The sequence below is a fragment of the Paenibacillus pasadenensis DSM 19293 genome (assembly GCF_000422485.1).
GTDB lineage: Bacteria > Bacillota > Bacilli > Paenibacillales > Paenibacillaceae > Paenibacillus_O > Paenibacillus_O pasadenensis.
The window spans coordinates 1-57,671 of sequence record NZ_KE383855.1; the positions used below are offsets into that span (position 1 = coordinate 1).

51 protein-coding genes and 1 pseudogene (1 of these 52 running past the window's edge) are annotated in these 57,671 nt (G+C 51.3%); 34 read left to right on the forward strand and 18 right to left on the reverse strand.

What is annotated here, in order from left to right; genetic code table 11:
* Positions 1-219 precede the first annotated feature (219 nt).
* The 5 genes from H582_RS0121080 to H582_RS0121105 form a co-directional block, all read right to left on the reverse strand.
* Positions 220-3,126, reverse strand: a complete 2,907-nt coding sequence (locus tag H582_RS0121080) for a bifunctional DNA primase/polymerase (RefSeq protein ID WP_084137502.1) — start codon at positions 3,124-3,126, stop codon at positions 220-222.
* Entirely contained in the window at positions 3,123-3,521 is a 399-nt protein-coding gene (locus tag H582_RS0121085) for a hypothetical protein (protein WP_028600121.1), read from the reverse strand. The genes H582_RS0121080 and H582_RS0121085 overlap by 4 nt, the downstream gene beginning before the upstream one ends.
* Positions 3,522-3,644: 123 nt before the next feature.
* On the reverse strand, positions 3,645-4,397 hold the full coding sequence (locus H582_RS30440; RefSeq protein ID WP_052333509.1) for a hypothetical protein: 753 nt from the start codon (positions 4,395-4,397) through the stop codon (positions 3,645-3,647).
* A 663-nt stretch (positions 4,398-5,060) separates the two neighbouring features.
* Positions 5,061-6,401 carry a hypothetical protein gene (locus H582_RS0121095; RefSeq protein WP_028600122.1) on the reverse strand — a complete coding sequence of 447 codons (1,341 nt, stop codon included), beginning with the start codon at positions 6,399-6,401 and terminating at the stop codon, positions 5,061-5,063.
* A gap of 463 nt (positions 6,402-6,864) precedes the next feature.
* Positions 6,865-7,374: a hypothetical protein gene (locus H582_RS0121105; protein WP_028600124.1), complete on the reverse strand. Its 510-nt coding sequence runs from the start codon at positions 7,372-7,374 to the stop codon at positions 6,865-6,867.
* Between the two features lie 182 nt (positions 7,375-7,556).
* On the opposite strand from H582_RS0121105, the gene H582_RS0121110 reads away from it, so the two are divergent.
* Entirely contained in the window at positions 7,557-7,931 is a 375-nt protein-coding gene (locus H582_RS0121110) for a helix-turn-helix domain-containing protein (RefSeq protein ID WP_043111718.1), read from the forward strand.
* Between the two features lie 54 nt (positions 7,932-7,985).
* On the opposite strand, the gene H582_RS32185 is transcribed toward H582_RS0121110, so the two are convergent.
* The 3 genes from H582_RS32185 to H582_RS30445 all read right to left on the reverse strand — a co-directional run bounded on the left by H582_RS32185 (position 7,986) and on the right by H582_RS30445 (position 9,952).
* Positions 7,986-8,225, reverse strand: coding sequence for a hypothetical protein (locus H582_RS32185; RefSeq protein ID WP_127464394.1), 240 nt, complete (start codon positions 8,223-8,225; stop codon positions 7,986-7,988).
* 110 nt (positions 8,226-8,335) lie between these two features.
* Positions 8,336-9,373: a hypothetical protein gene (locus tag H582_RS0121120; RefSeq protein ID WP_028600126.1), complete on the reverse strand. Its 1,038-nt coding sequence runs from the start codon at positions 9,371-9,373 to the stop codon at positions 8,336-8,338.
* Between the two features lie 75 nt (positions 9,374-9,448).
* Positions 9,449-9,952: a hypothetical protein gene (locus tag H582_RS30445; RefSeq protein WP_052333510.1), complete on the reverse strand. Its 504-nt coding sequence runs from the start codon at positions 9,950-9,952 to the stop codon at positions 9,449-9,451.
* A gap of 150 nt (positions 9,953-10,102) precedes the next feature.
* Here H582_RS30445 and dcm point away from each other — a divergent pair, with 150 nt between their 5' ends.
* From dcm to H582_RS0121155, 3 genes are read left to right on the forward strand one after another with little or no spacing between them, the layout of a single operon-like run.
* The gene (gene dcm, locus H582_RS31345; RefSeq protein WP_043111719.1) at positions 10,103-11,380 is read left to right on the forward strand and encodes a DNA (cytosine-5-)-methyltransferase; all 1,278 of its coding nucleotides are present in this window, start codon (positions 10,103-10,105) and stop codon (positions 11,378-11,380) included.
* On the forward strand, positions 11,373-11,831 hold the full coding sequence (locus tag H582_RS0121150) for a very short patch repair endonuclease (RefSeq protein ID WP_028600128.1): 459 nt from the start codon (positions 11,373-11,375) through the stop codon (positions 11,829-11,831). The genes dcm and H582_RS0121150 overlap by 8 nt, the downstream gene beginning before the upstream one ends.
* Positions 11,832-11,860: 29 nt before the next feature.
* The gene (locus H582_RS0121155; protein ID WP_028600129.1) at positions 11,861-13,075 is read left to right on the forward strand and encodes a type II restriction endonuclease; all 1,215 of its coding nucleotides are present in this window, start codon (positions 11,861-11,863) and stop codon (positions 13,073-13,075) included.
* Positions 13,076-13,131: 56 nt separating this feature from the next.
* On the opposite strand, the gene H582_RS0121160 is transcribed toward H582_RS0121155, so the two are convergent.
* The 3 genes from H582_RS0121160 to H582_RS31355 are packed head-to-tail and all read right to left on the reverse strand — an operon-like array spanning position 13,132 to position 15,690.
* A complete protein-coding gene (locus H582_RS0121160; protein WP_028600130.1) occupies positions 13,132-13,311 on the reverse strand; it encodes a hypothetical protein in 180 nt (59 codons plus the stop codon).
* Between the two features lie 44 nt (positions 13,312-13,355).
* Positions 13,356-15,101 carry a recombinase family protein gene (locus tag H582_RS31350; protein WP_084137503.1) on the reverse strand — a complete coding sequence of 582 codons (1,746 nt, stop codon included), beginning with the start codon at positions 15,099-15,101 and terminating at the stop codon, positions 13,356-13,358.
* Entirely contained in the window at positions 15,094-15,690 is a 597-nt protein-coding gene (locus H582_RS31355) for a helix-turn-helix domain-containing protein (protein ID WP_205621432.1), read from the reverse strand. The genes H582_RS31350 and H582_RS31355 overlap by 8 nt, the downstream gene beginning before the upstream one ends.
* Positions 15,691-16,072: 382 nt before the next feature.
* Between H582_RS31355 and H582_RS32190 the strand changes: the two genes are divergently transcribed.
* Complete coding sequence (locus tag H582_RS32190) at positions 16,073-17,188, forward strand: hypothetical protein (RefSeq protein ID WP_127464395.1); 1,116 nt, start codon at positions 16,073-16,075, stop codon at positions 17,186-17,188.
* A gap of 223 nt (positions 17,189-17,411) precedes the next feature.
* Here the strand turns inward: H582_RS32190 and H582_RS0121175 are convergent, their stop codons facing one another.
* The 4 genes from H582_RS0121175 to H582_RS31365 all read right to left on the reverse strand — a co-directional run bounded on the left by H582_RS0121175 (position 17,412) and on the right by H582_RS31365 (position 19,745).
* Positions 17,412-18,146 (reverse strand): hypothetical protein, encoded by a 735-nt coding sequence (locus H582_RS0121175; RefSeq protein ID WP_028600133.1) that lies wholly within the window; start codon positions 18,144-18,146, stop codon positions 17,412-17,414.
* Positions 18,147-18,299: 153 nt separating this feature from the next.
* Positions 18,300-18,914 (reverse strand): RadC family protein, encoded by a 615-nt coding sequence (radC, locus tag H582_RS0121180; RefSeq protein ID WP_028600134.1) that lies wholly within the window; start codon positions 18,912-18,914, stop codon positions 18,300-18,302.
* 111 nt (positions 18,915-19,025) lie between these two features.
* Positions 19,026-19,205 carry a hypothetical protein gene (locus H582_RS0121185; RefSeq protein WP_028600135.1) on the reverse strand — a complete coding sequence of 60 codons (180 nt, stop codon included), beginning with the start codon at positions 19,203-19,205 and terminating at the stop codon, positions 19,026-19,028.
* Positions 19,206-19,520: 315 nt separating this feature from the next.
* The gene (locus tag H582_RS31365) at positions 19,521-19,745 is read right to left on the reverse strand and encodes a hypothetical protein (protein WP_084137505.1); all 225 of its coding nucleotides are present in this window, start codon (positions 19,743-19,745) and stop codon (positions 19,521-19,523) included.
* Positions 19,746-20,469: 724 nt separating this feature from the next.
* Between H582_RS31365 and H582_RS0121190 the strand changes: the two genes are divergently transcribed.
* The 9 genes and pseudogenes from H582_RS0121190 to H582_RS28865 all read left to right on the forward strand — a co-directional run bounded on the left by H582_RS0121190 (position 20,470) and on the right by H582_RS28865 (position 34,866).
* A complete protein-coding gene (locus H582_RS0121190) occupies positions 20,470-23,730 on the forward strand; it encodes a helicase-related protein (RefSeq protein ID WP_028600136.1) in 3,261 nt (1,086 codons plus the stop codon).
* A complete protein-coding gene (locus H582_RS28855; RefSeq protein ID WP_052333511.1) occupies positions 23,723-24,406 on the forward strand; it encodes a DUF4391 domain-containing protein in 684 nt (227 codons plus the stop codon). Before H582_RS0121190 ends, H582_RS28855 begins: the two co-directional genes overlap by 8 nt.
* Complete coding sequence (locus H582_RS28860; protein WP_043111720.1) at positions 24,399-26,249, forward strand: site-specific DNA-methyltransferase; 1,851 nt, start codon at positions 24,399-24,401, stop codon at positions 26,247-26,249. The genes H582_RS28855 and H582_RS28860 overlap by 8 nt, the downstream gene beginning before the upstream one ends.
* A gap of 15 nt (positions 26,250-26,264) precedes the next feature.
* Positions 26,265-29,318 carry a type III restriction-modification system endonuclease gene (locus tag H582_RS0121210; RefSeq protein WP_028600139.1) on the forward strand — a complete coding sequence of 1,018 codons (3,054 nt, stop codon included), beginning with the start codon at positions 26,265-26,267 and terminating at the stop codon, positions 29,316-29,318.
* Between the two features lie 69 nt (positions 29,319-29,387).
* On the forward strand, positions 29,388-29,873 hold the full coding sequence (locus H582_RS31370) for a type II toxin-antitoxin system PemK/MazF family toxin (protein ID WP_164820122.1): 486 nt from the start codon (positions 29,388-29,390) through the stop codon (positions 29,871-29,873).
* A 318-nt stretch (positions 29,874-30,191) separates the two neighbouring features.
* Positions 30,192-31,766, forward strand: a complete 1,575-nt coding sequence (locus H582_RS0121215) for an ABC-F family ATP-binding cassette domain-containing protein (RefSeq protein ID WP_028600140.1) — start codon at positions 30,192-30,194, stop codon at positions 31,764-31,766.
* 624 nt (positions 31,767-32,390) lie between these two features.
* Positions 32,391-32,936: an RNA polymerase sigma factor gene (locus H582_RS0121220; RefSeq protein ID WP_228551771.1), complete on the forward strand. Its 546-nt coding sequence runs from the start codon at positions 32,391-32,393 to the stop codon at positions 32,934-32,936.
* Positions 32,933-33,955, forward strand: coding sequence for a hypothetical protein (locus H582_RS0121225; protein ID WP_028600142.1), 1,023 nt, complete (start codon positions 32,933-32,935; stop codon positions 33,953-33,955). Before H582_RS0121220 ends, H582_RS0121225 begins: the two co-directional genes overlap by 4 nt.
* A 143-nt stretch (positions 33,956-34,098) precedes the next feature.
* Positions 34,099-34,866, forward strand: a pseudogene (locus H582_RS28865) (YheC/YheD family protein).
* A gap of 44 nt (positions 34,867-34,910) precedes the next feature.
* Here the strand turns inward: H582_RS28865 and H582_RS0121235 are convergent.
* Together H582_RS0121235 and H582_RS0121240 are read right to left on the reverse strand one after the other, a co-directional pair.
* On the reverse strand, positions 34,911-35,258 hold the full coding sequence (locus H582_RS0121235; RefSeq protein WP_028600143.1) for a cupin domain-containing protein: 348 nt from the start codon (positions 35,256-35,258) through the stop codon (positions 34,911-34,913).
* Between the two features lie 24 nt (positions 35,259-35,282).
* Positions 35,283-36,662 (reverse strand): aminotransferase-like domain-containing protein, encoded by a 1,380-nt coding sequence (locus H582_RS0121240; protein ID WP_043111721.1) that lies wholly within the window; start codon positions 36,660-36,662, stop codon positions 35,283-35,285.
* 111 nt (positions 36,663-36,773) lie between these two features.
* Between H582_RS0121240 and H582_RS0121245 the strand changes: the two genes are divergently transcribed.
* The 4 genes from H582_RS0121245 to H582_RS0121260 all read left to right on the forward strand — a co-directional run bounded on the left by H582_RS0121245 (position 36,774) and on the right by H582_RS0121260 (position 39,423).
* Positions 36,774-37,190, forward strand: coding sequence for a GNAT family N-acetyltransferase (locus H582_RS0121245; RefSeq protein WP_028600145.1), 417 nt, complete (start codon positions 36,774-36,776; stop codon positions 37,188-37,190).
* A gap of 143 nt (positions 37,191-37,333) precedes the next feature.
* Positions 37,334-38,245 (forward strand): copper amine oxidase N-terminal domain-containing protein, encoded by a 912-nt coding sequence (locus H582_RS0121250; protein ID WP_028600146.1) that lies wholly within the window; start codon positions 37,334-37,336, stop codon positions 38,243-38,245.
* A 141-nt stretch (positions 38,246-38,386) separates the two neighbouring features.
* On the forward strand, positions 38,387-38,815 hold the full coding sequence (locus tag H582_RS0121255) for a VOC family protein (RefSeq protein ID WP_028600147.1): 429 nt from the start codon (positions 38,387-38,389) through the stop codon (positions 38,813-38,815).
* Between the two features lie 17 nt (positions 38,816-38,832).
* Positions 38,833-39,423, forward strand: a complete 591-nt coding sequence (locus tag H582_RS0121260) for a TetR/AcrR family transcriptional regulator (RefSeq protein WP_028600148.1) — start codon at positions 38,833-38,835, stop codon at positions 39,421-39,423.
* An 11-nt stretch (positions 39,424-39,434) separates the two neighbouring features.
* On the opposite strand, the gene H582_RS0121265 is transcribed toward H582_RS0121260, so the two are convergent.
* Positions 39,435-40,793, reverse strand: a complete 1,359-nt coding sequence (locus H582_RS0121265; protein ID WP_028600149.1) for an MATE family efflux transporter — start codon at positions 40,791-40,793, stop codon at positions 39,435-39,437.
* Positions 40,794-40,933: 140 nt separating this feature from the next.
* On the opposite strand from H582_RS0121265, the gene H582_RS0121270 reads away from it, so the two are divergent.
* From H582_RS0121270 to H582_RS0121345, 16 genes are all read left to right on the forward strand, one after another.
* The gene (locus H582_RS0121270) at positions 40,934-41,617 is read left to right on the forward strand and encodes a TetR/AcrR family transcriptional regulator (RefSeq protein ID WP_028600150.1); all 684 of its coding nucleotides are present in this window, start codon (positions 40,934-40,936) and stop codon (positions 41,615-41,617) included.
* On the forward strand, positions 41,614-41,766 hold the full coding sequence (locus H582_RS32195) for a hypothetical protein (protein WP_153784580.1): 153 nt from the start codon (positions 41,614-41,616) through the stop codon (positions 41,764-41,766). The genes H582_RS0121270 and H582_RS32195 overlap by 4 nt, the downstream gene beginning before the upstream one ends.
* 47 nt (positions 41,767-41,813) lie before the next feature.
* Entirely contained in the window at positions 41,814-42,170 is a 357-nt protein-coding gene (locus H582_RS0121280) for a nucleotide excision repair endonuclease (RefSeq protein ID WP_028600151.1), read from the forward strand.
* A 216-nt stretch (positions 42,171-42,386) separates the two neighbouring features.
* Positions 42,387-42,719: an ArsR/SmtB family transcription factor gene (locus H582_RS0121285; RefSeq protein WP_028600152.1), complete on the forward strand. Its 333-nt coding sequence runs from the start codon at positions 42,387-42,389 to the stop codon at positions 42,717-42,719.
* A gap of 65 nt (positions 42,720-42,784) precedes the next feature.
* Positions 42,785-44,377 (forward strand): MFS transporter, encoded by a 1,593-nt coding sequence (locus H582_RS28870; protein WP_052333512.1) that lies wholly within the window; start codon positions 42,785-42,787, stop codon positions 44,375-44,377.
* Between the two features lie 33 nt (positions 44,378-44,410).
* Positions 44,411-45,013, forward strand: coding sequence for a sugar O-acetyltransferase (locus H582_RS0121295; RefSeq protein WP_028600153.1), 603 nt, complete (start codon positions 44,411-44,413; stop codon positions 45,011-45,013).
* Between the two features lie 44 nt (positions 45,014-45,057).
* On the forward strand, positions 45,058-45,837 hold the full coding sequence (locus tag H582_RS0121300; protein ID WP_028600154.1) for a nitroreductase family protein: 780 nt from the start codon (positions 45,058-45,060) through the stop codon (positions 45,835-45,837).
* Positions 45,838-46,008: 171 nt separating this feature from the next.
* Positions 46,009-47,175 (forward strand): ROK family transcriptional regulator, encoded by a 1,167-nt coding sequence (locus tag H582_RS0121305; RefSeq protein WP_028600155.1) that lies wholly within the window; start codon positions 46,009-46,011, stop codon positions 47,173-47,175.
* 25 nt (positions 47,176-47,200) lie between these two features.
* The gene (locus H582_RS0121310) at positions 47,201-48,220 is read left to right on the forward strand and encodes an ROK family protein (RefSeq protein ID WP_043111722.1); all 1,020 of its coding nucleotides are present in this window, start codon (positions 47,201-47,203) and stop codon (positions 48,218-48,220) included.
* 58 nt (positions 48,221-48,278) lie between these two features.
* Positions 48,279-49,490 carry an MFS transporter gene (locus H582_RS0121315; RefSeq protein ID WP_084137507.1) on the forward strand — a complete coding sequence of 404 codons (1,212 nt, stop codon included), beginning with the start codon at positions 48,279-48,281 and terminating at the stop codon, positions 49,488-49,490.
* A 33-nt stretch (positions 49,491-49,523) separates the two neighbouring features.
* Positions 49,524-51,743 (forward strand): helix-turn-helix domain-containing protein, encoded by a 2,220-nt coding sequence (locus H582_RS0121320; protein ID WP_028600158.1) that lies wholly within the window; start codon positions 49,524-49,526, stop codon positions 51,741-51,743.
* Positions 51,744-52,065: 322 nt separating this feature from the next.
* Positions 52,066-53,679 carry an extracellular solute-binding protein gene (locus H582_RS0121325; RefSeq protein ID WP_052333514.1) on the forward strand — a complete coding sequence of 538 codons (1,614 nt, stop codon included), beginning with the start codon at positions 52,066-52,068 and terminating at the stop codon, positions 53,677-53,679.
* A 142-nt stretch (positions 53,680-53,821) separates the two neighbouring features.
* Positions 53,822-54,664: an ABC transporter permease gene (locus tag H582_RS0121330; RefSeq protein WP_052333529.1), complete on the forward strand. Its 843-nt coding sequence runs from the start codon at positions 53,822-53,824 to the stop codon at positions 54,662-54,664.
* 33 nt (positions 54,665-54,697) lie between these two features.
* Positions 54,698-55,570 (forward strand): carbohydrate ABC transporter permease, encoded by an 873-nt coding sequence (locus tag H582_RS0121335; protein WP_028600161.1) that lies wholly within the window; start codon positions 54,698-54,700, stop codon positions 55,568-55,570.
* Between the two features lie 48 nt (positions 55,571-55,618).
* A complete protein-coding gene (locus H582_RS0121340) occupies positions 55,619-57,256 on the forward strand; it encodes a hypothetical protein (protein ID WP_043111734.1) in 1,638 nt (545 codons plus the stop codon).
* 43 nt (positions 57,257-57,299) lie between these two features.
* Positions 57,300-57,671 carry the beginning of a sugar phosphate isomerase/epimerase family protein gene (locus H582_RS0121345; RefSeq protein WP_174817678.1) on the forward strand. 600 nt of this gene lie beyond the right edge of the window, so 372 of the gene's 972 nt are visible here — the first part of the coding sequence; it begins with the start codon at positions 57,300-57,302; its stop codon lies off the right edge, out of view.

Here is a 57,671-nt window from a genome sequence, read left to right on the forward strand (position 1 = left end):
TGTTGTTTGGGTAATGTCACTACATTCATTCGGAGTCTTGACAAGAGTTAATCTCTTGTCATCTCAATCAGCAACAATTCTTACGAAAAGAGCCTTTCTTTTTATTTTTACGGGGGCAATGGGGGCGTTAGCCCCGCAGGCCTTGTCCCTCATGGTTTCGTCGCGCCCCCGTGCCATTGTTTTTCGGGGGTGAAGCCCCGGAATTTCGGGGCGGGAAATTCAGAGCTCTCCCAACAGTTCAAGTTCATCTGGTTCGGCGTTCCCCGCTCGAAGCTCTGCGCGAGTGTTATTTCCAGTCTTGTCCGTGGCCTTCTCGTGCAGTGCATCCACCCTCACCCAGAGCAATCTTTGCCGCTGGCCTTTGATGACCTTTTTCGCAAGGGAGTGTCGCCGCTCTTTGCCGTTCTCCTTCCCGTTTTCGGTCTTCGTTATGCCTGCGTTGGCCAGTTCCTTCCAAAGCGTAGCGGCTGAAACGGGGAATTGCTCCCCACGTTTGGACAGGAATTGGCTGATCTCGTTGTAGATCGGGTCTGGCAGAAAGTAATAGTATTTGTCATCCTGCCAGCCCACCAAAGTACTGCTCTTCGGTACACTCTCGGGAACCGGTTTCCGGAGGACGTGGTCGCAGTGAATGCTTCGGTTAGCCAGCAACTGAGAGACAATGGTTGTGAAGCGTGTCGATGGCTTAACCTCGGCAACCTTCTCTCCCTGCTCGCTGGCCGCATTGAGAAACACATTCCAGGCCGTTTCGAGCAGTTGACTTTTCCGATCTACTGTTATCGCTCCTACGCTTTCGGCGTACCCGAGCCCGGAGCGTAGACCGATGTACAGCAAGGCCGACGCGTCTACCAGTCTTCCGTGAACGCCGAGCCTGCCAGCCTCGTTCCTTTTTTCAAGGAAAAGCTCCTTAAGACTGCTGTCCAGAGGTGCGTTCATGGCTTTACCGAGCCATTGCAAGTAACCCGACATCGCTTCGCTCAGCCGAGGAGCTTCCCGCTGCGCTTCCGTTAGTTTGTCGAGGTCGACGTCCGCCTTTTGAAGTTCGGCAGGAAACAACCGGGCAGTACTGGATCCACCGCTTACCATATCTTCGGCAGTCGCTAAGGCTACTCCGCGTGGAATATAGTCCTTTCTGAGCGTCGTGTCCTGTTTCATCCGCCCTCGTGCAACTCGATCTCCATAACCTCTCAGAATTTTCTGTGCGACATTTTCCATGTCCTTCTTATCCTTCGGTGAGGCTGTCGGGTGGAAGTCGTCAATCAGAAGGAGTGAATCTTTCGTATCGTACGTCCGCTTCTCCACTGCGTTGGCCGTGTCCTTGAAGCTCGCGGGTGGAGATCCGAGCAGATCCCCAAAATGGCTGAGAAATAGCAGCGCTAGAGATGTCTTGCGTGTGCCGGTATGGCCGCTGAGCCAAACCAAAAATTTCGGCTCAAGGTGCATCTGTCTGAGGAGCTCGCACATTGGTGCAAGGTAGACCAGGCTCCACAGTACCAACGTCACCCGGTGCGGAGCTAGTTCCAGCAATTTGAGGCTGGCTTGCATCGCTCCCTTGGAATCGATGCAAGATGCGGGCAGCACGTAATTTTGCAGACGGTCATCCAGTTCTACCTTTATGTTCGAGAGGCCCAGCGCGCCTCCTGAGTGAAGGTACCTCCATACCCCGTCGATTTTTACCCAGCCAAGATGCGCAAAGACTCGCTCATTCTTTGCTTCGCTCGCAGTCGACTGAATGGCATGCCGAACAGTATCTTTAATCTGAGAGCCCGGTAGTATGTTCGGCTCCGGTCCCCACATGGAAGTCCATTTCATGTTATCGAATTCGTTCGCGAGAATGCGGATGACGGGTAGTTTCTTCTCAGATGTTATGATTGCGCCGTCGATTTCATACAGAGTGGTTTGTTCGGCTCCATCATCTTTGGTTATGGTTTTGGCGATTCGGGCCACGAAGTTGGCGAGCGGAATGTGGTCCAACCCACCATCTTTTTTGGCCCTTACTTGACAGAGATTTCCGTCGTTTATGCTGTACCTACCCTCCAGAAGTTTCGAGTAGGCATCCAGCCCCGTTTGTTTTGCGGAAACATTCCCCTTACCCCCGCTCAGAAGAAACGCGGCGGGGGAATTGGAGAGTTCCCCTGTTCGCCTATTTTTTCGGACAGAACCTTGGCAAGATGCAATTTGATCGGCGTCGCAGCCGAAGGTCGAACATCTGGTGGGGCCGTAGGCGGCGCTGTTACCCTCACTCTCCATTTGCCGAATTCGTCGCTCGCTGTGGCCGTCATGCTTTTTGCTCATCTTGGAAAAGGCGAGGGCGGTGTTCGGGAACCCGGCCCGGACGAGCATGGACGTTATCGCGTGCCAGCGATCCTCAGCGCAACCGCTGGCGGCTTGTTCGGCTACAGCTTCCCGAAGCACGCGGCATCTGTTCGTGAGCTTCCGCAGGTCAGAGTCGGGCATTCCTTTGGAGCCTTCCGAGGAAGCACCGGCTTTTCTTTCTAACTGCAATTTATCCAAAATCCCAGCTGAAAGCTCCGCCAAGGAAATGTCTCCGGGTCCCCTGCCAGAAACCCAAAGGTATTGGCCGCCATTTTGATGGCGCGAGGGAGGAATAACCGTCATTTGATTATCAGAGAGAAATGCCAATTCTTCATGAACGGCACCCTGTTTGGCATCCGTGTACTTTCGAAGGGGTCGCCCTTTCGGCACCCTGAAAAAGAACCGTTCTCCGCCTCCCGGCGTGGAGAACTGCCAAGTATCTGGAATAACGCCGTTGAAAAGCTCTTTCATTTTCTTACGCCCATACTCGCCGTCAACGTCGAATGCGACCACCCCAAACTCACCACCGAGTGTCATTCCCAAGTTTCGGTTAGAGTGGAGTCTGAACCATTTATTGATGACTGCAGGGTCGTCTGATGCTTTCATACGCCAATCGGCAATGGTTGGCCCTTTTCCTGGCCTTGCGCAGCTAGATTGGTGTTGCTCGGACACACCGTGGTGGTCTGGAGGGCAGACGGGAAGATATCTGAGACCTAGTTTGGCTCTGGCCATTGCCTTCGCTACTTCCCCCGTAGTCATCTTGTTCAGAGTTTCTGCTGAAAGATCCAAGTGATCTATGATTTCCGTCATGATAGTTCACCAATCGCAGGAATATCTTCGAACTCTTCCTCGAAGAAGTCATCAACGGACTGATCCTGAAGTTTTACCGGTCTGATTCGCTTGATGTTGGTAAATCTATTTTCGTTCAGGACTTCAATCTCAATGCGTTTACCAATGAGATCTGGAAGCCCAAAGTTTGTAGCCCCACGGCCAAGAGCAGCATCAATCAGGGCGTCGAAGGGACCATATTTATAAGGATCGTAATTGAACTTTTTTTCAAGAACTTCTCCGGATTGAAATCTCAGTTTGACGATAAACTTCATTTCATCGTCTTCGCGTGCCTCCAGGATTGTAACCGTGTGGGCACCGTCTGCAATGGTACGCTGGTTAGCGTACTTCTGAGCGCGATATTCAAAGAAATTCATTTATATCAACCCTTTCGAAGTTTGTTGAGATTCACCAGCCCGTTAACATCCGGGTAGTATTTAAGCCAAATTGCTCAAATAAGAAGGAATGGCTCCCCCAGATACAGGGGGGCCATTCTGGACTTAGGATATACGACCACGTTTATGTCTCGTGATCGCAAGTGGTTGGTAATCCTCGGAGGTGTCTCCTTCGGTTCCGGTATCGACGTAATCATCAGATTCGTCATCGTCATCGGGGTCCAGCTCGTCATCGGACCAACCGTCAGTGTCGAGAACCAGATCATCATCAGACTCATCATCCTCATCAGACTCGTCATCGGAATCGTCAGCGTCGGGGTCCGGCTCGTCATCGGGCTCGCCATCAGTGTCGAGAACCAGATCGTCATCTGACTCATCCTCGGCGTCGAATTCCGGCTCGACATCGTTATCAGGTCCCCGATCATCATCATTCGGGCTAGCCTGTTGCGTCATATCTATATAGGCGGCGGGCCTACCGGAGTACTCCAAGTACGTCACACCCTGAAATGAAATGGAAGTCTTGTTGCTGAAATCCAAGCCAAACAAACTTGTAATCTCTTCAGCGAGTTGGCTAGAGTAAATTACCGCTTTCTTTCCACTTGCCCGTAACGTAAAGCGGCAATCGCCTTTCAGACCCAGATTTTCGCCAAGGAGAATCCCTTCGTCATCGAACGCGATCTGAATACTAACCGGATCGCCGAGCTTTTTCTTCACTTCCTCCGCGACTGCAACTCTCTTGCCGCAGCGCTTCGTATTGATGATCGTGAGCATACTGGCAGGCAGCGCTTCTCTCGACTTATGGACGCTCGTCGAGGGCCTGAGCACCAATTTGGTAGGGTCCTGAAGTTTCTTTTTCATTTGAATTCCTCCTGTTTTTTTGATTGGTGGAAACAAGCTGCCTTTCAGCAGTCAGTTTCCGTATGCGGTTGTCAAGGAACGTACGTTGTCGGCTCTATGTAGAAGAATCTTAGTGCGGGAAATGAAGGCGTAATGCTGGGAGGCTCTGAAAAAACGCAAAAAAGCGCCAGCAAAACACCTGTTGATCTAGCATGTCATAGACACACTAGTACAGGTATTTTAAACTGGCGCTCATCGTTGAGAGCTTTTATCGTCACTTTTTGAATATTGAGGCTCAATATTATTTTATCGTGACGGCCTAGATTCCCTTTTGTCGTGGCTTTTCAAACACAATGTGTTTCTTCATCGCCCCGGCACAGTTGTATTCGGTTTTGTGATACGATTAGTAATCTAGCACACAAGAAATAGAGTTGTCAATAGTATTGTGGTATTTATTTTTTGAGAAATAGTAATATACCAAATATCCTGCTAATCAAAGATTACCTGTGTTCCTTCTATGTTCCTACGTGCCGCACGCCGAGCGTCTCGGCGTCATTCTAATTATAATATACATTTATTTCTGCGATTGAATGCGGGAAATCCGAAGTTCACTAACACAAGCAATGAGGTTGTTTTGAAAAAAAAGAAAGCCCACCGTAAGATTCAGGTAGGCGTGTGCCAGGCTTAGTAGTCGGCCAAGCCGAGGTAGTGCAGGGAGAACAGGCTTTCGAAGCCACACGCGGAATACATGCCTTCAAATCCGAACAAGAGCCGTGAGGTGTTCTTGTTGGCTACGGTCAGGGCCGCGTAGGCGGCGTCGGCTTCGAAAAAGCTCTGCAGGCGGGTCTTTCCGCCGCCGATCGCCTCGTAGTACTTGTAAACAAAGAAGAACGGATTATCCCACTCTAGATGCTCTTTGTCCACTGCGACGTAGTCGCTCCAGTCATCCCCCGTCTCACCCTCCGGCGTGGGAATGTTTAGCCACAAGTAATTATTAGCTCCTCTATTGAACGTCGGGATGGTATGGGCGATGGGGTTGATCATTTTCCCCATCGCTAGGCCGTCATGGACCACGCTGTCCGCACCCAGCCCCGTGGCGGCGTCGAAGCCCCAGAGGAAGGCCGTGTAATAGTTCGCGTTCAGACCGACGACGCTCTTGCGGTCAAAGAAGAGAACTTTGTTCTGTTCTGCCCCGTTCTTGTCACCCCGGCCGCCCACCACGAGGTCCATCACTCCGGCTTTGTTCTCCTTCGTCAGGCTCGCGGCGAGGTCCTTGTAGTAGATGCGCTGCTCGGTACCTTTGAATAAACTGAATTCCTTATCCTCTTTCAGGCGCTTCATGAAGAGAGCGATGTCATCCTGATAGATGTCATCCTGGATCTGGTAAGGGGCCGAAGCGGCGACGGTAGGAACGGATTTCCCCCCGATCTGCTTGCGGTAGGCATCGTAGTTGCCGATGTACTTGGCGATCTCTCCTTTCGTCAGCGGCAGGCGGGAGACGGGCCATTCCGGGATGACATTGATCGGAAGGTTCTGCTGCACAATGCCGTAGACGGAGACGTCCTTCAGGTACTTGCTGTCGTTCTTAAAGTTGGAGTACAGGTAATCGGATAAGTATTTGTGCTCTTTGTCTTCCTCGACCCCGTCCCATCCGGGTTTGGCCGGGAAAAACTTCATCTTGTGGACGTAGGTGAAGGAGGGCACGTCGCTGGCCAAGCCGAAAATCTGGATTCCGGCGATCTTGCCACCGCGCTTCTTCTGGTCGGCTTTCAGGGCGTCGTAGAGCTTGGGCGCTTCCTTGTATGGATTCGCATCGAACAGAACGTTATTGGTGTTCTTAAACTTAGCAACGTATTGCTTGACAGCCGCGAGATCCTTAGCGTCGACTTTCGAGCTGTTGTAGACAAAGTAATAATTGTCTTTTTTCGGAGCAACCCCGCTGGCGGCACTAACAGTGCCGAAAGGTAAAACGGTAAGTGCAATTATAATGACGATGCTTCTAAACCAATTAATTCTGTTTATCATGTAAGCCCTCCTGGATCATTCTTTGGTTATGTTACATCAATAGTAAAATTTTAGGAAGAGGGGGAATTGAGAAAGAAGATGAAGCAATCCACTTAATCTTCCTCAATCGGACTTGTTGAACGAAGTTCGTCAAGCCAGACATCTAGCTCGAATGCTCGTTGGATTTCGTTTCATCTGATTGAGACCCGCGTTTCCCGAGGGCGACGAGAATGAGGATGACCGCTACGGCAGCAATGAACCATCCGTAATGGTTAGCAATGAAAGTGAATCCCCAATTCACTACCGCAGCCGAAATCAGCAGGCAAATGATGAAAACGGTAGCCATTCCCTTTAGTCCGAAGTACGTAATGCGAAACATTTTGTTGAAGATTACGAAAAATACGATAGCGAATACAAACAGGAGTATCGTCTGAAACGTATCCATACTCATCACCTTTCATTAGCGGGAGTTAGTTGGTAATAATCACGATTGAATTTTGAGAAAGTGCAGGCCTGTCTCAAGTGCCGCGTCCGGTTCAAGGACACGAAGTTGATAATTAAACTCCATCTCCAACGGGGTGAGTTGCTCTCTGGCAAAGTTCAGCCTGAGGGCTGCGAGCAAAAGGTAGCCTGCGGCCTCCTGTTCGGTGAGAGTTTCCGTGTCCAGGGCTCTGTTACTTGCGATCATCTTCAGGACGTCTGTACCGACGGGTTTGCTTATCCGTGTCTTGGTCTTATTCCAGTTCAGTATTTCCTTGACTCCCAAGCCTTGCTTTCGAGCGAGATTCGAGCTGTTCAAGTAGGCGTCTTCGGCATCCTCTCTTTGCACTTCATCTAGGAGAAACAGAGCCTGAACGGCCAAGTTCTCGCCATGATGGCTGACCATTCCGAGTTCACGGCATGTGGCTAGCGTATACCCGAGAAATTCATGAATCGAGATCAGATCTTCACAAAGTGGATATTGTTTGATTAGTTCAAAACGAGTGGAAACCATTTCCTACCTTCCTTTCTGTCGAGCCCATCGAATTTTGTCATTTTCCTGGTATTCAGGCACTATTCGTTCGGCAATTCCTATTATAAGAACTTATAAGTATTATCGGCAATATTTTCTTATAGTTCAGTACTCTGTCTTCGTCCGTGCCAATTACCTACGCTTGAAGGTAAGAGGTGGTGGACATGCCCGATTTTTTGGCGCTCGTCGGCGCGAGAATCAAGCAACTGAGAATGCAAAAGGGACTGTCGCAGGCCAAGCTCGCAGAGCTGGCCGAGCTACAGGATTCCTATATAGGCGGCGTGGAGAGGGGCAAACGGAACATCTCCCTGAACTCGCTGCAAAAAATCATGTCGGCCTTGGGGGCCGAGCCCTTGGAGGCGCTCAAGTTTGGTCGATTGGACGAAGCGGAGGGCTGGGATGGGGAATTGGAAAAGCAGGACGTACTGGACATTCATTTGTCCTTGCTCCGCGACCGCAGCCTATCGGAAGTAAGGCTCGTCCAGCGAATGGTAAAGGACATGTTCGAAACGTACGACGGGGAAGAAGGGCGCAAGTGATAAATGGAGGCGAGCGGGCAGCGTAGGCTGCGGCGCTCGCTTTTCTATTTGTCCTCATGATTCAATCTCTCGTAGATCAATCGAAGCCTGCACTTCAACAGCTTGCGATCTGCCCGAGAAAATTGGCGATGGGCCTCCATCCCGACAGATTAGGCTATTAGCAGAGCTAAGGCTAGCGGCGTGTTTCTCGATGTGCAGGATGATAGCGGTAAGCAGGCTCTGGGCTTTTTTGACATGTTCGAGCAGGCGATCGGCCTGCTCGGATAGTCTGGCGATCCCGCCGGTATTGGGCATGGTGGGGCCTCCTAATCGGTAGAAATTGACGTTGCACAAGAATGTTTGTCATTTTAAAAAGTGTCGGTACCATCATTGGCGACGTCGGCGAAAATGATGCAACTCTGGAGTCAGGAACGGACGTACTTTGGACTGATCGTAATGGCGGCGTCTGCATGCTTGCGGTAGAAGCGCATGTCGCGGCTGGACTGGTTGGCCTGCTCGGTGAAGGCGACCTGTAGTTCAGCATTTTCGAACAAAAAGAAGTCGCGGCTTTTCTGTCCGCCGAACAGGGCGATCATGGCGTAGTGGTAGCTGCCGGGATTGCAGATGCCGCCGCTGCCAAGCGGGACGAGCTCTGCCACCCGCCCGACCGTGAGCCTTTCCCTGTGTTCTGGCTGTTCGTCCAACGCAAGAAGCAGACAAGCGAACAGCACGTCGGCGTTCGCCCGGCCCGCGATCTGTTCAAGGGCAAAGTGCTTGCAGGGCATGGCTTCCCAGTCCAGAGAGCGGATGGTAGGCTCGATGGTGGGCGGTGTTTTGCCTGCGATTTTGGCCAAGGCATGGCGGTTGCCGTACGCCTTCAGAAAGCGGTCGAGATGTATCTGTACCCGATCACCATGCTTGGCTTGCATCTTGGGGAGCAGCATTCGGAAAAAGTCGGTGTACTGCAGGAGCCCGTCCAAGCTGCTGTCAGCGTCCTGTTCCCCGTCTTCATGCCCGACCTCTCGGAGAAGATCCCGCATTGCTTCCAGCCGCTGAGTGTCCGCGAGTTCCAGCATGTCGGACCGGATCAGATGGGCGAGGAAGGCAGCGGTATCGAAAGCATGCGGACCATCACCGAGCCTGCCTGTCCAGAAGTCGAGTACCTGGGCGGGCTCGAAGGCATTCGTGTCAGAGAACTCCGCCCAGAATTTGATGACGGATAGGGCGGCCTGTCGCTGGGCGTAGGGAGCGTCTTTCCGATGCCAGAAGCCGCCGCGCCAGGACAGCGCTGCGCGAATCGTCTCCGGTTTAACTGCCTTCGGGTCGGCGAACTGCTCGCGCCACTGGTTGAGCGGTTCAGTTGGGTACTTGGCGTAGGGGAAGTGTGACATGTACTCGTCGAATTGATCGTTAATGTAAGCAACGAGGGACTTTTTCTTAGTCTCACTGATGGTTAGGGCCATTGTGGGCTCCTCCTTTTTCATTTTGAGAGCGAATTTGACGTAATCGACGAAATTCTTTTTGGTCAGAAGGGTAGGTCAAGGTCGTCGTCTATCATGCATCTGTCTTCTTTCCTGATCGTCCTTAAACTGTGGCTCGGCGTAGTCCTTGTCATGGCCGTTCAGGGCAATCCACTGCTCAGGTGTCAGGAACGGGTCCCTAAGCTGAATGTAGAAAGGTTCTGCGAGATCTCGTACCCATCGGAGTGCGTCGGGGATCGTCCCGCCATGAAAAATGGGAGGTCCCTCTGCCCAGAGGTCCTCCCACACGAAATCTGCTATCTGGTTTTCTTGGTCTAGCCTAATGTAGAGGTCTGTTCCGTCTACGTAGTCATTCGCACCTTCCTTATCTGTTGTGCGAAGTACAAGTCGAATGGTGTGGGTAGGTGTTTCTCTTCCTGGAGTACACCCCGCATGATGTTTAGCAAATGGAGAGGCGGCTGCGACCATGACCCAAATGTTTTGCTGGTAGGGGCCTGCGAGAGCATTTATTTCGAATTGTTTTTTTACCAACTGCAAGATTAGAGCATTATTGATAGACATTTTTCGGGATTCTCCTTTGATTAACAGGCTGTGTTCATGATAAACAACGCAGAGACGTAAAAATCAATTGCGAAAGTCTGTTCGCCTATGGTATTCTTATGTCAAAAACATTCCCCCTGGGAATATTTTTGACAGGGAGGCTGGATGACAATGAAAATATTCAAGGATACTGAATTTGCACACATAAGAGAGTCAATGGGTTACTCTGTCAAAGAGGTTGCAGGATTGCTCGGAAAAAGCGAACGCACCATCTACCGCTGGGAGAAAGGCGAATCAGCCCCTGAGGAAAACCTGCTTCGGGAACTTAAAGCCATCTACAATGTACGTTCAGGACAACACTCAGAAAATGCCAATTTCAGATTCATCGATCTTTTTGCTGGTATCGGAGGTTTACGTAAAGCATTTGAATCGATCGGTGGCAAATGTGTTTTTACAAGTGAGTGGGACTCGGCTTGCAGACAAACTTATCAAGCCAATTATGATTGTGATCATCCGGTGAATGGTGATATTCGTGATGTTGATTTGGACAAGATGCCTCAATATGATGTATTGGTTGCGGGCTTTCCTTGCCAGCCATTCTCTATTGCCGGTGTATCAAAGAAAAACTCACTGGGTCGTCCCCACGGGTTTCATGACGCTACACAGGGCACGCTGTTCTTTGACGTTGCACAAATGATAGAGCATCACAGACCAAAAGCATTTCTGCTTGAAAACGTGAAAAATCTGGTTAGCCATGACAAGGGAAACACCTTCAAGGTAATCATGAGAACGTTACAAGAGGAATTGGGCTATCATGTTGATTACCGGGTTATTGATGCAAAACATTTTGTCCCTCAGCACAGGGAGCGTATTTTTATTGTAGGATTCCGTGATGACGTCGGATTTGATTTCAAACACATGACTCTTCCAGAGGTTGGGCCCAGACTCGGTTCGATCCTCCATCAGGAAAACGGAGCGGAAGATCCTGAACCCCCCTACACAGAAGCACCTGAAGCCAAGGTGGCAGATAAGTACACATTAAGTGACCGACTTTGGGAATACCTTCAGAACTATGCGGAAAAACACAGGGCGAAGGGAAATGGCTTTGGTTATGGATTGTTTGGCCCTGAAGACGTAGCACGCACTCTATCTGCTCGATATTACAAGGATGGCTCCGAAATTTTGATCAGGCAGGAAGGAAAGAATCCACGGCGACTGACACCGCGTGAATGTGCGAGACTGATGGGGTTCGACAAGCCTGGACATCCCCCTTTCAAGATTCCTGTTTCCGACACTCAGGCATACAAGCAATTTGGAAATTCCGTTGCTGTACCTGTAGTTGAGGCTGTGGCAGCGCATATGCTTCCATATATCTTTAAGGTAATGAGAACGGCCAAGGATACCGAACAGGTTGAAATGCTTCTTGAAAAGGTTGAGGCCTATGGCTGATATCGTTTCACCTGAGAAAAGAAGTCGAATGATGTCCGGTATCAAGGGCAAAGATACGAAGCCTGAAATGATTCTCAGACAAGGCCTTCACAAGCTGGGCTTCAGGTATAAACTCCATGACCGGAACCTCCCGGGAAAACCTGACATGGTATTTCCCCGGTACAAGGCTGTCATTTTTGCAAACGGCTGTTTCTGGCATGGACATTCCTGTCATCTGTTCAAATGGCCATCTTCCAATGAGGAATTTTGGCGTAACAAGATAAATCGGAATATGGAAGTGGACAGTGAGAACCTGGTTCGCCTTCAGGAGATGGGATGGAGAGTGGGGATTGTATGGGAGTGTTCCCTGAAAGGGAAATACCGCATCGACAGCGAAGAAGTAATAGAGCTTTGTGCCCAATGGTTGCACACGACGGATATGGCATCGATAGAGATTGGTGGGCAATGCTGACAAACCATCATTTGTGAGGATGTTATCGTATGAAGAGAGGTTTTCTTTCGCAGTATTTTGAAGGGGTGGCAATAAAACGACTCCGTGCAGTCGAGGCGAACCGCTCCAAGTCTAATCAACATGAGTTTAACGGGGTCAGGCTCCTGAGGAATCTGTTGGGAGACGGGGAGAGATCATTCACGGCCCGATTTTTGTGGCTGTCCGGAGAAAATGAAGGAATCACTTCCGAGGGAAAAGTAACGTGGTATGACTCAAGAAAGAAACAAGCCCACAGGTCAGCCGAATACAGGTTATATTTTAACAGTAATCCCGTAATGGATAGTGCCAAAGAGGGCGATCTACTTATAGTTGCCAAAAGGCCCGATGAAGAGATTTATATCATTGTAGTTCCTGCAGAAAGTACCTTTGAGAACCAATTGTTGTGGCTGTTTGATGTTCAACTGATAGACAAGCAGTTCACGTATCAATCTTTTGAAGATGGCAAGGATCCGGAAGTTGATTTTGTTGTTCGCTATATTCTCGAGGAATTGGGTATCGAGGTATCAGATCCCGATGGCAGCTACCTAGACAGTATAATTGAACCTTATATAAATTCGGGATTCCCCAGTACGTCGGTTTTCTCGATGCTGGCCCGAAAGACGCTCAAGGATGTTTCCCCGATTGAGGAACCGGATCAAACCCTGTTGAAGTGGATTGAACATGAGGAAAAACTGTTCAAACGTCTTGAACGCCATATGGTTGCCAGAAGACTTGAAGATGGCTTCCGGGATGAAGGAACAACTGATGTTGAAGGATTTATCCAGTTTTCACTCAGTGTCCATAATCGCAGAAAATCACGTGTAGGCTACGCCTTGGAGAATCACCTGGAGGAAATTTTCAAAGTTCATAGTTTGACCTATTCCAGAACGCCAGTAACGGAAAACAAGTCCAAACCTGATTTTTTATTTCCACATATCGACAATTACCGAGATAAGTCGTTCCCTGAATCAAGATTGACTATGCTAGGCGTTAAATCCACTTGCAAGGACCGATGGCGGCAGGTGTTGGCTGAAGCTCAGCGGATTCAGAACAAGCATCTCTTTACACTCGAACCGGGAATCAGTGAGAACCAGACTGACGAAATGCAGGCGAGCAATCTGCAACTCATTTTGCCAAAACGGCTTCATGAAACATATAAACCCAATCAGCAGAGCTGGTTAATGGATTTAGGTTCATTTATCCAGCTTGCAAAAGAGAGGCAATAGTGGCGAAACAGAAGAGAGGCTGAAAATTCATTCAGCCTCTTTTGGGTGCGGATTTTTTACTTGTTGATGGTTTCTCTCCATTCCATCAAATCAAAGAGTATCTCTCGAAAATCCTTGTCAAAAGGATACCCTTCGGAAATCTTATCACTAAAATCGGCTTCGATCTTCTCCCATTGCTCACCCAGTTGAGACCATGCATGGATGGCTTCATCCAGTGCTTTCATAAAGTTCTCCAATCAGATTACCTCCTGAACAGTGTCATATTTCTTTATAATATCATTCAATAACTGGTTGGTACATGGCAACGAACGAACGTCAGAAGATTTCGCTCTATAAATGATACGGTGAACCGTATCATCGCTAATGGTAAAATATTAAGGGACTCCATCAAGTCCCTATATCCATTTTCTGCAGTTTTCTTCATGGAATCAAGCATCCATGGTTGAAGCGGTTCTACGTGATCTGCGTATACTTTGTGGAGAAGCTCATATGAGGTGTCGTGCAACGACTCAATAGTGAAATCAAAGTGAAGGTTAATACGTTTGATTCGTCTGCCGATGCCTCTGGGTGCTTCTTTAGTGATGAGAATTTCTTTGATAATAAGCCTATATAACGATTTCTGTTCATCTGGGTCGGCCATAGTTAGTGTTGTATGGAAATCGCTCAAGAGCTTCTCCAGTGAGTCATAATCAATCGGATGGGTATCATGGATGGACAGCTGTTCATTTAAGCCTTCCAGTCGGTCTTGAAGAGTCTTTTGTTCTTGTTGAATTTCAAGCAGCTTTGGCTTAAAGATCTGAACAAGCTCAGGGTCGATCATCATATTATCCATGATCTTGTTTTTGTTCGATTCCAACTTGGATAACTGACTTTGAATAAGTTTACGTTCTTCCTGAATCGGTTGGTCTGCCGATGCTCTATTTTGATTGATTTTTTTAAGTAGTTTTTTGAGTATGTAAGGTTCGTTTACAATACGGGATAATTCGTCGATGATGTGTTGTTCAGCCATATCTGCCCGAATGGAATGAGAACTGCAGATGGCTTTTCCCTTGTTGTGAAACTGTCCACAGATATAATACCGATATGATTTTCCTCCTGCTCCTTTAGAACGACCAGCAACCATTCCAGCACCGCATTGCGGACATTTAATAATACCGGAGAGGATAAAGGGCGTTTCTGAACGTACGGGCTTGTATGAGCGTTTGCGAATAATACGTTGTACATTCTCCCATTGAACATCACTAATAATTGGCTCGTGAACGCCGTCAACCAGAATATAATCAGGGTTTTTACCGCTGCGTCTTTTTTCAGACCAGTTCTCCAGTTGATTGAAACGTATTTTTCCGATGTACATTGGATTATTTAATATTGTTTTAACAGAGAGAGTAGAGAATGATTTTCCTTGCTTGGTTTTGTAGCTCATTTCATTTAGCCGACGAGTTATCGCTTTAAGCCCCATATCTTGCTCAGCGTAATCAAATATTTTCCTTACCAGCAAAGCTTCCTCATTATTGATGACAAGGTGTTTATCTACGCTGTCATAGCCGAGTACAAGTCCGCCATTATATTTGCCTTCTTTTGCTCTCTGCATCATTCCCATCTTAACGCGATCCACGATTGTGTTTCTTTCCAGTTCGGCAAAGGAACAAAGCATTTGAAATGCCGTTTTTCCAAACGCAGTCGATGTATCGAAGTTTTCATTCAAACTGATAAGCTTAACATTATGTTGTTCGAGCGTATCACTTATTTCTAATGCATCCTTCAGTTTTCTGGCAAGACGGTCAATTTTATAAACCATAACGGTATTGAACTTCTTTTCCTGTGCGTCTTTAAGCAGTCGTCTCATATACGGACGACCAGCTATGCTTTTGCCGCTCGCACCTTCATCAATATACCTCGCGACGATTTCTATGTTGTTGGCCTCTGCATACCGTTCAAGTTCACCTAGCTGAGCCTGTATACTGAATCCTTCTCTTACTTGTTCCTCTGTGCTCACACGTGCATAAATGGCTGCGGTTTTACTCATCTGAATCAACTCCTTTTCCCAGATTTTCAAATTTATTATTCAACCCCTCAAGGAATGCTGATATTTCTTTTCTTGTATTCGGTATTCCTTGAGCCTTGCTAGAAACTGAAATGGTTTCGATAATGTCCGGGAGTGTGTCATAAATAATTTTTTCATGAGCATTTCCTGCAATTGTTTTCAGTAGTGACAGCTTTTCTTCAAGCACATGCTTACGGCTTTCCTGATACAACAAGGTTGCTATCTCAAAGGCAGCATCATGTATTTTAGTGCTTTCTTGATTTAACGGCTGGATTGGTAAATTTGATTTAACCCATTGATCGTAAGGAATGGATAATTCAAATTTGTGGCACGTTTCAATCAGCTGGAGAAGAGTTTGTCTTAACTGCGATTGATAGGTCTCTATGATCATTTGTTTCAAATCCAGATCAAGTTCCTTGCTGAGATTTAGTGCATTTTCGAATGAAGGGGCATATTTGCCGTTCTCAACATCACGTATGTAAGTATGAGAAACTCCGGTGCGTTCTGATAATTCCCTTAAGCTAAGCCCTAATTGTTTGCGTCGCTGTTGTATCATTTCTGAAATGTTCATTTGTTTATCACCTCAATAACTATTATATATGTTAATACTTGACTTTACAACAAAATCTAATATATTATTTGAGTTATATTGGTTAAGTAAATATTTTGATTTACAAAATAGAGGTGATGATTATGTCGAACGATTTATTAAATGATCAATGCTGGCTGGTAATTGAGGATTGCAATATAAACTACAGTGATTATTACCAACAAAAGAATGACCAGAAAGATCAGTTTGTTAAAAAACTGGCCAACTTAGTAGAAGGAGTTCAGAAAAGGAAAGCTGATAGCAGTAATGCTCCGTATGACAATCACTAAAGTGAGACAAGGAAAGTGACCTAATGCCTTGTATGGCGAGGGTTTAGATCGAGTTTTATAAAGAGGTGATTAACATGTTCAAAAGATATTTAGGTGTGCAGGTAAATCTCCAGTTGAATTCCAACATATTCTTCTCAAACTTGGAAAAGAGTATTAGCCTGAATCGCAGTTTTCACTGTCCTTATGACGGGATAACATTTTGCATAGACAGACCACCGTCGCCGACATTCCTTAATCTTGTTTCCTCAGCCGAATACGATGATTACAATGTGATAGGCAAACGGCGGGTATATAAGCACTTATTGAAGCATCGATTATTTATTGTGCAGTGGGACCCATTACCACTCTTTAACAAAGCACCTTACACAAGCATAAAAATAAACCCGAATGTACAACAGATTACGCCGTCACAGTTACTTGCTCTAATCGAGTTTATTGGAGGGAATTATCATGATGCTCAGGTAATGAGGTTTGATGAGAAAGTCGATATTGATCAATATTCGACGACTGATGTTGCTAAAAGGATATACGTCGCCCACAAACGTACTTTCAATGACTTTCTTAAGAAAAACCAAACCTATTACATAGGTACAAGTAAAGGCGAGCAAGTGAAAGTGTATAATAAAGCAAAACAGTTACGTATGAAGAATTTAAGACTTGTCCGTATTGAGAGAACTGTAAAATACAGCAAAGTGGACAGGCCTTTAGTTACTACCTTTTTATTCAAAAGTCGCGATGATGCATTTGATAACGTAACGATTGCAAATATTAATAAGCTTCATCATAGATCGAAGTTAAGAAGGCTGATAGATCAAGAAGGCATGTTGATGAAGGCATATATATTGCTATCAAAAACTGAGAAGAAAGCCTTTAAGAGACATGCTGCATTCCTCAAGCCCTGCTTTGACTTGAAAAAAGCATTTCTAAAGGACTTGGTTGAGTGGATTAATACCTCACCAAATTTGGTACTAAAAATATGGTTGGATGAGATGATGAGATTATTAATGAGAAAACAAAGCATTGGAGCATCTAGTAGATTCACTAATCAATACCATATGGAGCTAGTTCCAGCTTATGCGTGCATACCTAATGAACCACACAAACCTCGAATATTGACTGGAGGCAGTAACTTACAAGGCATATTCTATGGGACGTTGCTCGATGCTAATAGAATTGTGGAACTGTGTTGAAGAAGCCTGTCAAGGCCGGGTGTTTACGAGTTCATTATAGCCTTGACGAGGCGTCTCCATTCGCTCATGTTCAGCAGCTTGTTGCGGCGTGCGACGGATTGCAAAGAGTGGCAATCCTTTGCGTAGGTTCTAATCAGAAGCAGTGTGATGATATAACGACATAATTCAATTTGATGATGAGTAATTTGTCACCATCATTGAAAGAACGACGCCGAACCATGTTTCAATTTAATTTCTTTATGACAAAATGGATGGATTCGATGTCGACCAAAGCCTCTCGTAGCTCAATGGGCAATTGTATCTCTAAATGAATGCCATCAAACCTTACCATAACTTCGATAGCAGTCAGAGGGAGGAGAGTATCAACCGACGCTAACAAATTGTAATTTGTAGTACGAAGTAAAAGCTCATTGCCATACGAAATAAGATCTACATAGTAATCCTCGGCAGACAGCTTGAATGATGCGGGTAACTGTAGCCCAGTTGTAGTTTGCTTGACAGAAACGGACTGATGATACGAAGCAAGCGGAAAATCGAAAGACAACTTCCCGATACTCTCTTGAAGCCTCTGTATGGCCGCAGACGTGCCGTTAATAAGTGCATCGGCAATCTGCCTTATCAATGTCATAAACTGCGTGATTCGTAAGCGTAGAAGGTCTCGGTGGATGTATGATATCCTTCGAACATTGTCGACCAAAAGGTTGGGAGTGCCACTCATGAATGATTCGAAAAACCTGATCTTCCATCCGGTTAGCCGTTCAAACCATTTCAACCAAAAGAATTGCATTGAGTCATATTTGTGGTTACTGATGACGATTACATAATTGTGTTCGCTGTCAGTCGCTTTCAGTTCAATGACTTCTTTACTGATGGATGTATGTCGGGTAGAAGTAGGTTTCATATTCACCAATTGTACCTCGTTGACTTCAATGATAACAGGCAGTTGATGCTTTTGCATTTTCCGGATCAATCCTTTCAGAATGTATTGTATAGGGCAGACGTCGCGGTCGGCCGAGGATACGAGGGATAGCAAGGCAACGCCTTAATACAGACAATCGCCTTTGCATATCCAGCTTCATAATTTAGAACAAAGGGATCCTGGTTTGAATCGTTACATCAATCCTTGCTCTTTCAAGCTTAAAAACCGATTATCGCCGATAATAATGTGATCCAGTACTTCAATTCCGATGATCTCACCAACTTCAACAAGCCTCTTGGTCAACTGCAAATCTTCCGGTGAAGGATCAACTACGCCGCTGGGATGATTATGACAAGCGATAATGGACGCCGCTGAGCGTTTGACGGCAGCCCGGAACAATTCTCGAGGGTGGACGATTGCAGCATTTAGAGTGCCGATGGAGATTGTCTCCGGCTGCCCGATTACATGATTCTTCGTATTGAGAAAGATGACAACAAAATGTTCCTGTTGCAGATAGTGTAGATGCGGCAAAAGAAGATCGGCAGCATCTTTTGGCGATCGAATGATACAAGGGGAACTGTGAAGAGGTTCATTCAATTTTCGAGCTAATTGTAGTACTGCAATGATTTGGCGGGCTCGCACTCGTCCGATGCCCTTAATCTCGGTGAGCTCCTGCTCAGTTACATTCATCAGATCAACTAGTGATGGGAAGCGTGCAAAGATTTCATTAACAACGTAGGAGCCTTCCCTCTCTGCCAATACTTCGGTAAAAAGAGTTTTGATTGACGGTAAGCTATATACATTCATATAAAATTCCTCCGTATAATGCAAAAAGGAGAAGCCACGGTGGCCTCTCCTATTGCGTGATGTGATAAAATTCGGTAAGATAAGTACAAGAGTTTTTTCTTAGTCGCTCCGTTATCGGGCGGCTTTTTCTTTTTTGAGTTGGTCAATCTCAATCTGAACCAGTGTAACTTTGACGAGTAGTTGGCAGTATGCTCTGCCTTCTTCGGTATTGAAGCTGGCTTCACGATCCATCATTTGCATGATCTCTGCAAGCCGATTCTTCATCATCAGCAATTCACGCAATCTCCCCACGCTGTCACCTCCTTTCGCGTCCATAAAAATAGCCTTCAAGTCGAATTACCAACAGTGGCTACAGCAGTAAATCTCATTATTCATTTGTTTCCGACGATTAGCGTCATCACTTAACTACGAACAAGCGATGCTTTAACGGAATAAGTGATTAGAACTGTGATCTTTGCATCCTGCAGTGCGATAATTGAATATTTTTCTTTGTCAACTTTAACACTGTAGATGAATCCTTTCTGTTTGCAGAACCCGAGATATTCCTTTTGACTGTTTTTCTTGAATGCTTCATAGTTCACCTCAGTTCACATCCCTCACAGATCATCATTTTACTTTTGATGCTGTTCGTTTCAGATGCGTTTGGAGCTGATTTGGGAATTCCCGATAGAAGTAAATCTGCATCCATCGAGCGGCTGTCTCATCATCTACCTGATAAGAGCGGCGGCAATATGAATGCAACAGTGTACCCGCAATACGGATACTTCCGTTCATTACGAGTTGCCTCAAAGTCGTTGCTAAATCCTCAGGCAATTCACGTTTTACACCCATGCGTTTTCACCTCCTTCAGTGCCGTACTCGCACTCCGGCAATTTTCTCTGTAAAGTCAAATAACCTTGTATTCCTCCCATGTTTTGTTTTCTTATTTCTTACGTTCCGAGTCCTCGCTGTCATAAAAGATGGCTAAACTAAAAAACTGCTGTCCGCTGAATAACAGCAGATAGCAGTCTTTATGCAACCGGGTGCGGCATGAAACGGTAGGCCCCCCTCGTGTTAAAAAAGCAGTGTGGTACCGGAAAAAAATATATGAATTTCTTACCCAAATAGGGGAAGCTAGGACTTCAATACTTGCGGCGTACATTCTATGGATTTTAATAGTTTCTGAAGTGGTGGCACACATTTTATTATAAGTTCAATGTTACAAAACTGATTATTAATCGCTTATTAAGAAGACTGCCCAGATTATTTATTTATACTGTACCCCCTATTTTCTTTTACTTGGGAATAATGGGCATTTCCACTGGTACATAACGAAAAAGAACAATATTGCTTCAAATGAAAACCATAATCGAATTCTTTGAAGATTTTCTAATTGGTACAGCGTACAACTAATGGTACGACATACCATTTCTTTCTGCCCAACAAGACGCCGGTAGGCGGTGTATCTAGCACTAGGATGAAAATACTATCAGGTACAAGGATATTGGATGATCGATGTCGAAAAGGAGATAGATTGCTAATAACGTAACAGTCGGCTTTAACAAGGGGTGTATCTATGGAAATCATCAATAACATCGACCAACTTCTTGGAGATGATCTGAAGCATACGCTACGTAAAGGAACGAAGTTGTCGATTGCGGCTTCCTGTTTTTCTGTCTATGCGTATGAAGCATTAATAAAGGAATTAAATCAGGTTGAGGAAGTGAGGTTTATTTTTACTTCCCCCACCTTTGTTGCTGATAGCATAAAAAAAGAAAAGCGTGAGTTCTATATCCCAAAGCTCAACCGGGAAAGGAGCTTGTACGGCACAGAATTCGAAATCCGCCTCAAGAACGAGATGACTCTAAAAGCAATCGCCAAAGAATGTAGCGACTGGATTCGGAAAAAGGTCACGTTCAAATCGAACCGTACATCTGGATCAATGCAGGGGATGCTCAATATGCATTCAGATAATGGAGAAGTCACCTATATGCCCGTTGATGGCTTTACAACCGTTGATCTTGGTTACGAGAAGGGCAATGCCTTATCCAAAATGGTGAACAAGTTTACCGAAGCTCCGTTTACTAAAATGTATTTTGATCTGTTCGATCAGGTATGGAACGATAAAAGTAAACTGGAAGACGTGACTCAACAAGTAGCAGATCACATCTCTTCTGTTTATAAAGAGAACTCACACGAATTCGTATACTACGTTATTTTGTACAACATCTTTAACGAGTTTCTTTCAGACATAACCGAAGATATACTACCAAACGAAGCAACGGGGTTCAAAGACACTGTCATCTGGAACCGACTATATCATTTTCAGAAAGATGCAGTGCTAGGTGCTATCAATAAGCTGGAGAAATACAATGGATGTATTCTTGCAGACAGTGTTGGTTTGGGGAAAACATTCAGTGCTTTAGGCATAATCAAATATTATGAACTCCGTAATAAGTCAGTGTTAGTACTTTGTCCGAAGAAGTTAGGAGACAACTGGCTGACCTATAAGCAGAATGTGACAAACAACATCCTGTATGCCGACCGATTGAGATACGATGTCCTTTACCACACAGATATTTCACGTGACAGAGGTAAATCCAATGATATCCCTTTAGACCGTCTAAATTGGGGTAACTATGATCTTCTTGTCATTGATGAATCTCACAACTTCCGCAACAATGAAGCAAAAAAGGATAAGGAAAACCGTTACCAGATGCTTATGCGGAAAGTAATAAAAAGCGGCGTTAAAACAAAAGTGTTAATGTTATCGGCTACACCAGTAAATAACAAGTTTATGGATCTACGCAATCAACTGGCATTGGCCTACGAAGGAAATGCTGACGAAATTAACAAGAAGCTTGGTACGGATCGAGGAATTAACGATATCTTTAAGCGAGCTCAATCTGCTTTTAACCAATGGTCTAAGCTAGATGCATCGAAGCGAACGACTGAAACATTACTAGACATGCTTGATTTCGATTTCTTTGAATTGCTGGATAGTCTTACAATTGCACGTTCACGTAAACATATTCAAAAATATTACAACTCTGAGGAAATTGGAGAATTCCCAAAGCGACTGCAACCCATATCAAAGTTCTGCAACATAACGGATCGAAGTGATGTGGTTGGCTACAATGAGATATTCACGGAATTGTCTAGAATCAACCTAGGGATCTATGCTCCGTTCAAGTACATTCAGCCTAGTAGATTACGTTTCTATGAAGAGATTTATGATACAAGAGTAAGAGGTGGAAGTGGGAGCTTCAAACAGATGGATCGTGAAGGTAGTTTACAATTGTTAATGAGGGTAAACTTATTGAAGCGTTTGGAAAGTTCTGTGGAATCATTCCGTTTAACACTGTCTAAGATAATATCCAAACTCAATCAAACACTTGAACAGATTGAAGCCTATGAGAATAATGGAAAATCAGACTCTGTAGGATATACAGATTATGAGGATACGAATTTAGACAATGATGATTGGTTAGATGACGACTTCAGCATAGGCAGTACGATAAAAATTAACTTATCTGATATGGACGTGCTTCGCTGGAAAGAGGACCTTACCCATGATAGGGACATTTTGTTTGGTCTGTTCGAAGAAATGCAGAAAGTAACGCCGGAGCATGATGAGAAGTTGAATACGTTGAAGCAGGTTATCGATTATAAGATTCAGCACCCAATCAATCCGGAAAATCGTAAGGTTATTATTTTTAGTGCATTTACAGATACAGCAGCGTACCTATACACGCATTTAAGTGAATATATGAGAGAGAAATACCATATCCATACCGCAAAGATTGTCGGCAGTGATGAAAATAAAAACACAGCTGGCTTACGGAATGACATTCACACCCTACTGACCTGCTTTTCGCCTCGCTCTAAAGAGAAGCATTTAACAATGCCTGATGTAAAAGGTACGATTGATCTCCTTATTGCGTCAGACTGTATTTCTGAAGGGCAGAACTTGCAGGATAGTGATTATCTCATCAACTACGATATCCATTGGAATCCAGTTCGGATTATTCAGCGTTTCGGACGAATTGACCGGATTGGTTCGAAAAATAAAGCGATTCAGCTAGTCAATTTTTGGCCGAATATGACGCTCGATGAATATATTCAACTGAAGCAACGTGTAGAAAATCGAATGGTGATTATGGATATGACAGCGACTGGTGATGACAATGTTCTCTTTAACCAATCCAGTGATTTGGAGTATCGAAAGCAACAACTGAATCGTTTACAGAAGGAAGTAGTCGACCTCGATGATATGGATACAGGCGTGTCTATAACTGACTTAGGACTTAATGACTTCCGAATGGATCTTGTGAATTATGTTAAAGAGAATGATGAGCTAGATACCGTTCCGAGCGGGTTGCACACTGTTGTGTCCGCAGATGTAGACAAAGGAGTAAAACCCGGCGTCATCTTTGTTTTACGTAACATCAACGATGAACTCAATCCAAATCAACAGAACAGGCTTCATCCTTTTTATTTAGTTTATATGGGCGATGATGGCGAAGTCATTACGAATCACATGGATGTGAAGAAGACTTTAGATATCCTGAGATCACTTTGCAGAGGACAATCCGAGCCGATAATGGAAGCATGCCGTGACTTTAATCTTGAAACGAAAGACGGCAGAAAGATGGGTAACTACTCTATGTTACTCGAAGAGACGATCCGATCCATTGTACAAGTCAAGGAAGAAAGCGACCTCGATAGTCTATTCAGCTCAGGAGGTACTTCAGCATTACTAGATTCTATCAAAGGTTTGGAGGACTTCGAACTGATTACCTTCGTTGTCATTCGGCAGGAGAATGCTTATGTTTAAGCTGCCGACAAGCACATTGGTGAACCGTAAAATCCCAAAAGTCAAATTTTACGAGAAGCTACAAGCAAATCATCAACTGAAGGATTTATTTACACACCAAGTGGATTCGATTGTCTGGAAGCATAAGTTGTCCAAAGAGACGATTCGATTAGAACCCAAAGACGAGATTGAAGAACTACAGGTGTTTGAGCTTCATTTGAAGGAGGAATCCTATTCCCTGGACCTACTCCGAAGTATAGACAAGTCAATTCCCTATCCGATTTTACACGTTCTGATGTATGAAGATCGGGTAAAGCTGGCTATTGCTTATAAGGAACGGAATCAGGCAAACGAAAATCGATCGGTCGTTCGTTCATATCATGAATCGAATTGGCAGCCTAAAGATGAACTGCAATTTGAAATTATCCTAGGACTTGATCTAAAGGCCGTCTACGAGAATATCATACGTAAACTACTGACAGTTAAAGCAAAACCAGAGATGGATCTCGTTGACGTCTTAGAGCGTCAATCTCAAATCGAAAAGTTAACACAAGAATGCCAGCGGCTAGAAGCTAAAATTCGCACTGAGAAGCAATTTAACAGAAAAGTCGATCTGAATATGACACTGCAACGGAAACGGAAAGAATTGAAACGGATGTTAAAACTTGATACGGAGGTAAATGATAGTTATGAATAAGTTGACGATGAAATCAAAAGATCTTACGCAGGAAAATATCGATAAAATCGCCGCTATATTTCCTAGTGTTGTTACAGAAGCGATGGATGGGCAAGGGAACATACAACGAAACATCGATTTTGATCTTCTGAAGCAGGAACTATCCGATGTCTTGGTTGAGGGTGAAAAGGAACGTTATCAATTGACATGGCCGGGTAAGAAAGAAGCAATTCTCGAAGGTAATAGACCTATAGACAAGACACTAAGACCAGTAATAAAAGATAGTCTAAACTGGGAAAAAACTCAAAATTTGTATATTGAAGGTGACAACCTCGAAGTATTGAAAATACTACAGGAGTCATATCTGAATAAAGTTAAGATGATTTATATTGATCCTCCGTACAATACAGGGAAGGATTTTCTTTATAAAGATAACTTTAGTGAAACAAATGAGGAATATTTAGACGAATCCGGTCAGATAGATGAGAATGGTAGTAGACTATTTCAGAACACTGAATCAAATGGTAGATTCCATAGTGATTGGTTAACGATGATGTATGCTAGGCTAAAAATAGCAAGAAATTTACTGAGGGACGACGGGGTTATTTTAATTAGTATCGATGATAATGAATCTCATAATTTAAGAGGGATTACTGACGAGATTTTTGGTGTTAACAACTTTCTTGCAACCTTTGTCTGGAAGTCAAGAAGAAAGCCTATAAATGTTGGAGAAGCAAAATTTAAACCACAACGATGTTCAGAGTATATATTAATGTACTCCAAGAATTCTGATAAAGTACAATTCATGCCAACATATTCTGGAGAAGAACGGTCATATCCTCATGAAGATTCAAAAGGTAAATATAGATTAACAACAATATTAAAATCAAATAGAGGTGGCAACGAAAGAGCAACAATGAGGTTTGAGATAAATGGGTATGTACCTCCCGAAGGCCAACGTTGGCAGGGAGGAGAAGACTTTATCCAAGACTTATTCAACAACGGATACATTGAGTTTAAGAATGGAGTACCATTTAGAAAGTACTATCAAAATGAAGAAGAAGCTGAGCATGATCCGTTATATACTTTTTTGTCCGAAGAAAAAACGGGTAGTTCTGAGTCTGGAAAAACTTACTTAAACAACATACTAGGAAACAACCACGGATTTGATACTGTAAAGCCTAAAGAAATTCTCAATATCTTTCTCACAACCCTTACAAACAACGGTGATTTAGTGATGGACTTTTTCTCTGGGTCAGGAACCACGGCAGATTCTGTTATGCAAACAAACGCAATTGATGGAAAAAGCCGAAAGTATATCATGGTTCAACTTCCTGTCGATATTGATAAGGACTCTCCAACCTACAAGGCAGGATATAAGAATATCTGCGAAATCGGAAAAGAACGCATCCGCCGTGCTGCCAAGAAGATCAAAGAAGAAACTGGAGCAGAAATCGATTACGGCTTCCGCGTATATCGAGTAGACTCCAGCAACATGAAAGATGTCTATTACACGCCTGACAAGCTAGGCCAGATGAATCTGGATGATATGGCGTCGAACATAAAAGAAGATCGTACTGGCGAGGACTTACTCATCCAAGTGATGCTGGAGTGTGGACTAGAGCTTTCATTGCCGATGGAATCCAAAGAAATCGAAGGCAAGACCGTCCACTACGTTGCAGGCAATTCCTTAATCGCTTGCTTTGATGACGAGGTGTCCGAGTCGGTTATCAAGAAGATCGCAGAGGATCAACCTCTTCGCGTTGTATTCCGTGACAGCTCCTTCCGGGATGATTCGGCTCGCATCAATGTTGAAGAACTGTTCAAGCTACTCTCCCCAAGCACTGAAATTCAAGTGCTGTAAGGAAGGTGAGCAGCGATGAAGATTAAATTCAAACACCAGCAGTTCCAATTGGATGCAGTAAAGAGCATTGTTGACGTATTTCAAGGGCAGCCCAACGAATCCTCTCGCTTCACGCTTGATAAAGGTCGGCGACAAAAGAGTGTGGAAGTCGGCGATCTCTTTCAACAAACAAGCGGTAATGATTCGGAATATGGGTTCAAGAACAATCCTATCAAGCTAGTCGATCATGAAGTTCTGAGCAATATTCAAGCGGTACAACGCCAGAATGGGCTGAAATTATCGGAGCGGCTTGAGGGCAAGTACAATCTGACGGTTGAAATGGAAACTGGTACGGGTAAAACCTATACGTATATTCGGACGATGTTTGAATTGTACAAAAAGTACGGTTGGAGCAAATTCATCATCGTTGTTCCGTCGATTGCGATCCGTGAAGGTGTTCTGAAGACGTTTCAGATTACCGAAGACCACTTCATGGCGGAGTATGGATCGAAGGCACGTTACTTCGTTTATAATTCCAAGCAACTGCATCATATCGAGAAGTTCGCAAGTGACGCTGGCATTAACGTGATGATTATTAACGCTCAGGCGTTTAATGCGAGAGGTAAGGATGCAAGAAGAATTACGATGGAGCTGGATGATTTTGCATCCCGTAAGCCAATCGATGTAATCGCAAGCACGAATCCCATACTCATCATCGATGAGCCACAATCCGTCGAAGGTCAGAAGACGAAAGAGGCATTGAAGGATTTCAAAGCGTTGTTTACACTGCGATATTCGGCAACTCATCGGGAAGACTACAACAAAGTCTATCGCCTTGATGCTCTGGATGCCTACAACATGAAACTGGTTAAGAAAATTAGCGTGAAAGGCATCTCAGTCAAAGGATCAAGTGGAACGAACAGTTACGTGTACCTCGAAGGCATTGATGTCAGCGACAAGCATGCTCCCGTAGCTAGACTTGAGTATGAAAAACGAACAAAAACCGGATTAACCAAAGTATCCAAGAAGATCGTCACAGGCGATGACCTCTATCAATTATCCGAGAATTTGGAGCAGTATAAAGGTTACAAGGTATCCGAGATTAACGGTCAGAATAACAGCATCAGCTTTATTAATGGAGTCACGCTGTTCGCCGGAGATGTGCAAGGTGATGTCAGCGAGCTTCATTTCCGGCGAATCCAGATTCGGGAGACGCTGAAATCTCACTTCGAGAAGGAGCGGGTGCTGTTTCATAAAGGAATTAAAGTACTCTCACTCTTCTTCATCGACGAAGTTGCTAAGTATCGACAATACGATAAAGATGGCAACGAACGGAACGGCGATTATGCAGATATCTTTGAAGAAGAGTACATGGAACTCCTGAACGAACAACTGTCATTGTTCGCGGATGACCCATATGTTCAATACTTGAATACCATTCGCGTAAAGGATACGCATAAAGGGTACTTCTCCATTGACAAAAAGAGCAATCGGTTCGTTGATTCCAAAGTGTCTGCCAGAGAAACCGACTCCGATGATGCGGATGCATACGACCTGATTATGCGACAGAAGGAGCAACTTCTCAGCTTTGAGGAACCAACGCGTTTTATTTTCTCTCACTCGGCGTTGAAGGAAGGCTGGGATAACCCGAACGTATTCCAGATTTGCACGCTCAAGCACAGTGATTCTACGATCAAGAAGCGGCAGGAAGTTGGGCGTGGATTGCGACTCTGCGTGAACAAGAATGGTGAACGGATCGATTCCAGTATTCCAGGCATTGACGTTCACGAGATCAATGCACTAACCGTTGTCGCAAGTGAATCCTATGAGCAATTTGCCAAGCAACTTCAGGGCGAGATTGCGGCGACATTGTCGGATCGCCCACGCAAGGCGGACAGTGGCTTCTTCTTGGAGAAAGTCCTTGTTAATGCCCGCGGCGAACAATTGAAGATCGATGAGAGACTTGCAACCAAGCTACAAAATGCGTTCATTCGTAACGGCTATACCGACGATGACTACAATCTGACGGATGTCTATTTTACAGCAGTAGAAGAACAAACCATTAAACTGCCCGACGAGCTGAACGCACATCAAGAGCAGCTTATTGAACTGGTTAAAACGATCTATGTTGAAGGCAAGTCGGATATGACGAACGATGACCGGAAAAATACAGTTCCGAATATCACGGTAAATAGCAACTTCCATAAGAAAGAATTCAAGGAATTCTGGAGCCGGATCAATAAGAGATCGGTTTACACGGTTCAGTTCGACTCGGAAGAATTGGTGCGGAAGAGCATCATGGCGATTGATATGAGCTTGGACGTTCCTTCTATCCGTTATTCCATCAAGCATGGGGAAATGAATGAGATCGAATCCCGTGAACAATTGAAGCAGGGAGAAGCGTTCAAAATTCGAGAGACGGACGCGGATTATGTTCATCAAGCTGTGGCGTCGAAGATCAAATACGACTTGATCGGCAAACTGATGGATGAAACGAAGCTCACCAGAAAAACGATTGTGGCCATTATGAAAGGTATCAAGCAAGCGAAGTTTATGCTATTCCAGAAGAATCCCGAGGAGTTTATACTTCGGGCGTCCAGACTGATCAATGAGCAGAAGGCGACGACGATCATTGAATCCATTACGTATGATTTGATCAATGATACGTTCGATACCGACGTGTTCACGAAGAACACGCTGAAGGGCCAGCTTGGACAAAACGCGATAGCGGTTGAGAAGCACATTTACGACTATGTGGTGACGGATTCCAAGATCGAGCGGGCTTTTGCGAAAGAGCTGGATACGAGCAATGAAGTACACATTTACGCTAAGCTGCCGCGTGGCTTCTACATCCCGACTCCAGTTGGTGATTACAACCCGGACTGGGCGATTGTTTTTAAAGAAGGCGGCGTCAAGCACATTTACTTTATTGCCGAGACGAAAGGCTCTCTGGATTCGATGGAGCTGCGTGAAGTCGAGAAGGCAAAGATTGAATGTGCAAGGAGGCATTTTGCTAAGCTGAACTCTGATCAACTGAAGTACGATGTGGTTAATAGCTACGAGAAGTTGATGGAAATCGTGAAAGGATAATACAATTTTGATATAATCATTTTACCTGTTGATGGTTCTATTTATTCATAGTAATGGACGGTGAAGCTGTTGGCCAGTACTGAAGAATTAGTAAAGCAATTGAATGATATCCTTGAAGGTAAAGATGAAGAAAAAGTGGCGAATTTTTTAACTTGGGCTGTAAAGAAAGCAGGGCTTGGATTTGGTGAAGATACTGAGAAGTTTGGTTTTCCAATATTCAGGAAGGGAATATATTGGGCTGAATATGGAGAGAATATTGGCAGCGAGGAGAATAAACACAGGCCGGTTGCTTTCCTCTGGACTTCACGTGAATCGCCAATTGCAATTGTTGTTCCGTTGACAACTCAGAGACTGGCTGACGATTATTTTTTTCATGTAGACTTGGAACACTTTAATAACACTGCTCTAGTTGAACAAATTCGAACAATAAGTTTGAGACGCATTACTGGCCCATTACGTAGAAAAGGTCGAGTTGCATCTTTAAGTGATAAGGACGTATCCAAGATCGATGAAGCTGTGAAAAAACTTTTAACAACAAGAACAAGTGTCTCTTGACAAGCTGAAACCACTTTGTCATAATAGGGTTACATTGAACCCGTGATTTATCACGTTGAAGAATTTGATCCCAAAAGGGCAGTCCTTGTGACTGCTCTTTTGTCATATTTTTTTATTGCTTGCATATAATAAAAACACATTGATCCCGCAGTTTATCTGCGTGCTAAAATGATCAAGGAGCCCAAGTTGTTAGGGCTCCTGTTTCATGTTGGTAAAGGTTTTAGTTTACCCTATCAATAGATACGGTGAGCCTTATCACAGCATAAGACCAGGATGGTATAATCCCTCTAGAGTGTTGGAACCAGGAGGGTGAGAGCCATGAGCGTCATACGGTTGGAGAACGTCACGAAGAAGTATGAGGACTCCGTGATTTTTCGCGATATCTATTTTAGGGTCATGCAAGGGGAACGTATCGGCCTGATCGGACGGAACGGTGCAGGCAAGTCTACGGTATTCAAGCTCATTATGGGCAAGGAAGAGCCGACGTCCGGCAGAGTAGAGATCGATCCTAAGGTGAAAATCGGATATTTCTCGCAATTCTCGGAATTAAGCGGAAGCCTGTCCGTTCAACAAGAACTGGAAATGTGCTTCGAGCAGGTTGCATGTATCGAACGAGAGCTGCAAGAGGTCGGAGAGAAGCTGGGCATGTCTCCAGACGATAACGAAACGGAGGAGCTGCTGGCGAGGCAGGCAGAGCTGTTCGAGCAAATGGATCATCTCGACGGCTGGAACGTGTCGATCGAGATCAACACCGTGCTCACGAAGCTAGGATTCAATGACCGATCCCGCAATCAGCCGATCGATGAGCTGTCGGGGGGATGGCGCAACCGCGCGGCGCTCGCCAAGATGCTCATTGAGCTGCCCGATGTCGTTCTGCTCGACGAGCCTACCAATTATTTGGATATAGAAGGCATTACATGGCTGGAGCAGTGGTTGTACCGGTTCAAGGGAGCCATGATTCTGGTGTCGCATGATCGGCAATTCATCGACAAGGTCGTCACGCGTACCATCGAGATTGAAAATTACCATTTTCAGCAATACGAAGGCAACTACACCGAATACGTCCGCAAGAAGAAGATGCGCAAGAAGGAGCTGGACCGCCAGTTCGAATGGGAGGAACAGCTGCTGCTCCTGGAGTCCGAGGAGATCGACAACCGCGCGAGCAGGAAAGCGGCTTCCAAGGATCGTCTTTCGCGCAAGCTGGCGGACAACAAGAAGCGGATCGAGCCGCATCCCGTCAACGTGCTGATTACCGATATCTACGAGAAACTGCGCTTCCCGGACAAGCTATGCGAAGTGAAGAAGATCGGGCAGACCTACGAAGGCAGGCAGATCTTCGAGAACGTCAGCTTCGATATTCAGAAGGAGGATCGCCTGGTCATCACCGGACCGAACGGAAGCGGGAAGTCCACGCTCATCAAGGTGCTCACGGGGACGGAGAAGCCGGAGTCAGGAGAGGTCATCTGGGAGAAGGGCGTCAGCTACGCCTACTTCAACCGAATGTGGGAGGAGCTTGACCCTAAGGATACCGTCAGCCACGCGGTGAATACGTATGGATTGGGACTGGATGCCCCTCGCAAAAAGGTGGCCAAATTCCTAGCCATGCTGCAATTCTCGGAGGCGGATCTGAGCAAAGCGATCGGCAATCTGTCCGGCGGACAGAAGGCTCGAGTGGCGCTTGCCAAGTGTTTGCTATCGGGTGCGGCGGTTATCGTCTTGGACGAGCCAACCAACCATCTGGATCTCATGAGCATTCAGGTCATGGAGCAGGCTCTGATCCATTTTCCCGGGGCCGTCATTACGGTAAGCCATGATCGCTTCTTCATCGATAAGATCGGGACGAAAATGCTGACCTTCGATCCGGCAGCGGGAGTGACGGAGCAGAGGTTGTAGAGGAGAATGGACAAATCCGTGACCAAGGGATGAGCATACTTCGCAGTTGAACATTGAAGGTGAGCATCTACCAAGAAAGGGCTGTCCCATAAGCAAATGGAGACACCCAAAATCTCGAAAAACAGCAAAGACCTCGAATGAAGCCAACTACCTCGGCTCCATTCGGGGTCTTTGCGCATCCACAGCTGCCATTGGAAGATGGAGTGAATCGCATTGCACCAGCGCTTTGCCATTAGAGTGATACAGAGAACGTAATCTACGAGTAACGGCAAGTTTTGATTTTATTAATTGTAATATTAAGCATTAGGGAGAACCCCATAAAGGTTTCTCCCTTCTATTCAGTAGGCAAAGAGGCTAAGTCTAATAATTCCTTTTTATCCTATAGACTTAACCAAATGAGGAATCCACGATCTACAACTTGTAGTCTTGAAGTGAAACGATCCCCGCCGAATTCAGGGATTAAATCATCCCAACGGCTGCATCTGCCGAGACCTTTCTTCGGAAAGGGATGTACATTATCCTGAAAGGAAAGCTTGCTATTGTTTTGCCAGAGAGCAATGTGAATTCGACGATCCATGGAACGATCTATGTCCGGCCCTTGTCTAATAGAGCGGAGGTGAAGAAATGGAGTCCCGCATGGAGTTTCAATATCTCATAAATACAGACAGCATGAGCGAGACGGAGCTCTGCCGTCTGATGACGACATACGGGGACGATGTGCGGAGATACGCGTACGCCATCACGCGGAACCAGGAGCAGGCCAAGGATATCGCGCAGGAGGTCTTTCTCAAAGCCTTCCATCATGTGGGCTCGTTCAGGGGGAACTCCTCCTTCAAGACGTGGCTGTTCGCCATCGCCAGGAACTTGGCCATCAACGAAATGAGGTCCAGCTATGTGCGCCGAATCGTGCTGTTCGAATGGGTCCATCCCCAGGCCAACGAGCGATCGGCGGAGTCGGACTATTTTGCCGAACAATCCGTGCAGGAGCTAAGAGGCATCATCCTGAGCTTGCCGGCGAAGCTGCGCGAGGCGCTGATCTTGACGCTGGAGCATGAATTGACGATGGCGGAAGCAGCTTCGTTGATGGGGGTATCGGAAGGAACGGTAAAGTCGCGGCTGCATCGGGCCCGCAAGATCATCAACAAAAAGTGGAAGGAGGCGGAGCGGTGAGCGAGCATTCGATGGAGTGGGAGGACAAGGTGAAGCAGGGACTTTTTGCAGAGGAGACCTTCTCGGAAGAAATGAAGCGTTCCGTACTGGACGCCGTGAACCGGCGCCACGCCAGATATAGGCTTCGCCCATGGAAGCAGCTCCTGGGGAGCGCCATGCTCGTTGCCGCCGCGTTGCTTGTAGCGATCCACTGGCCGTCGGACCCTGCCTCCAAGATGGCGGCCGGCTCGCCCGACAGCGTCTCCGGGCCAGCCTCCGGCTCGCCCGAGAGCGCTCCCTTGCCCGTCTCGTTCGAGCCGCTGGCGGCGAAAGACTGGGAACGGGGGCAGCCGACCTACGCGGAGGATCCGGACATTCTTCCGGGCCTGTCCAACAAGTTCAATCCGCTGAGCAACGAGTCCAATGAGCGCATCGATCAGATCCCGTTCAGCGACATTCAGCTGCTTGAGGAAAAGCCGATCGAAGGGTTCGGCACGGCCTTGCGCTACACCTTGAAGCCTGGCTCGACCGCTCCTCACGTTCTCCCGAACAACGGAGCCTACTTCGGCTTCACAGTAGACGGATCGACGGAGCCGGATACGCTTTACCATTATGGCACCGGGCATATGTACGATCTGAAGTTCAGCATGACGCGGCTGTTCGGTCAGGAAGCGCTGAAGATCGAACAGACGATTTGCAGGACGGATGGCGAGTCCTGCGTCTGGTATTTCCGCAAAGACGTGCACGGAGAAGTCTACTCCTTGATGAGGCTGGACGCCGCCAGCTATGAACGCGACTGGGATGGCGACGGCAAGGAAGAGGCGATCGTCGCGACGCACAAGCGGAATCAGATCTACGTCTTCAAGGAGCAGGACGGCCGGCTACTATGGACGAGCATAAGAGATGCGCTGCGGGCTGGGCGCGACGATGAGGTGCAGTATGACGATGGCCGCGGAGTGTTCCTTCTCCGTTCCGCCGGCGGCATGCTAGAGACGTACCGGCTGCAAGGGGAGCCGGACTCGTTGGTCCGGGTGGGCTAGCGGAGGCCCGCCGGCGAAAGCCTGATTGCCTCGTAATGGTGCCAATCCAGAGGTTATATCATCGGAACGGGTGCATCTGCCGTGACCTTTCTCCGGGAAGGGATGTACATTATCCTGAGCAGCGATGCAAAGGAGACAATGGGATGCGTGGAAAAGGCAGCGGGAGCATTTCCCTGAAGAATAAATGGATAAAGACAAAATGGCTGCAGTCCAACCGCGACTTGAAGCCGTTTGTTCCGGATACGAAGCTTTTTGATCGATCCGCGCTTGTCCAAATGACAGGCCGGTATGAACGGGTATATTTCAAGCCTACAACCGGGACAGGCGGCAACTGAATCGCGCGGATCGAGAAGGCCCCTTCGAAAACGTTCCGGTTGAAAATCAAGACGAGAACGGTTGCCGTCCGTTCGATGGATGATTTATTCCGCGAATTGAAAAAGACCGCCCGCGGCAGGAGCTACCTTCTTCAGAAGGGCATCTACCTGAAAACCTCGAACGGCAGGCCGTTCGACTTGCGTACGATGGTACAGAAGTCGAAACGGGGGAAGTGGGTCGCCACCGCCATATTCGTCAAGCTTGGTCTGAAGAATAAAGTGGTCACGAATTATCATCAAGGAGGACGCCTTGCTCTTGTAAAGCCGACGCTGCTCCGGGCAGGCTGCACGGCGGCGGAAATCGAGGACTATTTGCGAAGATTGAAGACGCTGGGTCTGAAGACGGCCCGATGCTTTGAAGGGAAAAGCCGGCGCTTCAAGGAGCTTGGTCTGGATGTGGCTCTCGACCGCAAAGGGCGGCTATGGATTCTGGAGGTCAACACACGTCCAAACTTTTACGGGCTGAAGACGCTGCCCGATAAAAGCCTGTACAGAACCGTCATTCGCTACGGCGCGGGATACGAAAGAACGAAATGAGCAGCAGGTAGACAAAGCATAGGGTCATCCTCCAGAGGATGGCCCTACTCCTGCTGCGTATCCAAGCCGCTCGTAACGGTAGCCGTCTTCTCTACGCAAAGATTGACCGTCCTCTCCTTGGACCAGGTCCGGTGCATGACGCCTTGCGGAATCGTGAACGACTCGCCTGGCTTCAGGCTCACCGTCTCTCCCTCCAGGTCGATGTAGAGCTCTCCCTCCAGCACGAGGAACAGCTCATCGCCTTCATCATGCTTATGCCAATGGAACGGCCCGTTCATGACCGCGATGCGCAGCGCATGGTCGTTCACCTCGCTGACCATCCAGTTCTTGTATTCCGACACGCCTCTCGTCAGCTCAAGCAGGTTGATCTTTTCAAGCTGTCCGGTTTTCATTTGCGTTCACCCTTTCGCATGAAGTCAGATCCAAGCAATCGCCGATCGGCCCGGTCCGGTCGGCCTTCCCCGGCTCGCAAGCTCGTCCGCCGTCTGGCCGATGAGCCGGATGCCCTGCTCGATCTGGTGTTCGTTCGTGCGGATGATGCTGAGGCGCCAGCTGTTCGAGCTTCCCGTGCCGGGCAGGTAGCAGGGCGTCGTGGGGAAGACGAGCACGTCCTTCTGGCGAAGAGCCGCGGCCAGCTCCTCTGCACCGGGATGCTCGGGCAGCTCGAGGCAGGCGAAGATGCCGCCTCCGGACGGGCTTAGCCGGAAGCCGCCGCTCAAGTGCCGGCCGCACGCCTCCTGCAGCGCCATCATCCGGCTGCGATAGCGATCCTTCACCATGGCGGCGTGGCGCTGAAACAATCCGCTGCCCAGGTGGATCTCCAATGCGGCCTGGGACAGGGCGGCCGTGCTCAGGTCGCTCATCGACTTGTACCTTCGGAACATGGGGACGAATGCCTCCGGCAGCACGGCGGCGCCGAGCCGCAGGCCGGGAAGCATCGTCTTGGAGAAGCTGCGGATGTAGATGACGCGGCCCGACCGGTCGTAGCTGAAGATTGGATCGGACTTGCGGTCCGTCTCCAGGTCGGCGAGGTAGTCGTCCTCCACGATGTACACGTCATGCCTGTCCGCCAGGTCGGCGAGGGCCTCTTTTTCGCGGCGGGACAGGCTGGTGCCGAGCGGGTTGTGGTAGCGGGGAACCGTATAGAAAAAGCGGATAGAATTGCTCCGGAAATGCCGCTCCACTTCCTCCAGGTCAAGGCCGGATTCCGTTCGGGGAATTCCGATCGCGGTCGCCCCGAGGAGATCCAGCGCCTTCAGCATCCCGGCATAGCAGGGCTGCTCGACCAATATCGTCGATTTCCCGTTCGGAAACGGCATGGACGCAAGCAAGTGCAGAGCCTGCTGGGAGCCGGAGACGACGCAGATCCGCTCAGGCCCGGCAAAAACCTGGGCGGCGGCCAGATGGCGGGACAGCGCTTCGCGCAGCGAGGGGAATCCAAACGGATCTCCGTAGGCGAACAGCTGGTCGCCGTACAGCTGCACCGCCCGATTCAGCCCATGCTGCAGCTCCTCGTACGGGATGAGGCCCGGATCGGGAGCGGCCGCGGCAAAATCGATCCGTCCTTGCGGCGGATCGTCGGACGGGGAGGAGCGGACGAGGACGTAGTGGCCGCTTTTGGGGACCGAGTAGATCAGATGCTCCTTCTCCAATTCGTCGACGGCCCGGATGACGGTGTTCTTGCTGCATGCCCACTGCAGGCTGAGCTCCCGGATGGACGGCAGCTTGGCTCCCGGCTTGATCGCTCCGCTGTTGATCTGCTGCTTCAGCCCGTCCCTTACCTTCGCATACTTCATGATCCTCCGCCCCGATCTGTATGGGTATAGAACTGTCCTAATTCCGTATTCGGCTTCAACTGGAACCATTATACTGAACCCATCTCGATCTTGAACAGGAGGAACTTGTCGATGGAATGGATTCCGGGCGATCTGCCTTACCGAATGAGCGACCGTACCGAGGAGCTGCAGCCGGACGTGGTTGTCGGCTTGCTGCAGGGCAGCTACTGGGCTGCGGATAGGTCGAAGGAGACGATCCTGGACAGCTGGCGGGACTCGCTTTGCTTCGGGGTTTACGGCGAGGACGGAGTCCAAGTCGCGTTCATGCGCGTCGTGACCGACGGAGCGACCTTTGCCTGGCTGTGCGATGTCATCGTCGTCCCGGAGCATCGGGGAAAAGGGCTCGGCAAATGGATGATGTCGGTTCTGATCGGCCATCCTCGCCTTCGCGGCACGGCGATTCATCTCGGCACGCGGGACGCGCATGGATTGTATGAGCAATACGGCTTTGAGCGAAGGGAAACGATGGTCCGCCGCGCGGTGCGATAAGCCGATTAAGGAGCCGCTCGCCGTTACTTAAACGCTTAGCAAATGAGCAACAAAAGATTCCACAGCCTCGTTTTACAGAATGGATGTCGCTGCCGATAGCGCCTTAATCCAGACGATATTCCAAATTCAAGGAGGCGAGGCTTGTGGGTAAAAAAAGACTTTTAAGCAGCTTAATAGGAGTTGCGATGCTAGCTGCAATGGGAAACAGCGCATTCGCAGCGGAAGCTCCTCTTCATCTCAACGTCAATGGAACGAAGCTTGCCGATCAAAAGCCGGTCATCATCGACCAATCGATCTTGGTGCCCATTCGGACGATTTCCCAGCTTCCTGGCTTTCATGTGGATTGGGACAACAAGAGTAAGACGGTATCCGTGACAAATGGAAGCACGCAGGACGTTCTCAAGCTGACCGTCGGCAAAACGAAGGCTGTTTTAGGGGCCAGCACCGTAACCGTCAGCGTTCCGCCCCGAAACATCGGCAGCTCCGTCTATGTGCCGCTGCGTTTCATTGCAGAATCGCTGAATGCTTATGCAGCATGGGACGCAGAATCCAGAACCGCCGTCGTATATCCCTTTCCCGCAAGCGAGGAGTACAAAAGCGAGGATCTTGCCGCCTCCCGGCAGGCCGTTTTGGGATTGCCGAAAATCAGCTTGAAGGACCATTTGGGCTTCACGCCGGATGTTCGTACAACCACGTATTATTTCCCTCAAAACCAGTCGCAAAAATTCTTCATTCAAGAAGGAGAGTACATCCGCTATTTCGAGGTGGAAAACGGCGCCGCGTGGCAGCGGTGGGAAGGGCAAGCAGGCGCCAAAAAAGCCGGCGAGCGCGATGCAGTGCCGAATTTAGTTCCAGCCGTAAAAGGCGAATGGGGAAAGCGTCCCGCTTACAGCGGCGCTTATGTTTATTTCATGCATGAATGGATGGCAGGGGAAGTAAGGTACGGGCTGCTCGATGAGACTGGAGAAGGTACGGAGCTCGGAAGTAAAGAAGGCGTATTCGACCAAGTGATAATTTTCCCGATCGATGGCGAAAAGGGAATGGAGTTGAGATGAATCAACAAAGGACACCTCTAGTCGGGTTCCTCCTCGCGAGGAGAACATGCTGGAGGTGTCTTATGGTTTAATCAATCTATTTACATACATACAGTATGTATGTTAATGTGAAAGCATTCCAAGCCGAAAGGGGCATTTCGCATGAAAGCATCCAGTTTCTATCCGGTCCTGTTGACGGATCAGGTTCGTTCTACGGCGTCGTTTTACGAGGAGCACTTCGGCTTCCAAAAAGTGTTCGAGGCGGACTGGTACGTCAGCCTAAAACTGTCCGGCGAGAAAGTTTCGTACGAGCTGGCCGTCCTGGAGGCGCATCCCACGATTCCGGAGCCGTACCGGAACCGTACGAACGGACTCATTCTGAACTTCGAAGTGGAGGATGTCGATGCCCAGTACGATCGCCTCATCCGCGATGCCGGGCTGCCGCTGGCGCTCGAGCTCCGGAGCGAGGACTTCGGCCAGCGGCACTTCATCACATCCGATCCGAACGGCGTGCTGATCGATGTCATCACCGTCATCCCTCCTTCGGACGGATACAGCGAGCAGTATTCCGAACAAATTTGGAACGAATAATAGAAAGAGGACTGCCTGTGAAAAGAAGCAAGGAAGAAGCGGCGGAAACGATCCGCAAGCTGATGGAGGTCGCCCGGAGCCATTTTGCCGAACATGGCTATGCGGAGGCGGCATTGGAGTCGATCGTGCAAGAGGCGGGCCTGACGCGCGGGGCGGTCTATCATCATTTTCGCAGCAAGAAGGATCTGTTCCGGGCGGTGCTCGCCGATGTCCAGCAAGACGTCGCGGAGAGGGTGGAGAGCGAGGCGGCGACCAGCGAGGAGATGGGGGAGCAGCTCTACTTGGGCTGCCGCGCGTTCATCCTGGCGGCGATCGAGGATCGCAACCGGCGCATCCTGCTGATCGACGGCCCGGCGATCGTGGGCTGGGAAGCATGGAGAGAGATGGACCGCCATCATTCCATGCGGCTGCTGAGAGAGCAGCTCGGCCTGATGCAGGAGCACGGCTATGTTCGGCCCATGCCCCTCGACGCTTTGGTCCACTTCATTTCGGGCGGCCTGAACGAGACGGCGCTGTGGCTTGCCGGTGCGTCGGTGGAGCCCGACGCCCAGGAGGAGACGATGAAGATGCTCGCATTCCTGCTGGATGGACTGAAAAAGCAAAGCTAGCGCCGATAGGACTACCCTCCCTGCACGAGACCTTCCAGATCCGGCTGCAGCTTTTTGCGCAGCGCATACAGCAGGATGGCTCCGACCAGGAATGCGGCCGCATCCGCGAAGACGAGCGACCAGACCACGCCATGGAAGCCATGCAGTCGGTCGGCGAAGTACAGCACGGGAATCAGGGTAATCCCCTGGATCACGGACATAATAAACGCTGCGGTTCCTTGCGCGGTCGCCTGGAAGATGCCGACGAACAGCGTGGTCAGGCCGGTGATGAACAGCGACAGGAACGTCACATGCAGGATGTAGCTGCCCATCTCGATCAGGTGCGGATCGTTCGTGAACCATCCGATCAGGTGGTCGGACACGAGGTAGACGATGACGCCGAACGAGGCGGCCAGCGCCAGGATCGTCTTGATCGTGAAGCCGATCGTCTGCTTCATGCGCCCTTTGTTCGCGGCGAATGAGAAGGCGATGAGCGGCACGACTCCTTCGCATAACCCCATCAGGATGAACTCGGGAAATTGCAGCAGCCGGGAGGAGATTCCGTAAGCGGCAACGGCCGGGTCGCCGTACTCCACGAGGTAATGGTTCAGGATGAGCGACATCGCCCCGAGGAAGACGCTCATGATGAAGACGGGAACGCCGATTTTGAATACGTTGGCCAGAATCTTTCGGCTCGCCTTGAACCAGCGGGCCGAGACGGTGAGGAACCGGCTCTTGACTCCGATATGATAGGCGTAGAACGCGCTCGCGACCCCGTTGGAAACGACGGTGGCGGACGCGACGCCGACTACGCCCCAGTCGAGCACGAAGACGGCGATCGCATCGAGCGCGATGTTGACGGCTACGCTCAGCATCATGCCGGCCATCGAGGTGACGGCCGCCCCCTCGGCGCGCACGATGTTCTCCAGCGTGAAGAACAGGACGACCAGCGGCGAGCCGATCAGCATGACCGTCACATAATCCTTGGTGAATCCGAAGGAATCCGGCGTCGCCCCGAGGCTATGGACGATCGGATCGATCAGCGGGAGGCCGATCGCCATGACGATCAGACCGAGGACGAGGCTGCTGTAAAAGGCGAAGGACGAGACCTGCTTCGCCTCGTCATAGCTCCTCTCGCCCAGCAGGCGGGAGATGAAGGTGCCGCTGCCCATCCCGATCAGGTTGCCCAGCGCCATGATGATCGCGAACAGCGGCAGCGTCAGCGCGAGCGCGGTCAGCATGGCCGTGTCGCGGAGCGTCCCGAGGAAGTAGGCGTTCAAGATGGAATAGATGACGCTCATCGACGTGCCGAGCATCATCGGGACGGCGAAGTGGGCGACGGCTTTGGCGATCGGGGCTTTCTCGAAATAGTGAAGGTTTTCTGCATCCATGCGGATCCCGGCTTTCTAGGTTTATTTTTTTGAGATCAATCTAACGGCGTTAGGTTGTGCCTTACAGTGTTAGATGATATCATGGCCTTATGAACCTGTAAAGCATAAACTTACACCGTTAGATAAAAGGCGGGTGCCAGATGAAAAAGCAGCAGCCTTCGATTTCGGAGGACAAGATTCTCGGGGCTTCTTGGGAGCTTCTCGGCGAGGAGGGCATCGAGAAGTTCAGCATGAGGCGGCTGGCCGAGCGGCTGGGCATTCAGGCGCCCTCGCTCTACTGGCATTTCAAGAGCAAGCAGCAGCTGTACCAGCGCCTGGCCAACCAGGTGTCGAAACGGATTCTGGAGGAGTTCCGCTCGGACGGGGACTGGAAGGAGCAGCTGGCGGCGCTGGCCGCCACGGTGCGGAGCGTGCTCGGCCGCTATCCCTGCTCGACGCAGCTCATGATGATGACGCTGCCCCACGAGCCGGACATCATCCGGTTCACCAACCGCATGCTGCTCTGCGTGGAAGAGACGCCGCTGGAGCAGGAGCAGAAGATGCAGGTCGTCACGACGCTGGTGAACTACGTCTTCTACTTCGTCCTGGACGACTATCAGCATGAGCGCAACGTCTCCGCCATCCTGAAGGACAAGGGAGCCGCTCCGGGCGACGAGATGGTCCGCCTGCTCGACTCCATGAACGATGCGGAAGCGGGACTGTTCCGACGGATGTTCACGAACGGGCTGTTCGAGCTGATGGGGACCGACCGCGCGTTCGAGTTCGGAGTGAAGCTCATTTTGCTCGGGATCGAGCAAGTCATGGAAGAGCAGGCGAAGCCATGAAGGCCGCATCCGGCAGGATCGACAAGCAACTGCGGCTGCGCGGCGAGCTGGTCGAGTGGATCGAGGCGATGCGCGAGTCGAGAAGACCGCGTTCATGGAGCCAGGCGGACCCGGAGGAAGCGGGACATGCGCGGAAGAAGCGGGTATAATAGCAGAAGGGCAAGCGGCACAGGCCCAGCAGAAGGAGCGAGCGCGCATGATCCAAATTACCATTCCAAAGCCAGACGTGACCCTATACAAGGAAAAGGATCCTCAGTCCAGCCATATTTACGGGTTTACGGATTTCCATCGGATCACCAGGGAAGAAGGCGGAATCTTCCTGTTCTACAACGACAAGGACGAGCTGCTGTTCGTCGGCAAGGCGCGGAAGCTGCGCCCCCGCATCAAGAAGCATTTCGAGGATGCTTCGTCCGTCATGAAGAACCATCGCAGCGAGGTCGCCAAGATCGAGGTGTGCCTGATCGAGGAGCCCATGCACCGGGAAATCTACGAGACGTACCTCATCAACCAGCTCAAGGCCAAGTACAACATCGAAAAGGTGTTCTATAAATAAGGACGGCAAAAAGGAAGGCCCCCCTCGGAGGGGGGCCTTCCACCGTTTTGCTGATTTTCAGCAAGCGCTTCGTTCATGTCAGGCTGCAGTGGATGACGGGCACGGGCCATGTCCCCGTAGCGGACCTGCGGCTCCCAGACAGCCATGCGGCCATGGATGAAAGTTTTTGTTTACATGTGCACACGGATGCATATAATTAAGGCAGGCGGTGAGAGGATGGGACTTGGCCACGATCCGAGCAGGTGCAAGAAGCTGATTGAAGACAATATCGATATTGAATTCTACCGAGCCGTTTTCGACCCGGTCCGAAGCGAGCTGCTGGTCTTCCTCTCCATCTACGGGGAGATGGCCATCGGGCAGATCGCCGAGCACTTTCCCCAGAACCGGTCCGTCATCTCTCGCCATCTGGACTACATGAACCGGTTCGATATCGTGCAGAGAAGGAAGGAAGGCCGGGAAATCTACTACAAAGCCAACCAGCACGTTGTCGTAGACAAGTTCGAGAAGACGGCGAGCAACATGAAAGCACTCCTGAACCTGCAGTCCTAGGGTGCTTTTCTTTTTGATCAATAGGTGCATATGTGTGCACAAAAACATGAAAAGAGGGACAACGAATGGAAAACCGTTCTCGAAAGTGGTGGGTTCTGATCATCGTCAGCCTGGCGGTGTTCATGGCCATGCTGGATCTCACCATCGTCAATGTCGCGCTGCCCGATATTCAACGAAGCTTCGCTTCCGATTTCTCGAGTTTGCAATGGGTGCTGAATGCTTATACGCTGGTTTATGCCGCCATGCTGCTGCCGATCTCCAAGCTGGGCGATGTCATAGGACGCAAAAAAGTCTTTCTGATGGGACTCGGCTTGTTTGTCATCGGCTCCTTGGCCAGCGGACTCGCGCCCAGCGATGTCTGGCTGAACCTGTTCCGAGGGTTGCAAGGCATCGGCGGCGCGGCGATGATGTCCCTGTCGCTGACCATCGTCACCGCTTCTTTCCCCGACAGGCAAAGGGGACTCGCGCTCGGCATCTGGAGCAGCGTGGTCGGTCTGGCGATCTCCGCCGGACCGCTTATCGGCGGCGCTCTGGTGGACAGCTGGGGCTGGCGATCGATCTTCCTGATCAATCTTCCGTTCGGCATCGCGGCTATTTGGGCAGGAATGTATTTCATTCAGGAGAGCGCTCGGAACCGCAAGGGGAAGATCGACTATCTGGGCTTCGCCTTCAGCACGGCGACGATCTTCACGATGGTGCTCGCCTTGATCCAGAAGGAAATGCACCCGGGTTATTCCTGGACAAACGGGCCTATCCTAGGCTTGTTCGGCGCATCGCTGCTCTTCTTCATCGCGTTTATCGTGACCGAGCGGAAAGTCGATCAGCCGATGATCGAATTGTCGATGTTCAAAAGCGCGTCGTTCAACGGCGCCAACATCGCGGCGTTCGCTTTGGGAGCGGGACTGTACGGGGGATTCACCTATCTCACGATTCTGATGCAGAATTATATGGGCTATTCCGCTTTTGAAACGGGAGCGAGGATGCTCTTGATCAGCGGATTCACCTTGGTGCTGGGGCCGGCGGCCGGAGTCCTATCCGGAAAAATCGGCAACCGGTGGCTGATCAGCGGAGCGCTGCTGATCGGGGCGATCGGAGTCCTTGTCATTCGCCAACGCATCCAGGTTCCGTTGGAATGGAGCCATCTTCTGGCGGGATTCATCCTTCTCGGCATCAGCAACGCTCTGGTCAATCCGCCCATCGCCAACGCCGCGATGAGCTCCGTCGACAAGAGCCAGGTCGGCATGGCGTCGGGCATGCTGAACGTCTTTCGGCAGGTCGGACTGTCCTTCGGCGTGGTCCTGCTCGGGATCAAGCTGACAGAAGGATATCGCGAGTCGCTGGGCAAGCAGGTTGCGAAGCTTCCGGACATCGACGTAGAATCAAAGAACAAGCTGCTCGAGCGGCTTCAGGAAGCGGGAGCTTTTGCCGGATCGCATCTTTTCGACCGCGGGCAAGCGGGGGCATTCCAGGCCCTGCCTGCTTTCCAGGACGCGAAGCCGATCGTGTTCCATGCGTTCAACGCCGGCATGAAAGAAGCGAGCCTGCTCATGGCCGTCTTCCTGCTGATCGGAACGGCGGCGAGCGCAGTTTTGATCCGCAAGCCCTCGCAGCGCGAGCAGGCTTTTGGGGATAAGCAGGAATCAACCGGTCGATCCTAACGCCTTGGTCAATCAGAATGGGAGGATATGTACATGACGCCTTATGAAAGAATGCACTCCGGCGGGCTCTACAACAGCGGGAACGAGGAGCTGCTGAGCGAGCAGCGCGAATGTCTGGAGCGGCTCTATGACTTCAATGCGACGCGTCCATCCGAGGGGGAGAAGCGCGCGCAGCTGATGAAGCGGATGTTCGCCGAGCTGGGCGAGGGCTGCTACATCGAGCCGCCGTTCCACGCCAACTGGGGCGGCAGGCACGTCCATTTCGGGAAGGGCGTCTATGCCAACTTCAACCTGACGATGGTGGACGACACCCATATCTATGTCGGAGATCACACGATGTTCGGTCCCAATGTCACGGTAGCGACGGCAGGCCATCCCATCGTGCCCCATCTTCGGGAGCAGGTGAGCCAGTTCAACCTGCCGGTCCGCATCGGCCGGAACGTGTGGGTCGGCGCCGGCGCGGTCATCCTCCCGGGAGTCGCGATCGGCGACAACACCGTCATCGGCGCCGGCAGCATCGTGACGAAGGACATCCCGGCGAACGTCGTTGCCGTCGGCAATCCGTGCCGCGTGCTCCGGGAGATCAACGACCGCGACAAGGAATTTTATTACAAGGACCGGAAGATCGACGCCTAGTGTGAGCCAGGCCGGAGGAAGACCCTATTAGGAGAGTGGATGCAATGGAATTCAGCGACGTCCTGCACGGACACCGATCGATCCGCCAGTATCAAGACCGCGAGGTGAGCCCGGAGCTGCTCGAGCAGATTCTGGACGCCGGCATCCGAGCCTCGTCCAGCGGCAACATGCAGTCCTATTCCATCATCGTCACGCGGGACAAGGAGCTGAGGCAGAAGCTGTACGCCGCCCACATGGAGCAGTCCATGGTCGTGGACGCCCCGGTGCTGCTGACCTTCTGCGCGGATTTCAACCGGATGCGGAAATGGCTGGCGATGAACGATGCGCCCGTCCATTTCGACAACTTCATGAGCTTCATGATCGGCGCCATCGACGCCACTCTGGCTTCGCAGAACTGTGCGCTGGCTGCGGAAAATGCCGGCCTCGGCCTCTGCTACATGGGCTCGACGCTGGCCAACTGCGACCAGATCGGCGAGCTGCTGAACCTCCCGCCGAATGTCGTGCCCGTCGTCGGGTACTCGCTGGGCTACCCGGCCGAGGATCCCGCCCGCCGCGACCGGCTGCCCCGGCATGGTCTCGTCCATGACGAGCAGTACCGGGACTACTCCGACGAGGACATCGTGGAGATTTACCGCGAGCGCAACGAAAAGGGCTGGAAGCGCTACATGGACGTTCCGAGCCTGAAGCGGATGACCGAGGAGATGGGACTGGAGAATCTCGCCCAGATCTACACCCGCGCGAAGTATACGAAGGAATCCCATTTGGAGTTTTCCCGGACAGTGCTGGATTACCTGGAGAAGCAGAACTTCATGAATCATCGGTAGGACGGCGCACGCCGGGCTGGAACTCGGAATCTCGCATGATGCCGTCCTCCCGGCATGGCGGGCGCTCGATTCCGGCCTTCCTTTTCGACGCATATCTATGCAGAAACGGGGAGTCGGTGGTATAGTGCTTATATAGTTAATTAACTTTACTAACTTAAAAGGAGGCTTAAGATGGCATACACTCCACAGTCGATGCGCACATCCAACGACAACGTCATTCTCGACGCTGTCATGGAGCGAGGAAGCCTGTCGCGCGCGGACATCAGCCGGTATACCGGGCTCAGCAAGCCTACGGTATCCGCTGCGGTCGAGCGTCTTATCGCTCGCCGGCTCGCGGTGGAGACGGGCCAGGCGGACAATGCGCAAGGCCGGAAAGCGACGCTTGTCAGCTTCAACGAGCGGGGGCATTACACCTGCGGCATCGACCTTGGAGCGACCCGGATCCGGATCGCCTTGTGCGATCTTAGCGGCAGGCTCCTCGGGTACGATGCCTGTCCGATGCCGGCGGACGCGACCGGCGAGGAGGCGCTCGCGCTCCTCAAGAGCAGGGCCGATTACCTGCTGTCCCTGAACGAAGTGACGTGGCAGCAGCTCAAGCATATTTGCGTCGGCGTGCCGGCAGTCGTGCTGCCGGACACAAGTCAGATCTCGCGCATCGTTGCGCCGCTCGCCGGTCTGCAGGAGTCGTTCGCTCTCGAATCGCTATCTGCGATATTCCCGTGCGAGGTCACGATCGAGAATGACGTCAATCTGGCCGCGCTCGGAGAACAAAAGCAAGGAGCCGCGCAGGGCGTGGGTCAATTTGCCTTTTTTTCGATCGGTGCGGGCACGGGCGGCGGGATCGTCGTTGACGGGCGCCTGTTGAAAGGCCATGACGGGCAAGCCGGCGAGTTCGCCGAGATGCTGCTGCCCGATGGCTCGCGGCTGGAGACGGCGTTGTCCGCGCAGGGCTTGATGACGCTCGCGGCGCGCGTGCTCGGCGAGCGGGACGACGAGGAAGCAAAGGCGCTTGCCCTTCATTTGTCGCCCGAAAAGCTGTTCTCGGCAGCAAGGCGAGGGGAAGCGGCGGCAGTGGAAACATTGGAGGCCTACGGCCGCCTGATCGCTTGGGCCGTTCATAATTTATGCGCCGTGCTGGCTCCTGAGATGGTCGTGCTTGGCGGCGGTATCGGGGGCAGGGGCGATCTGCTGCTGCCGATCTTGCATCGCCATCAGGCGGAGGGGCTGGCGAGGGGAACGAGGCTGGTCGCCTCCGGGCTGGGCGATCGGGCGGTCGTTATTGGCGCGTCGCTCTTGGCGCGGGAACGAGCGGTTGAATCGCTTCGTCTGGAGTTGTAATCGAACTAAGGGGGGAGGGCGATCCATGAGTACATTGGGCAAGGGAACGTTGGGGCAGGCAGAGGGGGAATGGCTTGCCGGCATCGATGTTGGAGGGACGAAGACGCTGATGATGCTGTCTCCGATCGCTTCCGGGGGGCCGACGATTCAACGCAAGATCGGAACCCGTACGAGCGGCTCGCCGGCGGAATTCATCGATTGGCTGTTCGCGGAATTAAAGCAGTTCGGAGAGGATTCGGGCATTCCCTATGCGCGCTTGGTCGGGGTCGGCATCGGATTCCCGGGCATCATCCAGGATGCGCGAGGCATCCTGCTGAACGCGCCGGCATTCCATTGGCCGCAGCTGGATATCCGGCCGCTGATACGCAAAGTCTACGCCGGCCGGATCTATCTGGACAATGACGTCAATCTGGCGGCGATCGGCGAGCATGCCGAAGGAGCGGCGCAGGGCTGCGACGACTTCGCGATGATCACGGTAGGGACGGGCATCGGCTGCGCGCTGTTTTTAGACGGCCGCCTATACGGCGGACACGAGGGCGGGGCGGGCGAGATCGGGCATCTGATCGTCGGCGATGCCGGACTCGAAGGCCGCGCAGGCTCCGATCCGAACGAGTTCGGCGTGCTCGAGCAGATGGCTTCGGGTACAGGCATAGCGCTTCAGGCCCGCAGGAGATTCTCCGAGCATGACGCCGATCCCTCTTCGGCTGTGCTCGAGCTGGCCGGGGGCGACCAGGCGCGCATCGAGGCCAGGCATGTGCTGGAGGCCGCCAAGGACGATGACCCTGAAGCCCTTCGCGTCATGGACAGGGCGCTAGGCTATATGGCCCGCTGCATCGCGAATATTGTCGGCCTGCTCAATCCGGCGTTGGTCATCCTCGGCGGAGGCGTGGCGGCCGCCGACCCGGATTATTATCTCGGCGGCATTGCCGAGCGGCTCGCCGGGCTTACGGCTGTGCCGGTAGCGCTCGCGCCTGCCCGCCTTGGCAACGAGGCTGGCGCAACGGGCGCGCTCGTCGCCGTCCGAGCCAAGCTGTCTGCACGCTGATTGACCGGCGCGCTAGCAAGAGCCGGATTCTGAGCCAACGGATGGAGTGGAGTTTAGGATGGGAAGCCTGCTAGCACCGGCTCGCCAAACAAAGATACGAGCCGATAAAAAAGCCAGAATCGTCTTGCTCAAGCTTCAGGGACTTTATCTGTTCATGGGGCTGGCCGGAGGGATCTTCAACCCTTACGTGAATCCACTACTCGTGAAACAGGGCTTTTCGAGCCAAGAAACCGGCCTCGTCATGGCCTTCGGCACACTCGTTTCGATTGTGCTGCAGCCGGCATGGGGGATGCTGGCGGACCGGTTCAAAATGACGCGATCGATTCTGATCGTCAGTCTTCTTGTCCCTTCGTTCGCCGCTTATTTCTATAATATCAAGTTGTATCTCTTCCTTATATTCATTTATACTCTTTGCACGATATTTCAAGTGACGCAGTATCCGGTAGCGGATTCCTATGCCGTAACCGCCGCGCGGGAAGCCCGCACCTCCTACGGCGTCATTCGGTTATTCGGAAGCATCGGCACCGGAGTAGGCGGTTATGCAGCGGGTCTGTATTTGTCGCAGTTCTCGATCCATATGCTGTGGCTGCCCTTTCTGGCGTTCAACGCGCTCAGCGCCGTTCTGGCCGCTGCGCTTCCGAGCCGGACCGACGTATCCGGGAGCTCGACCGCTTTTACCGCCGGACTGTGGGAGCTGCTTCGCAACCGGTCGTTTGCTTTGTTTTTGCTGGGCTGCTTTCTGGTCAATCAGACGCTTACCGCGTTCAATTCCTTTTTTGTCCTGTCCTTTCAGGCTGTGGGAGGCTCCTACGCGCTGACCGGCATCGGTCTGCTTCTCGCCTCGACGACGAACGTGCCCTCGATGCTGATGGCTTCATCCGTGCTGAGGAAGTGGGGATTCGAGCGTACGCTGCTTATCGCCTCGGTTGCGTATATGCTGCGTTGGGGAATTCAGTGGATATGGCCGACTCCCGGGGTGATGATCGGCGTGCAGGTGCTGCACGGCTTGTCCTTCGGCTTGTTCTATATCGCGGCGGTCGAGTACGTAGCCGCGATGACGAGCGCGGAGTCGCAAGCGACCGGGCAGAGCTTGTTCAATATGGTGTTCATGGGTCTTGGCGGCATTATAGGGAACATGCTGAACGGCTATCTGATGGACGCGGGAGGTCCGACGGCGATGTTCCTTGCCTGTACGATCAGCGCAGGGCTTGGCTCAGCCGTGTTGCATGCCGTCAGCAGGCGCGCGCGACGCAGCGGAGCGTACAGCTAGAGGATCGCGGAGGGAGGAGAGTTGAAGTTGAACATGAAGCGGAATTGGTACGCCCGGATGCTCTATTCGTATTTCCCTCTGTTCCTGCTGACCATCTCCGTCCTCGTCTTCCTGACTTTCTTGATTGTGAACGAGCTCTCGCGCAAGGAAACGCAAAAGGCCGATCTTGTTTCTACCCGCTATATCGCAGACACGATCGACCGGACGTTGGGCGATATCGAGCTGCGGCTGCTCGAAGAGATCGCTTCGGCCAAGCTGTACAATGATTTTCTCGAGCCGGGACCGGAGCAGCAGACCATTTCGTTTATCTATGATGCGGCAAGCGGACTTCGGAAAATGGTCGACCGTCAGGACAAGATCGCTTCGGTCTATCTCTATCGGGCCGCCGATTCCGAGGTGCTGACTACGAGAGGGATGACGTCGCTGATGGGCTTTGGAGACGCGGAGTACATCACCGAGTCTCTTCAGCGCCGCGGCGAGACCGGTTGGAGCGCCCCTCGCGACTACAAGGAAAGGTCGAGCGATTCGGCCGAAAAGGTCATCAGCATGAACAAGTGGCTGCCGTTGCCGTTCGGAGGGGAGGGGCTGCTCGTCGTCTCCGTGCGCATGTATGCGATTGAGCAGCAGATCGACAGCATGACGAATGATCAGCTGTCGTTCCTGAGACTATGGGATGATGAGCGCAATCTGCTGTACGTGGCCCACGGGCGCGAAGGCCTCAAGGGCCACACCTTGAACCGGCTCCGTTCCGAGAAGAGCGGGTGGACGTTCGAGAGCGGCATTCAATCCGGACAACTGTATGCTTGGGTATCGCTGATCTCTTATGTCTGGATCGGAATCGGCCTGCTGACCATCGTCGGCGCCATCATCGGCCTGCTCTACATCACGAAACGCAACTATCGCCCGATCCAGCTGATCCTGAACCGGATCCAGTCGATGCAGCTGCGCCCGGACGAGAACGAAGCCGCATCGTCCGTCAAGGACGAGCTGATGATCATCGATCGGGCGCTGGAGCGACTGATCTCGCAGACTGTCGACTACGAGCAGCGGCATCATGAGAATCTGCTCGTCCAGCGCAGGCAGCTGCTGCTTGATATCGTGGAGAGCGGGGAATCCAATTCGGCGCGAGCACGGCTGGGCCAGCTGATGCCGCTCGAAGAAGCGTACCTGGAGCCGCGCAGCCTGACGGTCATGATCGCCGAGTTGAACGGCGACGATCTGAAGCCGGATCAAAGCTTGTTGAAGCTGGCCATCATGAACGTCGTGAGCGAGATGGCGAACGGCGAGCAGATGGGCGGTTGGGCGGAATGGTTCAGCGGTCGGCGTCTCGTCGCCGCTATCGCTTCCGTCAACGAGGAGGCGCCCAGTCGGGAGAAGCTGTCGGAGCTGGCGAGGCAAGTGCGCGAATGGATTATCGAGCACTTCGGACTCTCGTTCACAGTGGCCGTCGGCCATACGGCTCCGAGCTGGGATGGCGCGGCCGGCTCCTACGCCGATGCGAATTCCGCCTTGCAGCGCAAGCTCACGACCGGTCGAGACATCCTGCTGATCGAGCGGATGCCCGGGGGCTCGGAGCTGCACGCGCATCCGTACCTGCAGCTGTTCGCGGATTTCGTCCGCGAATTCCGCTTGACGAGCGATAGCTGGCGGGAGCGGCTTGATGAGCTGTTCGCGGCGTTCGGCTCCGACCAGCTGAGGGATACCGAGATCCGCATGCTGCTGCAGGCGCTGATCCAGATGCTGGCCCGCGAATTCGGCGACCTGTCCGAGCGCCTGCACAGCCAGTTTGCCAAGGAAGTTCTCGCCCGTATGCTTGGAGAGATTCAACGGGCGGCGACGATGGCCGATGTGCAGGCTATTCTTCAGGAGTGGCTGAAGGAAGTGTACCGCAATTATGTGGCCATCAACGAGATGAAGAGCCACCGAGCGATGATCAGCGAAATGAGGACTTATATCGAAGAGAACTTCGATAACCCGGATTTATCGCTGAAGAGCCTTAGCGATCGGTTTCAGATTTCCGGCAAGTATGCCAGCTATCTGTTTAAGGAAGAATACAACATGAAGTTCGTGGACTTCCTTCTCCAACTGCGCGTCGAGCGGGCGTGCCGGCTGCTCGTAACGACCGACTGGACAGTGCAGGACATCGCGCTGAAGGTCGGCTATGCCAACTCGATTTCCTTTGGCCGCGTGTTCAAGCGGGTTACGGGAGTTACTCCCGGCGAATATCGCAAGAAGAAAGGACGGAGCGAATAAACCGAATGTCGTTCGTCCCGGCTGCGCAGCGCCCAGCCGCCCGTGAGGGCGGTTTTTTTGCGTACCGGCAAGGAAATCAGGACAGCTCAGCTTGAGCTTTCCCGATGACTTTCCCGATGAATGGATATGAAAATCGTTTAAGGCTTCGCGATTCCTGTTTATATGTTAGGTTTTATAACCATTTCCTCCGATGAAAAGCCATATGAAAATCGTTTATTGAGCAAACAAAAAAAGAGATGTAATAATTAGTGACATCCCGAGGCGCCGCTAGGCGGAGCTTGCGGGAGACGACTATCCATAGCAGGAGAGGGGAAGAGTCAAGATGAAATGGCTGCATAAAAGATCTGCAGGCAAGGCGCTGGCCGCAGCAACGGCGCTGACGCTGCTGTTGTCCGCCTGTTCTTCCGGAGACGATTCGTCATCCGGTTCCACAGGTTCCGCAGATGCCGGCTCGACGAAGAGGACAAAATTAAAAGTGGAGATCTTCGATCGCGGCAATACGCCGTCCGGCTACACGATCTCCGACAGCTACCTGACGCGGCTCGTGCAAGAGCGCTTCGGCGATCCGAACCATATCGACGTCGAGTTCGTGCCGGTCCCACGTTCCGAAGAGGTGCAGAAGCTGAACGTGCTCATGGCGAGCGGCTCGGAAGTTCCCGACATCGTTTTTACCTACGACTCGGGAACCTTCAACCGTTATGCGGAGCAAGGCGGCCTGACGGAGCTCTCTTCCCTTCTCGACCAATTCGGTCCGAATCTTAAAGCGTTTCTGGGCGAGGATACGCTGGCTTACGGTCAATACAAGGGCAAGCAGCTGGCCGTGCCCGGACGCCGTCTGGTGCTCGGCAAGTACGCCTCGTATATCCGCCAGGACTGGCTGGACAAGCTCGGCCTCCCCGCCCCGACTAACGCCGACGAGCTCTATGCGACGCTGAAGGCGTTCAAGGAAAAGGATCCAGGCGGCGTAGGCAGCAGCATCGTGCCGTTCGGCATGTCGATCGCCTCCGCTCAGTACGAGCCGCTCATCTGGTCGTTCATCAAGCCGCTGACCGAAGAACAGCGCTATACCCTGACCCAGCAGCTCGGTTCAAACGACTATCCGACCTTGCTGCCCGGCTTCAAGGACGCGCTTCAGTATATGAATAAGCTGTACAACGAAGGACTGATCAGCAAGGACTTCGGCCTGGACAAGGATAAGAAGAAGCTGTGGGAAGACATGCAGAGCGGCAAGGTCGGATTCTACAGCGAAGATGCGGGAGAGCTGTACTTCGTCGCCAACGGCTCCTACAAGAACTTGCAGACGAACGTGCCGGGCGCCGTCATGACTCCGATCGACGCCTTCAAGAACAGCGAAGGCAAATTCGCCAAGCCGGCCTATGCGCCTAACGCCATGTACGTCATGATTCCGAAGTCCAGCCAGAACGCGGAGGCAGCGGTCAAGTATCTGGATTGGATGGCTTCCGGCAAGAACCTCTTCGACATCCAGTTCGGCGTAGAGAACGAGAACTATACGATGGTCGACGGCGTGCCGGTCGTCAAGGAAGACGCCACCAAGGAAGCAAGCGACCGCATCTACAACTTCGGCGATATCGGGATCATCGTCAACGGCAAATACGCGGGCAGCGACGAGAAGAACGAAGCGGCCTACATCGCGCAGACGCCGAAGGAATATCAGGCCGACATGCGCAAGTCCGTCGAGATTTCGAACACCGACACGATCGCGCCGGTTCGGTTCGATCATCCGATCGAAGCCGAAGCCAAGTATGGCAGCAGCCTGAGCGACAAGTTCCAGGAATTCATCGTCAAGGCGACCATCGTCAAGCCGGCCAGCTTCGAGAGCGTGTACGAGAGCATGATGAAGGATTATATGGCGAGCGGCGGTCAGGCGATCCTGGACGAACGTACGGCAGCCTACAAGGAAATGTCCGGCAAGTAATCGTGTCATGCATGATTCAAACTACGTCGCCGTCCGCACGGATGCACGCCGATCCTGCGGACGCCGGCCCGTTTGAGAGGAGGATCCGCAGGTGGTATATATCCGAAGGTACTGGCAGCTGTACGCGCTGCTCCTATTGCCGATGGCTTACTTTTTGATTTTTCGCTACGGCCCGATGTACGGGACGCAGATCGCGTTCAAAGACTTCAATTTCTTCCAGGGAATATCCGGAAGTCCATGGATCGGCCTCGACGCCTTCCGCGAAGTGTTTGCGAACCGGGATTTCTTCGATGCGCTTCGCAACACGCTGATGCTTAACCTGCTCGATCTGGCCGTCTCCTTCCCGGCCCCGCTCCTTCTCGCGGTCATGCTGTACGAGATGCGCTCCGCCTGGTTCAAAAAGCTGGCGCAGACCGTATTATATGTCCCGCATTTCATCTCCTGGGTCATTATCGGCGGCATCGTGCTTCAGGTATTCGGCACGCAATCCGGGTTCATCAACAATATGCTGACGGGGCTGGGCTTCGACGCAGTGCCGTTCCTGTCGGACAAGAACTACTGGCTGATCACCTATCTCGCGGTCGGCGTCTGGCAGAGCGCGGGCTGGGGGACGATCCTGTACCTGGCTGCCATGATGGGCATCAACCGCGAGCTGTTCGAGGCGGCCGAGGTCGACGGCGCCAGCCGCATGCGCCGGATCTGGCATATCACGCTGCCCGGCATCAAGCCGACGGTCGTAACCCTCCTCATCATCAATTTAGGCAACATGGTCTCGATCGGTTTCGACCGGCCGTTCATCATCGGCAACGTTGCCGTCCGCGATTATTCGGACGTGCTCAGTACATTCGTTTACCGCGTCGGCCTCCAATCCGGGCAGATCACGCTCGCGACGGCAGTCGGCCTGTTCCAGGCGGTCGTCGGCCTGATCTTTCTGCTCGGAGCGAACTACGCTTCTCGCAAATTAACGGACGAGAGCATTCTCTGACCGTCCCGCAGACATAAGGAAAGGGGTCGTATTATAGTGGAACGCTCGCCTGGGCGGTTGTTCGATGCCGTCAACTATGTTCTCGTGCTGCTCGCGATCGTCGTATGCCTCGCTCCCTTCATTCATATCATCGCGATCTCGCTCAGCTCGGGCCGGGCGATCGGATCGGGCGAAGTCTCGTTCCTGCCCGTCGAGCTTACGTTCGAGGCGTACGTCAAGGTCTTTTCCGATCCATCCATGATTTCCTCGCTCGGCTTTACGGTTTTCTTGACGCTTCTCAGCACCGTTCTAAGCATGGCCGCGACGATCGCGGTCGCTTATCCGCTCTCGAAGCGCGCGCTCAAGGGCCGCAGATGGCTCATGCTCGTCATCGTCATTACGATGTTCTTCAGCGGGGGCATGATTCCCGAGTACATGCTCGTTCGCAATCTGCACCTGCTTGACGAGATTTGGGCGCTGGTGCTGCCTGCTCTTGTCAGTCCGTTCTACATGATCATTCTGATCTCGTTCTTCCGCGGCATCCCGGACAGTCTTGAGGAGGCCGCCGACATCGACGGCAGCACGCAGCTCGGGACGCTGGTGCGCATCATCCTGCCGTTGTCGCTGCCGGTTTTGGCCACGCTGAGCCTGTTCTATGCGGTAGGCCGATGGAACGGCTTTCAAGATGCGCTCATGTACATCACCAAGCCGGATTTGTATCCGCTTCAGCTGAAGCTTTACCAGATGATCCAGCAGAACCAGGTATCCGAGCTGATGCAAAACGAAGGCGTCGGCGCCGTCAAGATGCTGCCGGAGAGCTTGAAGGCCGCCAGCGTGATCTTCTCTTCGATTCCGATTCTGCTCGTCTACCCGTGGCTTCAACGCTATTTCGTGAGCGGGGTCATGGTCGGAGCGGTCAAGGGGTGACGGAGGATGGGAGATGACGCCACTAATCGCTTGGGCCGGGAGCAGGGGATGACGGAGCGCCAGCGGTTCTTGATCACGCAGTCCATGGCTCTCATGGATGGAGCGTACGATGAGCAGGCCAGGCTCATTCGCAGCTATGAGGAGCCGGAACGGCAAGACACCCGCGGCAGCGCGCATTATGCGCTTGGATTGCTGCTGCGCGACGAGGGGCAGGATCGGGAGCGGGCTTGCGCCGTGATCGGACGCGTTCTGGATCTGCAGTTCGATTATCCCGGGGAGATCTACCATGGGACGTTCCGGACGTCGCCGCAAGCGCCGCATCCGCCTGTCGGCGGCTACCCGTGGCAGCGGTTCGCTCCGGGCACCGCCTATTATCTGGACCGGACGCTGGAGGCGATCGCCGGCAAGCTCGCGGCGGCCGAGGCGGCTGATCCACGCAAGATGAAGCGTCTGTTCAAGTCGGCCGTATCCGAGGTGCTGCCTCCGGTATGGGATAGCTACGACCCGAACTGGCGGGAGTTCATCGCCAGCGCCTTTGCCGTGATCCTGTCCTTGTTCGAGGAGAAGCTGCCGCCCGACCTCGTCCGCCGCATGGACGAATCGATGGCGCGCGCGGTGCAGGGATCGATCGACCGCCGGCTGTCCGATGCGGTTCCGATGAATACCAACATTGAGCTGATGCATATTTTCATCACGCATTGCTACGGCTACAGGCTCGGGGAGACCGGATGGATTTCCCATGCGTACGCCCAGGCCGAAAGCTTTCTTGAACGGCATCGCGAATTCGGCACCTTCGCCGAGTTCAACACGACGACCTATTACGGCGTTGACTTGACCGTGCTGGGCCTATGGCGCCGGTTCGGCCGCAGCGATCGTCTGCTGCAGATCGGCCGCGAGCTTGAACGAGGACTGTGGGAGAACATGGCTCTTTATTACAACGCGAATCTTGAAAATCTGTGCGGGCCTTACGCCCGCGCCTACGATATGGAGATGCAGGAGCACAGCTCGATAGGCGTCTTCGTGTATTTGCTGCTTGGCGAGGGCTACGAGCATCTGACTCGCGTCAATTGCGAGACTTGCCATGACGTGATGATCGCTCTCGTCGGCGTTGACGCGCCAAGCGAGGTGATTCCGTACTTCGTCTCGCACCAGGGCGACCGGATGGTGAGGAAGCGGTTCGTCGAGCTGTGCGAGCGCGACGATCCGCAAGCGAATACGAATCTGTGCACGGCCAAAGCCTGGATCGGCGCGGACCGAATGATCGGAGCGATGTCGGGAAGCCGCAACACGAACGGCCAGCTGCATCCGGCGACGATGCACTGGCGGGACGAGAGGGGAGGCCGGTATACGATGCGCCTCCTTCGCCGAGAGGCGGGGGAGGGCTGGAATGCTCATCTTCGCGGCATTGCGTTCGAAGTCGACGCAACGCCGGATTCGCTGGAAATCGACGTGCGGCTCGAGGCGGACGTGCCGATCGACGTCTTCTTCGAAATCCGCGGCCCGGCGCTTCAAGAAGCTGTGATCGAGCCGACGCGCTGGCGGCTGCCGGGATTGGACTGCCGTGTCGAGGCCGATGCTCCCAAGCCGGACGTCGCGCTGTCCGAAGGCGTGGCCGAGGTCTCTTACCGCTATAGCCCATCTGCTGCAGACGGCGCGACGATGAAGTTCACGCTTCGCTTCGACTGAAGGCGGAGGGCGGCTTCGCTTCATAGAAGAGAGGAGGGCTCCGATGTTTGCCGACAAGCAAGACTACTCCTTTTCCACCTGCTGGAACATCAGGCGCCATTCGTTCGGAGCCGATATGATCGACGAGATCCGGGGCCTGGGCTTCAGGCGGGTGGAGCTCAACTACAACGTGACGGACGATCTGCTGCGCACGATAGAACCGATGATCGAACGCGGCGACATAGCGGTGTCCAGCGTCCACAATACGTTTCCGCATCTGGACGATCCGGACTACGGCACCGACTCTGTCCTGCTCGGATTCGAGGACGGACCGCGCCGGGACCGATCGATCGAGCTGCTCGTACGCTCGGCTGAGCATGCCCATCGTTATGGCGCGTCCGCGGTCGTCGTGCATCCCGGGGAGGTGCCGATCGAA

What these genes read in the sequence shown, in the direction of transcription:
- H582_RS0121080 (WP_084137502.1), bottom strand. Translation starts at nt 3,126, where the DNA reads ATGACGGAAATCATAGATCACTTGGATCTTTCAGCAGAAACTCTGAAC.
- H582_RS0121085 (WP_028600121.1), bottom strand. Translation starts at nt 3,521, where the DNA reads ATGAATTTCTTTGAATATCGCGCTCAGAAGTACGCTAACCAGCGTACC.
- H582_RS30440 (WP_052333509.1), bottom strand. Translation starts at nt 4,397, where the DNA reads ATGAAAAAGAAACTTCAGGACCCTACCAAATTGGTGCTCAGGCCCTCG.
- H582_RS0121095 (WP_028600122.1), bottom strand. Translation starts at nt 6,401, where the DNA reads ATGATAAACAGAATTAATTGGTTTAGAAGCATCGTCATTATAATTGCA.
- H582_RS0121105 (WP_028600124.1), bottom strand. Translation starts at nt 7,374, where the DNA reads ATGGTTTCCACTCGTTTTGAACTAATCAAACAATATCCACTTTGTGAA.
- H582_RS0121110 (WP_043111718.1), top strand. Translation starts at nt 7,557, where the DNA reads ATGCCCGATTTTTTGGCGCTCGTCGGCGCGAGAATCAAGCAACTGAGA.
- H582_RS32185 (WP_127464394.1), bottom strand. Translation starts at nt 8,225, where the DNA reads ATGCCCAATACCGGCGGGATCGCCAGACTATCCGAGCAGGCCGATCGC.
- H582_RS0121120 (WP_028600126.1), bottom strand. Translation starts at nt 9,373, where the DNA reads ATGGCCCTAACCATCAGTGAGACTAAGAAAAAGTCCCTCGTTGCTTAC.
- H582_RS30445 (WP_052333510.1), bottom strand. Translation starts at nt 9,952, where the DNA reads ATGTCTATCAATAATGCTCTAATCTTGCAGTTGGTAAAAAAACAATTC.
- dcm (WP_043111719.1), top strand. Translation starts at nt 10,103, where the DNA reads ATGAAAATATTCAAGGATACTGAATTTGCACACATAAGAGAGTCAATG.
- H582_RS0121150 (WP_028600128.1), top strand. Translation starts at nt 11,373, where the DNA reads ATGGCTGATATCGTTTCACCTGAGAAAAGAAGTCGAATGATGTCCGGT.
- H582_RS0121155 (WP_028600129.1), top strand. Translation starts at nt 11,861, where the DNA reads ATGAAGAGAGGTTTTCTTTCGCAGTATTTTGAAGGGGTGGCAATAAAA.
- H582_RS31350 (WP_084137503.1), bottom strand. Translation starts at nt 15,101, where the DNA reads ATGAGTAAAACCGCAGCCATTTATGCACGTGTGAGCACAGAGGAACAA.
- H582_RS31355 (WP_205621432.1), bottom strand. Translation starts at nt 15,690, where the DNA reads ATGAACATTTCAGAAATGATACAACAGCGACGCAAACAATTAGGGCTT.
- H582_RS32190 (WP_127464395.1), top strand. Translation starts at nt 16,073, where the DNA reads ATGTTCAAAAGATATTTAGGTGTGCAGGTAAATCTCCAGTTGAATTCC.
- H582_RS0121175 (WP_028600133.1), bottom strand. Translation starts at nt 18,146, where the DNA reads ATGCAAAAGCATCAACTGCCTGTTATCATTGAAGTCAACGAGGTACAA.
- radC (WP_028600134.1), bottom strand. Translation starts at nt 18,914, where the DNA reads ATGAATGTATATAGCTTACCGTCAATCAAAACTCTTTTTACCGAAGTA.
- H582_RS31365 (WP_084137505.1), bottom strand. Translation starts at nt 19,745, where the DNA reads ATGGGTGTAAAACGTGAATTGCCTGAGGATTTAGCAACGACTTTGAGG.
- H582_RS0121190 (WP_028600136.1), top strand. Translation starts at nt 20,470, where the DNA reads ATGGAAATCATCAATAACATCGACCAACTTCTTGGAGATGATCTGAAG.
- H582_RS28855 (WP_052333511.1), top strand. Translation starts at nt 23,723, where the DNA reads ATGTTTAAGCTGCCGACAAGCACATTGGTGAACCGTAAAATCCCAAAA.
- H582_RS28860 (WP_043111720.1), top strand. Translation starts at nt 24,399, where the DNA reads ATGAATAAGTTGACGATGAAATCAAAAGATCTTACGCAGGAAAATATC.
- H582_RS0121210 (WP_028600139.1), top strand. Translation starts at nt 26,265, where the DNA reads ATGAAGATTAAATTCAAACACCAGCAGTTCCAATTGGATGCAGTAAAG.
- H582_RS0121215 (WP_028600140.1), top strand. Translation starts at nt 30,192, where the DNA reads ATGAGCGTCATACGGTTGGAGAACGTCACGAAGAAGTATGAGGACTCC.
- H582_RS0121220 (WP_228551771.1), top strand. Translation starts at nt 32,391, where the DNA reads ATGGAGTCCCGCATGGAGTTTCAATATCTCATAAATACAGACAGCATG.
- H582_RS0121235 (WP_028600143.1), bottom strand. Translation starts at nt 35,258, where the DNA reads ATGAAAACCGGACAGCTTGAAAAGATCAACCTGCTTGAGCTGACGAGA.
- H582_RS0121240 (WP_043111721.1), bottom strand. Translation starts at nt 36,662, where the DNA reads ATGAAGTATGCGAAGGTAAGGGACGGGCTGAAGCAGCAGATCAACAGC.
- H582_RS0121245 (WP_028600145.1), top strand. Translation starts at nt 36,774, where the DNA reads ATGGAATGGATTCCGGGCGATCTGCCTTACCGAATGAGCGACCGTACC.
- H582_RS0121255 (WP_028600147.1), top strand. Translation starts at nt 38,387, where the DNA reads ATGAAAGCATCCAGTTTCTATCCGGTCCTGTTGACGGATCAGGTTCGT.
- H582_RS0121265 (WP_028600149.1), bottom strand. Translation starts at nt 40,793, where the DNA reads ATGGATGCAGAAAACCTTCACTATTTCGAGAAAGCCCCGATCGCCAAA.
- H582_RS0121270 (WP_028600150.1), top strand. Translation starts at nt 40,934, where the DNA reads ATGAAAAAGCAGCAGCCTTCGATTTCGGAGGACAAGATTCTCGGGGCT.
- H582_RS32195 (WP_153784580.1), top strand. Translation starts at nt 41,614, where the DNA reads ATGAAGGCCGCATCCGGCAGGATCGACAAGCAACTGCGGCTGCGCGGC.
- H582_RS0121280 (WP_028600151.1), top strand. Translation starts at nt 41,814, where the DNA reads ATGATCCAAATTACCATTCCAAAGCCAGACGTGACCCTATACAAGGAA.
- H582_RS0121285 (WP_028600152.1), top strand. Translation starts at nt 42,387, where the DNA reads ATGGGACTTGGCCACGATCCGAGCAGGTGCAAGAAGCTGATTGAAGAC.
- H582_RS28870 (WP_052333512.1), top strand. Translation starts at nt 42,785, where the DNA reads ATGGAAAACCGTTCTCGAAAGTGGTGGGTTCTGATCATCGTCAGCCTG.
- H582_RS0121295 (WP_028600153.1), top strand. Translation starts at nt 44,411, where the DNA reads ATGACGCCTTATGAAAGAATGCACTCCGGCGGGCTCTACAACAGCGGG.
- H582_RS0121300 (WP_028600154.1), top strand. Translation starts at nt 45,058, where the DNA reads ATGGAATTCAGCGACGTCCTGCACGGACACCGATCGATCCGCCAGTAT.
- H582_RS0121305 (WP_028600155.1), top strand. Translation starts at nt 46,009, where the DNA reads ATGGCATACACTCCACAGTCGATGCGCACATCCAACGACAACGTCATT.
- H582_RS0121310 (WP_043111722.1), top strand. Translation starts at nt 47,201, where the DNA reads ATGAGTACATTGGGCAAGGGAACGTTGGGGCAGGCAGAGGGGGAATGG.
- H582_RS0121315 (WP_084137507.1), top strand. Translation starts at nt 48,279, where the DNA reads ATGGGAAGCCTGCTAGCACCGGCTCGCCAAACAAAGATACGAGCCGAT.
- H582_RS0121320 (WP_028600158.1), top strand. Translation starts at nt 49,524, where the DNA reads ATGAAGCGGAATTGGTACGCCCGGATGCTCTATTCGTATTTCCCTCTG.
- H582_RS0121325 (WP_052333514.1), top strand. Translation starts at nt 52,066, where the DNA reads ATGAAATGGCTGCATAAAAGATCTGCAGGCAAGGCGCTGGCCGCAGCA.
- H582_RS0121330 (WP_052333529.1), top strand. Translation starts at nt 53,822, where the DNA reads ATGGCTTACTTTTTGATTTTTCGCTACGGCCCGATGTACGGGACGCAG.
- H582_RS0121340 (WP_043111734.1), top strand. Translation starts at nt 55,619, where the DNA reads ATGACGGAGCGCCAGCGGTTCTTGATCACGCAGTCCATGGCTCTCATG.